Consider the following 57,671-nt stretch of genomic DNA (forward strand, 5'->3'; position numbering starts at 1 on the left):
GTGTGTCAAATGTTATTACTTACTGTTGTATATGATGATAAAAGAGAAGATTTAATATATGATATAGAAAATGTAGTAAGGTATTTTAAAGAAAAGAACTTTATCATGGGAATTTCAGAAAATATACAGTCTAATACTCACTTCGTGAAGGTATTTTGTGATGGAGAATTAAGTGAAAAGGTATATAATCTATTCAATATGAATGTTGCAGGAATTATTTATAATATTGTTATAAATGAATTTTGTGATAAACATTTATTTGAATTGTTATCTGATACCTATTTCTTCTTAGGATATGATGAAATAGATCAAATTATGAAAAATATTAAGAGTGTACTAAAAGGATATGGTTACAAATTTGATCAAAACTCTATATACTGTATGAATAAAAAAAATATGATATTAGATAAAATTGCTGACTGCATAAGGGAGAATAATGAGATAAATATAAATGGTTTTATAAGATTTAGAATGAATGACCTTCAAGATGATTTGGAAAGTATTGTTGATAAAATAGTAGAACAATATATGGTTGAGAAAGAATATAATGATTTTATAAAACTTTTAAAGTATTTTGTTGAGATTCAGGAAAGTAGAATTGATGAGATAGATATAGTAATAACAGAATATGGTAAATATTTATTAAGAGATGCCACTGGAAAAGATATTACTCGTGAATTACTCATGGATTTGGATGAAATTCAGTATAAACAAAATTCTAATGAAGAGGACGTAATTATAGGCATTTTAATAACAAATTGTCCTAAAAATATAGTTATTCATGGTATGGAAAATATACAAAATGAAGAGTTTATAGGTACTATAAAAAATATATTTAAAGATAGGGTAAAAATTTGTGAGGTATGTGATTCGTGTAGTGCGGTAGAGGACAAATGTGAAAGTTTGTTTAACAGTAAAATTAAAAATTAGTTTTTTAAAATTATCTATTGACAAATATAAATACACATAATATAATGATCACAATAAATGATTAAAACTTTGAAAAGGAAGAGTAGATAACAGGCTACTTTAAGAGAGAGGAATCCATTGGTTGAAAGATTTCTTAGGTAAGTGTTATTGAAAACCACCTTTGAGTTGAGTATTGAACTTAGTAGATATTTCCGTAAATCTGCGTTAAAGATTCTGAGATGATTATAGATTTTATTTATCTATTATCAAATTGGGTGGAACCACGATTAATACTCGTCCCATGTTTTTGGGATGAGTTTTTATATTTTTGAATAAAGACTTTGAAAAGGAAGAGTAAATAATAGACTGCTTTAAGAAAGAGGAATCCACTGGCTGGAAGATTTCTCAGGTAAGTGTTATTGAAAACCACCTTTGAGTTGGATATTGAATTTTAGTAGGTATTCCCGCGTATCTGCGTTAAAGATTTAAGGTAACAAACATTAGGTATCGTTTAGTATTATATTTAATTTGTTGAAGTTGGGTGGAACCGCGATCTACACTCGTCCCATATATTGGACGGGTGTTTTTTATATATAATTATTTAATTATAAATTTATAAATAGGAGGAAACAGTCATGATAAAGATTACTTTAAAGAATAACAGTATTATGGAGGTTGAGAATGGAACCAAAGTATCAGAAGTGGCTTCTAAATTGAGTTCATCTCTGGCAAAAAAAGCTGTTGGAGCGAAAATAGATGGCGAAAAGGCAGAGCTTATGAGTGAATTAAATAAAGATTGTAAGCTTGAAATATTGACATTTGAAGATGAGGATGGAAAATGGATATTAAGACATACTGCTTCACATATATTAGCGCAAGCAGTTAAAAGGTTGTATCCTGATGTAAAGTTGGCTATAGGACCAGCAATAGATAATGGATTCTATTACGATTTTGATGCAGAATTTTCATTTACACCAGAAATACTTGAAAAACTTGAAGTTGAAATGAATAAAATAGTAAAAGAGAATTTGGAACTTAAAAGGTTTGAATTGCCCAGGGAAGAAGCTATAAAGCTTATGAAAGAAAAGCAAGAACCTTATAAAGTTCAGTTGATAGAAGATTTACCAGAGGATGCGGTAATATCTTTTTATAAACAGGGAGATTTTGTGGATTTATGTGCAGGTCCTCATGTTGGATCAACTGGTAAGGTAAAGGTCATAAAACTTCTTTCAATAGCAGGTGCTTATTGGAGAGGTGACGAGAAAAATAAGATGCTTCAAAGAATATATGGAACTGCATTTGAGAAGAAGGCAGATCTTGAAGAATATTTAAGAATGATGGAAGAGGCTAAGAAAAGAGACCATAGAAAGATAGGTAAAGAACTTGATTTATTTAGTATTCATGAAGAAGGACCAGGATTCCCATTCTTCCATCCAAAGGGAATGATTATAAGAAATACCCTACAGAATTTTTGGAGAGAAATGCATGAAGCGGCTGGATATGATGAAATAATGACTCCAATAATATTAAATGAAAAACTTTGGAGACAGTCAGGACATTGGGATCATTATAAGGAGAATATGTATTTTACAAAGATAGATGATGAAGATTATGCTATAAAACCTATGAACTGTCCTGGAGCAATAATTGTATATAAGAGTCAAATACATTCATACAGAGAATTTCCAATAAGATATGCTGAAATGGGTATTGTTCACAGACATGAAAAATCAGGTGCACTTCATGGACTTATGAGAGTTAGGTGCTTTACTCAAGATGATGCACATATGTTCTTGACTAAAGACAATATAAGAGATGAAATATTGAATGTTATAAAACTTATAGACAGTTTTTATAAGGTATTTGGATTCGAATATTTTGTTGAATTATCAACAAGACCAGAAAATTCAATGGGAAGTGATGAAGACTGGGAAGCAGCAACTGATGGATTAAGAGATGCATTGAATGCAGCAGGTATGGAGTATAGGGTTAACGAAGGAGACGGAGCATTCTATGGACCAAAGATAGATTTCCATTTAAAGGATTGTATAGGCAGAACATGGCAGTGTGGAACAATTCAATTGGATTTTCAAATGCCAGAAAGATTTGATTTAACTTATATAGGTGCAGATGGAGAGAAACACAGACCAGTTATGGTTCATAGAGTTGTATTTGGATCAATAGAAAGGTTTATAGGAATACTGACAGAACATTATGCAGGAGCATTTCCAACTTGGCTTGCACCAGTACAGGTTAAAATTATGAATATAACTGATGACCAAATTGAGTATGCTAAGAAGATCGCATGTGAATTAAAGAAAAATAAAATTAGGGTTGAACTTGATTTGAGAAATGAGAAGATAGGATATAAGATTAGAGAAGCTCAGCTTCAAAAAATTCCTTATATGCTTGTATTAGGACAAAAAGAAATGGAAGCAGGTAATATCACTGTAAGAAGCAGAAAACAAGGAGATCTCGGATCAGTTAAATTAAATGATTTTATAAAGAAAGTTAGAAGTGAAATAGATAATAGAATTAGTGAAATAGATTAATAACCAAATATGATTTCTATAATTTTTATGAGCCAATTTAGTATAAAATAATATTGACTTATTAAAAAATTAGTTATATAATAGCATATGTTAAGAAGAAACAGCCGTTTCTCACCTTACAGCACGGCTAGTAAGGTTTATGGAATTTTTGATTTTGTTATTCTAAGGACGGCTTAAGCCGTCCTTTTTATTGTTAACTTATAAAGTTTTGTTAAAAACACCTAGGAGGTGAAAATTATTAATAAAGATTTTCTTAGTAATGAAAGCATAAGGGAAAAGCAAGTAAGAGTTATTGGAAATGATGGTTCACAAGTTGGGGTTATGTCATCCAGGGAAGCACTTAAGATTGCAGAAGAAAAAGAATTGGATTTAGTTTTAATATCACCGAATGCAAAACCACCAGTTTGTAAAATAATGGACTTAGGTAAATATGTTTATGAACAGACTAAAAAGGATAAAGAAGCTAAAAAGAAACAAAAGGTCATAAATATAAAAGAAGTTAGATTGAGTCCTACTATAGAGGAACATGATATATCCATTAAATCGAATAATGCAAGAAAATTTTTGATGGCAGGAGACAAGGTTAAAGTTACTGTTAGATTTAGAGGAAGAGAAGCTGACTATTCATTTATAGGCAAGAAAATATTAGATGAGTTTTACAGTAAGCTTGAAGATATCTGTGTTAAGGAGAAAGCTCCTAAATTAGAAGGAAGAAATATGATAATGGTTTTATCACATAAGAAAGCATAATTGAGAGGAGGAATTTATTATGCCAAAAATGAAAACAAAAAGAAGTGTAGCAAAGAGATTTAAGGTTACAGGAACAGGTAAATTAAAGAGATCAAAAGCTTTTAAAAGTCATATATTAACAAAAAAGAGTGCAAAGACTAAGAGAAATTTGAGAAAAGCAGGATATGTTTCATCAACTCAAGAAAAGACGATGAAAGAATTAATGCCTTACGTATAAAATCAATTGTAGAAGGAGGTTTTTAAAATGGCAAGAGTAAAAAGAGCGGTAAATGCACGTAAAAATCATAAAAAAGTTTTAAAACTTGCGAAAGGCTATTATGGAGCTAAAAGTAAGCTATTTAAAACTGCTAATGAAACAGTAATAAGAGCATTAAGAAATGCATATGTAGGAAGAAGATTAAAGAAAAGAGATTTCAGAAAGCTTTGGATAGCAAGAATAAATGCAGCAACTAGAATGAATGGTCTTTCATATTCAAAATTTATGAATGGAATAAAAACTGCAGGAATTGATATAAATAGAAAAATGCTTTCAGAAATAGCTATAAATGATCCAAAAGCTTTTACTAATTTGGTGGATATAGCAAAAAAGCAATTAAACGCATAGATTATACATAAAATACAGCAGAATGCTGTATTTTTTATTTTATAGGGTTTATAAATGAAAGCTTAAGTTATATGTAAGCTTGGAATTACAAACCCTATAGTAAAACATACTTACTCTTAAATAGGTGATTTGAATGGATAAAATTTATAGTAAAGATAATAGTATTATAAAACATACAAGGAAGTTGTCACAAAAAAAGTATAGAATTCAGAAGAATCAATTTCTTGTAGAGGGATTTAGATTTGTTAGTGAAGCATTAAAATCTGATTTTCAGGTTCCTGTAATTTTATTAAGTGAAAGAGTGCAGAATAAATGGCTGACTTTAGAATCCCGATACAATATTTGTGAAGATACTAAAATATGTTTACTTGAAGATAAATTATTTAATTATATAAGTAATACGGATAATCCACAGGGTATAGCAGCTGTAGTTAATAATAAAAAAATAAATGTAAAAAATGAAGATGGATTTTATATACTTGTAGATAAAGTTCAGGATCCGGGAAATATGGGTACTATTATAAGGACAGCCGATGCTGCTGGAGCACTTGGAATTTTACTTACAAAAGGTACAGTTGATGTATATAATGAAAAGACACTTAGATCAACTATGGGATCGATATTCCATATACCTGTTATACAGGATGATAGTTTGGAAAAGTTGAATTTACTAAAAAAGCATGGTTTTAAACTTATAGCAAGTTCTCTTGATACTGACAAAAATTTTTATGATTTAGATTTGAATAAAAAAGTTATAATAGCCCTGGGCAATGAGGGAAATGGAATCAGCAGCCAGATCTTGGATTTATCAGACATAAAAATTAAAATACCTATGCCGGGAAATGCGGAATCATTAAATGTATCTATAGCTGGAGCTGTTATAATGTTTGAAGTTGTAAGACAGATAAATACAGAAGTTTAGCAAATAAATAAATATGTGTTGACAATTTGTATGTATATATGTAAAATATAAAAATAATAAGTTATCATATTTTACTGTGATAGAGAGAGTAAATATATTATTTTTCTAAAGAGAGAAAAGGTTATTAGCTGTGAGCCTTTTGGAGATGTATATATTGAAGTTCACTCTTGAGTTCCAGTTGTGAAATAGATTAGCAGCTGGCGGTTAAAGCCGATATATTTTTAAAGTGAATATCATTTGCTGATATTAAACTGGGTGGTAACGCGGATATAAGTTCGTCCCTTATTTGGGATGGGCTTTTTTTATTTATAAAAACATAAGGAAGGAGAAATTAAAATGAAGCAAAAATTAGAAGATATAAAAAATAGTGCAATTGAATGCTTAAAAAATGTTAAAAACACTTCAGACATTGATAGTATTAGGATTAAATATTTAGGTAAAAAGGGTGAACTGACACAAATACTTAGAAGCATGAAAGAGTTATCTAAGGAGGAAAGACCTGTAGTTGGTAAAATGGCAAATGAGATAAGGACAGCGTTAGAAGGTGCTATAGAAAAAGCTTTAAAAAACATAAAAAATGGTGAGAAGGACACAAGATTAAAAAATGAAATTATTGATATTTCAATGCCTGGAATAAGACAAAACTTAGGGAAAAGACATCCTTTAGAGCAAACTTTGGATCAGATGAAAGAGATATTTGCAACTATGGGATTTACAATTGAAGAAGGACCCGAAGTTGAGCTTGACTATTATAATTTTGAAGCATTAAATATACCTAAGAATCATCCAGCAAGAGGTGAACAGGACACTTTTTACATAAATGATAATATAGTTTTAAGAACTCAAACCTCTCCAATACAGATAAGAACCATGGAGAAGCAAAGGCCGCCTATAAAGATGATATCTCCAGGAAAAGTATATCGCTCGGATTCAGTTGATGCAACACACTCACCTATTTTTTATCAAATGGAAGGACTTGTTGTTGATAAAGGGGTGACTTTTGCAGACTTAAAAGGAACACTAGAAGCATTTGCAAAGAAAATGTTAGGTGATAATATAAAAACTAAATTTAGGCCTCACCATTTTCCATTTACCGAACCCTCGGCTGAAATGGATGTTACATGTTTTGTATGTCATGGCGAAGGCTGCAGAGTTTGTAAAGGTGAAGGCTGGATAGAATTATTGGGATGTGGTATGGTGCATCCTCAGGTGCTCAGAAATTGTAATATAGATCCAGAGATATATAGTGGATTTGCTTTTGGACTTGGGGTTGATAGAATGGTTATGCTAAAATATGGACTTGATGATATAAGACAACTTTATGAAAGTGATATGAGATTTTTAAATCAGTTTTAGTTAGAATAATTAAATATGCAAAGCAGTGTGAAAAGGAGAGATGGTTAATGAAGGTTCCAGTTAAATGGTTAAGTGATTATGTTAATATAGAAATTTCACCTAAAGAACTTGGAGATAGGCTTACTTTAAGTGGATCAAAAGTTGAAAGTGTGGATATAACGGGAGATGAAATACAAAATGTAGTTACAGGTAAAATTGTTGAAATAAAAAAGCACCCTGATGCTGACAGACTTTCGATATGTCAGGTGGATATAAATAAAGATGAACTTTTGCAAATAGTTACAGCTGCAACAAATATGAAAGAACAAGATATAGTTCCAGTTGCACTCCATGGTTCAGTACTTCATGACGGTGTAAAGATAAAAAAGGGTAAATTAAGAGGGGTTATGTCAAATGGAATGTTCTGCTCTGAGCAAGAACTTGGTCTTGCTGGAGATAAGCCTGTATATGGACTTATGATACTTCCTCAGGATGTACCTATTGGAGAGGATATAAAAGATGTATTAAATATGACAAGTGCAGTAATTGATTTTGAGATAACATCAAATAGACCGGATTGCTTGAGTGTATTAGGAATAGCAAGGGAAACAGCAGCTACATTAAACTTAAAGTACAGAATGCCAAATACTAAATATACAGCAGGATGTAATGATGATGTTAATGATGAATTTAAAGTAAAAATAAATGATAGCCTTTGTAAAAGATATATGGCGAGAGAAATCAAAAATGTTAAGATAGAGCAGTCTCCAGGATGGATGCAGGATAGACTTTTAGAAGCAGGAGTAAGACCTATAAACAATATTGTAGATATAACTAATTTCGTAATGCTTGAGTTTGGAGAACCAATGCATGCATTTGATACAAGGCAAATATCTACTAACACAATTGTAGTTGACAGGGCATCGGAAGGTGAAAAATTTACAACATTAGATGGACAGGAAAGAATATTGAATTCTGATGTTTTGACCATAAAAGATGGAGAAAAAACTATAGGGCTTGCAGGAATAATGGGAGGACTTAATTCTGAGGTTAAAGATGACACAGCATCTATAATATTTGAATGTGCAAACTTTGATGGTACCAATATACGAGTATCTTCCCGGATGTTAGCTCTTAGAACAGAGGCTTCATCCAGATTTGAGAAAGATTTGGATCCTAATCTGGCAGAGATTGCATTAAATAGAGCATGTAATCTTGTTCAGGAATTAGGTGCTGGAGAAGTATGCAGAGGGACTATCGATATGTATCCAAATAAAGTTATTCCTCATGCAGTTGAAGTTGATTCAGTATGGATAAATAAATTTCTTGGAACTGATATAGATGTAGAAAGTATGAAAGAATATTTAGATAGATTAGAACTTGAAACTAAGATAGATGATAAAAAATTAATTATAGATGTTCCTACGTTTCGATCCGATATAAACATAAAAGAAGATGTTGCAGAAGAGATAGCAAGAATTTATGGATATAATAAAATACCTGATACAATGATAAGAAGTGTCAGTATGAAAAGTGGAAAAAATAGAAAGCAGCATCTTGATGATAAGGTTATAGAAACATTAATCGGATGTGGAATAAATCAATCCATAAGCTATTCCTTTATAAGTCCGAAGATATTTAACAAATTACTTCTTCCAGAAGACAGCAGTTTAAGAAGAGCTGTTAAAATAAAGAATCCACTCGGTGAGGACTTTAGTGTAATGAGAACTACTTCAATAGGTTCTATGATGGAAGCACTTAGCAGAAATTATTCAAGAAATAATGAGAGTGCACGATTATTTGAGGTCGGGAAAATTTATATACCTAATGAAGATCCAGATAAACTTCCAGAAGAAAAGAATATTGTAACTATAGGAATTTATGGTGGAGTGAATTATTTTAACTTAAAGGGTGTAATTGAGAATTTACTAGAAGCACTTAAAGTGGAAAAGTATTCATTAAAAAGGGAGACAGGAAATCCTACTTTTCATCCGGGGATAACTGCAAAGTTATATTTAAAAAAGGATTTTGTCGGCATCTTTGGAGAGGTGCATCCTGATGTACTTGATAATTACGGTATGGAAGAAAAATGTTATATTGCAGAATTGAATTTAGATGTATTTTATAATTATGCAAACTTAGATATTAAATATAAACCTCTTCCGAAATTCCCTGCTGCGACGAGAGATATTTCAATTATTATAGATAAGGATATACTTGTTCAAGATGTGGAAGATATAATGAGAAAACAGGGATCATCTATACTCGAAAGCGTAAAATTATTTGATGTTTATACTGGAAAGCAGATACCTGATGAAAAGAAGAGTTTAGCATTTTCTTTAACATATAGGAATGAAAATAGAACATTAAAAGATACTGAGGTAAACAAGTTGCATGATAAGATCATAAGAACTCTGGAAAATAAATTAGGTGCACAACTTAGATAGTTATAATAAAATTTGAGGGAATTTCATTTATTACAAATTGAAATTTCTTCAAATTTTATACAATAAATTTTGATATAAGTATTTATTTATGATATTATTATAATAATAGATTTATAATATACTATTTATCTAAGAGGTGTTCTTATGAACGTTGTAACAGTTAAAATTAATGGAGTAGAATATAACTTAAAAGGTAATGAACAAGAAGAATACCTACATAAAGTAGCAGTTTATGTAGATAAAAAGGTTAGGAGTATAACTGAAAATAATATTAAGTTAAGTACGGCATCGGCAGCAATTTTGTCGGCTTTAAATATAGTTGATGATATGTTTAAACAAAAGGATAAGTATGATCAGCTCAAGGCTAAGTTTGATGATATAGATAAAAAAAATAAGGATTACGAAGAGGATATTCAATCTTTTAAGAAACAGTTAAAACATTTGGAAGAATATAATGGAGAACTTCAGTCAAAGTTAAAGAACAATACTAATGCACAATATATTGAAGAGAAGGAAGAGTATATAAATAAAATAATGCAAGAAATGGAAGTACTTCAAGAGACAGCAAAGAGATACATGAAAGAGAATAAGGAAATAATAGCTCAGAATAAGCAGATTAAATTTGAACTTCAGTCTTCTAAATATAAGGTATTGGATCTTAATCATAAATTAATGGAAAATCAGATAGATTTGGCAAAAGAGAAAAAAAAAAATAATGTCTTACTAAGAGATAAATAAGCTAATGCATTTAAGGCAGTTGGCTTATTTTTTTGTTTTAAAATCTATATATGGTCATCAATTTTTGATATTTATCATATTATAATTGGGGAGGAGGATAAATATGTCAAGTCAAAAAATACAGTTCTCATGCAGCAGAAGTCTAATACTTACAAATTTACATCCTGATAGGAATTTTAAAAAAAGCATTTTGGATGTTGGATTTTATAATGGAGATTTATATCAAAGTTATTTGTATTTTAAATCTGATGATTCATATGAAAATTATATAATAATTTCTGCTATTTTGAGATTATATGTGAAGAAGCAAATTTCTAATGGTATGACTAATACTTTATATATTTATCCACTTGAACAGAAGTTCAATAGATTTACGACTTTTAATAATATGCCAGAAGTTAGTAATGAATTTATTGAATTCAATATACATGATTGTGATAAATGGCTGGATATAGATATAACGAGTCTGTTTGATAATAATGATAATATTTTAAAGAATGGTATGCTTTTAAAATCAAATGGAGATGCGGATTCACTTGTGCGTTTTTACTCCAATTTGGTTAGTAATTATAAAATTGTTCCAAAATTATTCTTAGAATATTATACAGAAAATAATTTTAACGATGGAAGATATGTGGAAGTAAGAAAAAGAGTTTTTATCTTAGATTTTGAAGGTGAGGAAGTTACTCAGCCTATAAATGTAGAAAGAATGATACAAGGAACATTTTTCATAAATAATTTAAGCACTAGTGATTTAAATGCAAAAATTGAGGTGAGTTTTGATTTAAGCACATGGGTTGGAGAACAGGAAGTTAATGTGAGTGCTAATAGTAATGACGTATTAGTTGCCCAGTATTATGGGAAATATTATAGAGTTGTTTTAAGTTCACCAGGTAATACTGCAAGTGTGGAAATAAAATTCATCTATCAGGTATATAAGTAAATTGCATATATTGCGTATTAAGCTTTGTTTTAACGACATAAGTAGAATTCTTACGTAGTGGAATACTGTAAGGCTTCTACACGTTAAAACTTTTTATAAATCTAAGACTTGTGCTGTTAAAAATCTAAAAAACCTGGGTAAACTCATACCTCAAACAGTATCCAGAACTTTAAGATTTTTAACATCACTTTGTCAAGATTTATAGAGAAAGTTTTAAATGTGTCTTCAGCCTCACAGTATTCCACTACGTAAGAATTCTACTTATATTTGCAGCAAATGCTTGATACGATATCCATCTCTGTTTAGATATATGTTATATATAAAATTCCCCTAAAATACTTTGCTAAGAACTGTAAAAAAACTTTTTAAATGTGCTTTCATTTCGTTTTTACACCCCTACGTATAAGCCCAGTTTGTCCTTATAAAACATACTTATCTAAAATAAAATGCTTAATAGTATATCAGTAATTGCATAACTTCATGTAAATTCGATAAGTACTTTGTGAATATGATTTCGCCTTTAAGGGTTTAGGGCGATTAGCTCTAGTGATTTATATTATAATTATAATTTTTAGCTATCTGATAAAGTAATTAAAAAAGTTTGGATAAGTTCTTACTTTAAACTTACAGGATCAGCAAATAATGTTGTCTTTTTTTATAATGATCTAACAAGTTCAGTTACCGTTATTTAATTAAAATCATTCCTTAATCTCGATAAATTATTTTTTATATGATTTTGAGACGATTAATCCTCAGCCCGTTAGGGCGTTCTGTTTTTCTTACGAAGTGTAGATTACATTCTGATTTTGAATATATTTAATACTTTATTGAGAAGAATTGCGTTACTTATTATAACTCGTATAATTTTGAAATATCCCTTTGGGATTACTGCTATATATAAAAGGACTATGTCTGTAAAACTTCTATAAGAAAAAAGTACAACGATGAAAATCATAATGTAATGTACACGAATACTATACGAGAAAATGAGTGAGATTATGTATGATTTAAGTCTAAATAGGGCAAAAGATTTTTAAGTTGATTTAATTATAGATAGGTTTAAGGTTCCAGATAAAAAACTAAAGTAATAAAATACTCCCTTTCGGGTTGCAAACGAAGTCTTAAAAAGATAAAACTATTAATTGAATTTATAATAGAAAAATCCAAAAAATAAATTTGCTTACTGAAAAATGATACAGATCTTATAATATAAATCAACAGGGCTAATCGCCCTAGACCCTTAAAAGTGAAATTATATTCAGAATATACTTATCAAGTTTACGTGTAATTACTTATATACTTTTATTAGTATGTTAAGCATTTGGTTTAAATATATAGTTTGTCCTTATATCTATATATCTAACAACAATGCTTGATATGCAATATACACATTTCATTAATTTGAGAAATGGGAGGTATTATGAAAAAAATAGTTTTTTTTGTTAAGAGCGGACTTGATACTTTTTTGAAAGATATAATTTTAGAATTGTCAAAGGTGTATACAGTTAAAAAGGTAATAGTTGGTTTTTATAATCAAATTGATAAAGAAATGAAAGAAGCAGATATATGTTGGTTTGAGTGGTGTGATGATCTTGTTGTTTATGGAAGTAAGTTAGATGTTGCAAAGGAAAAAATAATAGTATGCAGACTTCACAGTTATGAAGTTTTTACAAATTATATAAATTTAGTAAATTGGAGAAACATAGATAAACTTATATGTGTAGGTAAAAATATATGTGATATTTTAAAAAACAAGATTAGTGTAGAAGATAAAAAAGTTGAGGTTATACAAAACGGAATAAATATAAATAGTTATAACTATAAAGATAGATCTGATGGAATTAATATAGCATATGTAGGATACATTAATTTTAAAAAGGGACCTATGCTTCTCATTCATACTTTCAAAGCAATGTATGAAAAGAATAGAAATTATAAACTTTATATAGCAGGCGAATTTCAAGATGAAAGGTATGTACTTTATTTCTCTCATATGATAAAGAAAATGCATATGGAAAAAAATATAATTTATAATGGATGGCAGGATGATATAAACCAATGGCTTGAGGATAAAAACTATATATTATGTACAAGTGTACTTGAATCTCAAAATTTAAGTGTAATGCAGGCTATGAGTAAAGGAATAAAGCCTGTAATTCATAATTTTGTTGGTGCTGAAGACATATATCCGTATGAATATTTGTGGAATAGCATTGATGAAGCGGTAAATATGGTATGTAATCATAATTATAATTCGAAAGAATATAGAAATTTTATAGTTAATAATTATTCCTTAGATATACAAAAAAATAAAATATTAAAGTTAATAGATAGTTTAGAAAATAATTGACTATAGAGTATTCTTTTGACACATTTGTATTGAAGTTTCAATATTATAAATATTGAAGCACGCAAAATGTTTTTACCGTCATAAGAATAAGGAGTGAGAAACTTTGTCTAATAATATAGTATTTCAACATTCAGCAGGAGAACTAAAAAGTGCTGTATATGGTTATGATGGAAGCCAATATAGACCTATAAAAACAAATTCTAATGGAGATTTAAATGTAAGTATACAGGAAGTTGACTCGATTACAAGTGGGACAGTTCAAGTAAGCAAAGGTACACTTACAGCAGTAGAAGAGATAGATTCAATAACGAATGGTACAATTCATGTAAGTTCAGGAACTCTATCAGAAATAGAAGAAGTAGGTAGTGTAAGTTCGGTAACAGGGGGAACAGTTCAAGTAAGCAAAGGTACACTTACAGCAGTAGAAGAGATAGATTCAATAACGAATGGTACAATTCATGTAAGTTCAGGAACTCTATCAGAAATAGAAGAAGTAGGTAGTGTAAGTTCGATAACAGGGGGAACAGTTCAAGTAAGCAAAGGTACACTTACGACAATAGAAAAGATAGATTCAATAACAAATGGTACAGTTCATGTAAGTACAGGAACTGTTTTAACTCAAGGATTTGATGGAATAAGTAATCAGAGTATTAAGGTTGATACTAATGGTCAACTTATGGTTGGCCTTTATGATAGGGAATTTACAGAAATGTCGGAAACAATAGCTGATATATCTACAACAGGAACTTTTGGAACTGTTATTGATACTTCTAAGTATCAGGATTATTCTTGGTATATTAATAGGCTATCTTCATCTACAGGTGATACCATAAACGTGCAACTTGCAGTAGCACCAACTCCAACAGCAAATTATGCGTTAATAGGAGGAATGGGAACAGTAATTGGAGAAACAGCACAAGTTATTACTAATGAATATTATTTTCATTATACAAAACTCAAAGTTTGGACACCATCAAGAACAGCAACTGTTCAGGTGTGGTTTAATGGCAGATATTAAGAATCATCTTAACGAAGTACCTTGAGAAAGGTACTTCATTGATATTTGATTTTATTTTTAAAAAATAATGAGGTGATTTGTAAATGCCAAAAGAAATTAGTCTTTGTATGATAGTAAAAGATGAAGAAAGAGATATCAAAAGATGTTTGGAAAGTGTTAAGGATTTAGTTGATGAAATTATATTAGTAGATACAGGCTCAAAAGATAAAACAGTTGAAATAGCAAAAAGTTACAATGCAAAGATATATTATTTTAAATGGTGTGATGATTTTGCCATAGCCAGAAATGAATCCTTAAAGTATGCGACTAAGGATTGGATATTAATTATGGATGCGGACGATGAATTTTGCATGGATGATAGGATTAAATTCAAAGAGTTAAAATCAAATCTTGATAAAAAGTATATATATTATTTTGAAACTTTAAGTTATTTAGGATATGAAAAAGGCTTTGATATAAGTATTAATATGAATCCACGCCTTTTTAAAAATAGATATGGTTATTATTATAGGGGCGCAGTTCATAATCAGCTTCTAAATAGTAAAAATGAGGCTTTGTCAAAATTTGAATCGATAAGAATATATCATTATGGCTATATAAATAAAAAAATGATAGACAAAAATAAAAGAAATAGGAATATGACAATTTTAGAAAAGTTAATAAAGAAGAATCCAGAAAATAAGTTTAATTATTTTAATTTGGGTAATGAATACTGTTGCTTAAATAAAAAATGTGAAGCTTTAAGATGTTACTATAAATGTTATGAGGATTTTAAACCGTATTTGGGGTATTCTCCAAAACTTATAGAAAGAATAGTAGAAGTAAATTATGAGATGAGAAATTTTCATAAAGCGATTGAATTTATAAATGTAGGACTAAGTTATTATCCGGATTTTTCAGATTTATATTATTTAAAAGGGATAATATGTGACGAACTCGGTGAATATTTATCTGCAATAGAGTCGTTTAAGACTTGCATAAATATTGGTAGTCCACCTGGATTTTTAAAATCAATTTATGGTGTTGAAGATTTCAGATCATTTGATGAATTATCAAGAATATATATAAAATTAAAAGATTACGATAAGGCATATATGTATTCTATCGAATCACTTAAGGTAAAACCAGATTATTTAGGACCGCTTATTAATATTTTAAATATATTCAAGGAGAAAGGTTTATCTATAGATAGAATTAAATTGAATATAGAAAAATTTTTTTCTGATTTTCCACGAGAATATTATTTTATTGCAGATTTATTTTATAAAGAAGGGTACTATGATACAGCTTTAGAATATATACGAAAGTTAGATAACACTAAATTATACTATAAAGAAGTATGTGTTTTAAAGTCAAATATTTTTGCTAGAATTGGTGAGTTTGATGCTTGTGTAAGGCTTAATAGTATATATCAAGGAAAGTTAGTATATCTTAAGTTGTTTACTAATAATATAATAAGCTTGGTTATTATGAAGAAATACAAGACAGCTTTAGAAGAACTGAATAAATTTAATCATAAAGGTTTATCGGAATCGAAAAGTGTTAAAAAATGTTTTAGAGTGTACAAAGAGATGGTTAATATTTTTATGGACAAAGATGTAGAAGATTTGTCAAGTGATGAAAATGATAGACAGTATACTAAATTTATAATTGAGATAATTGAAATATTTATAATAAACAATAAGCTTCAAAAATCAGATAGAGTACTTAAGCTCATGGATTGTATAAAAGATAAATATAAATTTATTGAGATAGGAAAATTGTATTTTAAATATGGATATTTTGATAGAGCTAAGGATCAAATATTTAAATCTGTAAAGATGTATAACCTGATTGATAAAGAGAGTGTAGAAATTTTAAAGAAATGTATTTGCGCTAATAAATAAAAATTATAGGAGGAGAAAGAGATGAATGGCTGATCAAATTAGTTTATGTATGATTGTCAAAAATGAGGAGAAAGATCTTCCAAGGTGTCTTGAAAGTATTAAAAATTTGGTTGATGAAATTATAATAGTAGATACAGGATCAACTGACAGTACGATTGATATAGCAAAGAATTACGGTGCAAAAGTATATTATTTTAAATGGTGTGATGATTTTAGCAGAGCTAGAAATGAATCATTGAAATATGCAACTAAAGATTGGATACTAATTATGGATGCAGATGATGAATTTGCGCAAGATGATAAGCAAAAATTTAATGAGTTAAAGGATAAGCTTGATGTAAGCAAGACGTATTTTTTTGAAACAGTATGCTATTTCGGAATGGCTAAAGGGAATAATATAAGTATAAATTTAAATCCTAGATTATTTAAAAACAACTATGGATACAGTTATAAAGGTGTTATACACAATCAATTGATAAATTCTGATCATCCGATAAATGGTATATGTGAGTCTATAAGAATATATCATTATGGTTATTTAGACAATGAGATTTTAAATAAAAAGAAAAACGAGAGAAATATTAAAATTCTTAAAAAGGAAATAGAAAAAGATCCTCAAAATAAGTTTAATTATTTTAATATAGGAACAGAATATTCATCAATCAATGATGAGAAAAAAGCTTTAGAAAATTATTATAAGGCATATGATAAATTTAATCCATCAACTGGTTTTGCACCAAAACTTATAGAAAAAATAGTGATTTCGAATTACAATCTAAAACGTTTTGATACATCAATAGAATTTATTGAAACAGGAATAAAGTATTATCCTGAATTTACGGATTTATACTATTTAAAGGGATTAGTACTTGAAATGCAGCATAAACCAACTATGGCAATAGAAGTGTTTGAAAAATGCTTGAAATTGGGGGAAGCTCCATTTATGCTGAAATGTATGTATGGAACTGGAACTTTTAAAGCTTCGTATGAACTTTCCAAAATATATCTGTATTTAAAAGATTATGATATGGCATATAAATACTCTGTTGATACTTTAAGATTTAAATCCGATTATCTTGTACCATTATATAATATAACTCATATATTGAAGAAAAAAAATACACCCATAGATAAATTTAAGCAGATTATAGAAAATTTTTTTCATGATATCAAAAATCAATATCAGATTATTGCAGACTTATTTTATATGGAGGGATATTATGATATTGCACTAGAATATATAGACAGATATTCTAGTGAGAACACTCCCGAGGATTTGGCTTTTTTTAAGATTAAATGTTTAATAAGATCTAAAAAATTTGAGGAGTGTATTAAGTATACAGAAGGAGTATCAGAAGAAAATTTATATTACTTTCAAATTTCTATGTATAGAATTATATGTTTTTTAGTTTTGGGTAAATATGATTTTGCCCATGGAACGATAAGACAATTTTATCTTGAAAGAAATGATCATAACAAAAAAATTATTAATGTCTACAATGAATTGATAAGTATATTTGAAGGAAAGGAAACATCTATTTTGTCAGAGGATGAAAATGAAAAAGAATATACCTCAGCTATATTTGAAGTATTTGAAATACTTTTAGCTAACATGGAATTTGATAAATTTGAAAAGTCACTTGAGTTGTTGAACTTAATAAGTGATAAATCAGTGCTCCTTCAACTTGGCAAATTGTATTATAAATATGGCTATAGAGATATGGCAAAAAAAGAGATATTGAGATCCATAAAAATGTTTGACTTAATTGACAGTGAAAGTCTAGATATATTAAAATCATGTATTTAAATTAAAATGGGGTTTGTGGATGAAAGTTTAACTTATGCTCCGGCCGGGATTTCCAAAATACGTCACATAAAAAATTTCTAATAAGTGTAAGCTTGCAATTACAAACCCCATGAGCGTAAAGTTAAGCCAAAATTTAGCACCAGGTAATTAAATTTATAGTTATAAAATAAATAAAAAAGGTCACTCCTAAAAGTAATAAAAAAAAACAAGGAGTGATCTTTATGAAAAACAATATAGTAGGTAGTATGCACAAATTAGAAAAAATTATTAATGATATTTCAAAGAAAACTATAAATAAAATAGCAGTAGATACTAAATTCACTAAAAGGTTTAGTAAATTAGATGGATTCACATTTTTTAAGGCATTTACATTCGGGATATACAGCCTTCCGGCCCCATCATTAAGAACTATATCAGATTTTTGTGAGGACAAAACTTTTAACGCGAAGATTTATAATACTTTATAAATATGATCTTGTTATTGTATAATAAAATTTGAATGAATTTTTGTTTTAGGAGATGAACGGATGAAAAAAGTTGAGCTACTGGCACCTGCAGGAAGTTTGGAAAGTTTATATGCGGCAGTTCAGTCTGGAGCTAATGCTGTTTATATCGGCGGTGATAGATTTTCTGCAAGAGCTTATGCATCAAATTTTGATAATAATAGTATTAAAAAAGCAGTCAATTACTGTCATTTGTATGGTGTTAAAGTGTACGTGACAGTAAATATACTGCTAAAATATAATGAAATGAAAGAGGCATTAAAATATGCCGGATTTTTATACAACTCTGGTGTTGATGCTTTAATTGTTCAAGATATGGGGTTTGCAGCCTGTATAAAAGAGCTTATTCCAGGGTTCGAACTTCATGCATCAACTCAGATGACAGTTCATAATGCAGAAGGTGCAAGGTTTTTAAATTCTCTAGGGTTTAAAAGAATTGTACTTTCAAGGGAGCTTTCATTAAAAGAAATAAAATATATATCAAAAGATATGGGTATAGAAACGGAAATGTTTATACATGGAGCTCTTTGTATATGTTACTCAGGTCAGTGCCTTATGAGTAGTCTTATAGGTGGAAGAAGTGGCAATAGAGGCAGATGTGCCCAGCCATGTCGGCTTCCATATACAATAATAAATAAGGAAAATGAATCTAAATGTAAGGGATATTTATTAAGTCCTAAGGATATGTGTACTATTGAAAATATTAGAGATATTATAGAAAGCGGTACTAGATCCTTGAAAATAGAAGGAAGAATGAAGCGGCCGGAATATGTGGCAGGCGTTGTCTCAGCCTATAGGAAGGCAATAGATATTGCCATTGCTTCAAAGAAGTATGAGGATTTAAGCAATGAAAAAAAGCATTTACTTCAGTTATTTAATAGAGAAGGTTTTTCAAAGGCTTATTTATATGGAAATGTGGGAAAAGATATGATGGCATATTCATTCCCTAAAAATACTGGAGTTTTAATTGGGAAAGTGAATAAAGACTTGAGTGTAATACTTAAGGAAGATATATCTATAAAAGATGGAATTAGATATGGAAATTCTGGACTGACAGTTTCTAAGATAATTAAAAATAATGAAGAAGTTGAAAAAGCGAAGAAGGGTAATAAAGTTATTTTAAAACCATCTAATTTTAAAAGAGGTGACGATCTTTATAAAACTTCTGATTTTAACTTTCTTAAGGAGCTGCAGGGCAAATACAATAATAATTTTAATAGAAAAATAAACCTTGATGTAAAGGTGAATTTTAAATTGAATGAACCTATAAGGTTAAGTGCTTATTACAATAATGTAAACTACTCAATTGAAGGAGCAATAGTCGAAAAGGCAATAAAAAAACCTGTTATGAAGGAAGATATTATAATACATTTAAGTAAAAGTGGTGATACGCCATTTAAATTTTCAAATATAATATTTGAAGCCTATGAGAATGGATTTTTACCAATATCCAAGATAAATGAAGTCAGGAGAGAATTTATAGAGAAACTTGAAAATAAGTCTACAGAAGTTTTAGAAAAAGCAGACATAAATTTAAAGTATATGTCCAAAATTTTTAAAGATGAAAAAAAATCTCATCTATTACCTGAATATATGATATGCGTAAATACTGAGGAACAATTAAGAGCAGTTAAAGACAGTGGATTTAAAGATATAATAATTGATATGTTTTATAGGTCAAGTGATAATTTTGAGGATTTAATAGGCAAAAACAGTGATTTCAATCTTTGGATTAAGGTACCTAATATAGTAAGAAATGAATTTGACAGTGTATGTAAAAAAATAAATGAATTTTTGCCTTATATAAAAGGTATAGTTACGGCTAATCTAGGTATAATTAATGTATTTAAAGATAAAATACATATAGTTTCAGATTACAAACTAAATGTTTTTAATGAATTTTCCCTTAAGAAATATAATGAATTTATAGATTCGATCTGCTTAAGCGTAGAATTAAATAAAATTGAAATTGAGAGAACAATTAAAGGACTAAATAAAAATGTTCAAGTTCTTACTTATGGTAAAATAGAAAGTATGGTGTCGGAATATTGTCCTATAGGTAGTATTTTTGGTGGAAGGAATAGGAAAAGTGATTGCTCTTGTAAGTGTAATGAAGGAATTTTTTATCTAAAGGATAAAATTGGGGCAGAATTTTTGGTTAAAACTGATAAATACTGTAGAAGCCATATATTTAATAATGTTCCACTCAATATATTAGATAGAACTACGGAACTTAAAAGTATGGAAGTAAAAAGTTTTAGAATAGATTTTATAGATGAAAATTATGACGAAGCAGTTAAAGTTTTGGGTACTTTAAATAATGAAAAGAAAGAGTGTAATTTTGTAGAATTTACAAGAGGACATTATAAAAGAGGGGTTGAGTAGGTTATGAATGAAAAGGCCTTAAAAGTCTTAGAGTTTAATAAAATAAAAGAGATCTTAAAACGATATACAAACACTCAGGCAGCAAAAGATTTAATAGATGATTTAAAACCTTATGATAATAGTTATGAAGTAAAAGAACATATTGAGGAAACTTCAGAGGCCTTCAAATTGCTTGTTACAAAAGGAAGTGCACCTTTTGACGGTATATATGATATAAGAGACGGTATAAAAATGGCCGAGAAAGGATCTTCGCTCATTCCAATTCAGCTTTTGAGGATCGCTAATATGTTAAGGTGCGCAAGAAGGTTTAAGGAATATGTTAAGCACAAAGAAGGGGAAGAGTCATTTAGAGTGATAGAGGATATATGTGAGGGGATTGTTCCTCTTAAAAACATAGAGGATGAGATATTCAATGCTATAGAAAGTGAAGAGGAAATTTCAGATAGTGCAAGTCAGACTCTTTATTCTATAAGAAAATCACTAAAAGATAAAAACTCATCTGTAAGAGATAAGGTGAATTCACTTGTGAGGATGTATTCTGAGTATCTTCAAGATAATCTTTATACAATTAGAGGCGACAGATATGTACTTCCGGTAAAGTCTGAATATAAGAATATGGTGTCCGGACTTGTGCATGACCAGAGTTCAACCGGATCTACTCTTTATATAGAACCTATGAATTTAGTCAATTTAAATAATGAAATAAAGGAACTTATGTTAAAAGAAAAATCCGAGATTAATAGAATACTTGCAATGCTTTCGTCTCACATATATGACAATATAATTGCTGTACGGAATAATTCTAGAATTGTATGGGAACTTGATTTTATATTTGCTAAGGCCAAGTTTGCGAGTGAGTTTAATTGCACAGCACCTAATGTTAATGATGATGGATTTATAGATATAATACAGGCAAAGCATCCTCTGATAGATAGAAAAGTAATTGTTCCACTTGATATATGTGTTGGCAAAAATTTTACTTCACTAATAATAACAGGACCGAATACAGGAGGTAAAACTGTAACATTAAAGACAGTTGGGTTACTTCATATAATGGGATTAAGCGGACTTATGATACCAGCCAAAGAAAATTCAACCATAAGCTTTTTTAAGGAAGTTTTTGCTGATATTGGAGATGAACAGAGTATAGAACAAAACTTGTCTACTTTTTCATCCCATATGAAAAATATAGTAAATATAATTAATGAAGCGGATAAAAGTTCATTAGTATTATTTGATGAACTTGGTGCAGGTACAGATCCAACAGAAGGTGCGGCACTTGCTATATCAATTCTAGAAAATTTGAAGAATAGAAATTCAAAAATAATTGCAACTACCCATTACAGTGAATTAAAAGCATATGCATTAAGAACAGAGTCAGTTGAAAATGCATCAGTTGAATTTGATGTTGAGACTTTAAGACCAACATATAGGCTTTTGATTGGAATTCCTGGAAAATCCAATGCATTTGAAATATCTAAAAGACTTGGACTCCCAAATTATATAATAGATATGGCTAAAGAAACGATAACGAATGAAAGTCTTGAGTTTGAAGATTTGATACAAAATCTTCAAAACAAGAGTATAAAAGCCGAAAATGATGCTAGAGAATCTGAAATTTTAAAAATGGAAGCAGCTAAGATAAAGGATAAATATGAACAAAGGCTTACAGCATTTGACCACAGCAAAGAAAAGGCATTTATAGAAGCACAGAGAAAGGCTAAAAATATTGTGAGGGAAGCAAAAGAAGAGGCTGACAAAATTTTAAAGGATATGAGAGAGCTTGAAAGAATGGGATATACGTCTGATGCAAGACAAAAGCTTGAGGAAAATAGAAAGAAATTATCAAACAGACTTGACAGACTTGAAGAAAAAGCAAAAATAGTAAGAAAAGATGATGGTGAACGTTTAGAGGATGTACAAGAGGGTGATGAAGTATTTGCGGTGTCTTTAAATCAGAATGTAGTGGTACTTTCTAGGCCTGATCATAAAAAAATGGTTCAAGTTCAAGCAGGAATTATGAAAATAGACTTGAATTTAAATGACTTAAGGGTGGTTAAGTCAAAGAAAAACAGTGAAAATACACAAAAAAGGTCTCAAAAAAAGGTTAAACTTAATCTTAAGACAGTTGCTTCATCTATAGACTTAAGGGGAATGGATTCTATTGAGGCTACATATAATACTGATAAATATCTTGATGAAGCATATCTTGCAGGGTATGAAAAAGTTACTATAATTCATGGAAAAGGAACTGGGGTTTTAAGAAATGCAATAATGGAAATGTTAAAATCTCATTCACACGTTAAAAATTATAGATTAGGAGAGTATGGCGAAGGTGGAACAGGAGTAACTATTGTAGAACTTAAAAATCATTAGTATAGATGGGAGATGTTTTTTATGGTACTTGTAAGTGCATGTCTTTGTGGAATTAACTGTAAATATAATGGAAAAAATAATCTTGATACTGAAGTTATGAGGACTTTAGATAAAGAAAAGATAATCCCCATATGTCCGGAGCAGCTTGGTGGACTTACAACACCAAGACAACCTCACGAGATTAAGAATGGTACGGGAAAAGATGTTTTAAAGGGGATGGCTAGGTTAATTAGTATAAATGGAGATAATTCTACTGATAAATTTATAAGAGGTGCATTTGAAACCTATAACATATGTAAGAATTTTAATGTATCATTTGCTGTGCTTAAATCTAAAAGTCCTTCCTGTGGATGTGGAAAAATTTATGATGGAACATTTTCAAATACATTAATAGATGGAAATGGAGTGACAGCGCAGCTTTTAATCGATAATAATATAAAAATTATAAATGAATGTGATTATAGGTTGAGATTTAATACAGATAAACTATAATTAAATTATAGAACAAATTATTTAAACTAAAGTACTTTTGTGTATGTTTAGTTTGGGGAGGCTAAAAAATGGATTATAAAGAGGTTTTAAAGAATGCACGCGAAAATTTAAATGGAAGCTGCAGGGTGTGTCGTGTATGTGATGGAAAAGCATGTGCAGGAGAAGTGCCTGGAATGGGTGGAAAAGGAACAGGAGAAGCATTCTCAGAAAATGTTGAAGCTCTTGATTCCTATAAATTAAATATGAGAGTTATACATGATGCTAAAGATCCGGATACATCAGTAGAACTATTTGGAAGAAAAATGGATGTACCTGTATTTGCTGCTCCAGTATCAGGAACAACCTTAAATATGGGTGGAAAGTTCTCAGAAGAAGAGTACATATCATGGGTAATAGGTGGATGCCTTGATGCAGGAGTATATCCTATGGTTGGTGATACTGCCGTTGAATCTTTTCTTATTACTAACCTTGAACAACTTAAAAAATTTGGTGGAGATGGCATAGCTATTATAAAACCATGGGAAAATGAAAATGTAATAAAAAAGATAAAGCTTGCAGAAGAATCTGGTGCATATGCTGTTGGAATGGATATAGATGCATGCGGACTTATAACACTGTCACTTCATGGAAAATCTGTTATGCCTAAAACAGTAGATCAGATAAAAGAAATAGTAGAGAGTACAAAACTTCCATTTATATTAAAGGGCATAATGACTGCTGACGAAGCAGAACTTGCTGTAAAAGCAGGTGTAAGTGCTATAGTTGTTTCAAATCATGGAGGAAGAGTACTTGACCAAACTCCTGGCGTTGCCGATGTTTTACCTGAAATTGCGGAAACTGTAAAAGGTAAGGTTACAATACTTGCAGATGGAGGAATTAGAACAGGTGTTGATGTTCTCAAAATTATAGCATTGGGTGCTGATGGAGTATTAATAGGCAGACCTTTTGTAGCAGCATCTTTTGGAGGACAAAGGGAAGGTGTAAAAACTTATATAGATAATATAAAAAGCGATCTGAAATCTGCAATGGTTTTGACTGGATGTAAAAATATAAAAGAAATTACAGGAAGAGTCCTATATTAAATTAAAAAGTGTGGTAGAGATTGAAAAAAATAATCTTTACCACATCTTTTTTATTTTGTAACTTTAATATATTCTACATCTGGGTCTTCAGTACCCTGTACATATAATCCTGTTTCCTTGAGTATTTGAACATAGTCTACTATTTCCTGTGTTATTTTCTCACCAGGGCACAGTATAGGTATTCCAGGTGGATATGCCATAAGGAATTCACCACTTGTCATTCCAACACTATTTTTTAGAGATACAGAGATTTTTTCACTATTAAATGCTTCTCTAGGTATCATAATCTGAGGAGGAATGGATGGAATATCTATAAAATCAGATTTTTTGTTTCTGCTTCCATAATACTCTTTACTAATTTCCTTTAAAGCTGATAAAAGTGAATCTATGTTTTGTTTTGTATCACCGAATGATCCAACAGCGAGAACATTGTATAAATCAGAAAGTTCCATTTGAATGTGATATTTATTAGCTAGTATCATGTCTAGATCATATCCTGTTATGCCCAAATCTCTACAGCTTATTGTCATTTTTGTCGGATCAAGGGCATACACACCTTCATTATGTAATATTTCATTACCAAAACAATAAAATCCGGGAATGTTATTGATTTCGCGTCTTGCATAGTTCGCAAGGCTTATTGCCTTATTGAGTAATTCCTCTCCATGTAAAGCTATTTGCCTTCTAGCACAGTCTAAGGATGCCATTAAAATATAGGATGGTGATGTGGTTTGAAGCAAATTTAAAACCTGTTGAACTCTACCTGTATCTATATATTTTGAATTAACTTGAAGTAATGACGCTTGAGTTAAAGCACCTATTATTTTATGAGTACTTTGTGAGCAAATATCAGCTCCAGATTCCATAGCTGATATTGGTAATTTATCATTAAAACCAAGGTGTGGACCATGTGCTTCATCTACAATAAGAGGTATATTATAGCTGTGAGTTATTTGTGCAATATTTTTTATATCAGTAGCTACACCATAATATGTTGGATTTATAATCATAACTGCTTTTGCGTCAGGGTTTTGTTTAAGAGCTTTTTCTACAGTTTCGGGTGTCACTCCATGTGCTATGCCAACCCTTTTATCAAAAGCCGGCTGCATATATACCGGAATTGCACCACTTAGTATAATCCCAGCAGTTACTGATTTATGAATATTTCTTGGTACTAATATCTTTTCACCAGATTTAACTGTGGACATAATCATTGCTTGTATTGCACCAGATGTCCCATGTATTGAAAAAAATGCTGCACTTGAACCATATGCATCTGCAGCCAGTTCTTGAGCTTTTTTTATAGCGCCTGTAGGATGATGAAGACTATCTACTAATTTAAATACAGTAACATCTATTTTAAAGGCATTTTCACCAATAAAATTTTTAAATTGTTCATCTGCACCTACTCCTTTTTTATGTCCGGGAACATGAAAGGGAATTGTATCTCTATTAACATATTCCATAAGTGCATCGAATAAAGGAGTTTGATTTTGATCTAATTTATACACCTTGATAAAGCACCTTCCTTCATGAAAATATATCCTTTAGACTTTGAGCTTCAAGGGCTTGTCTAAGCTTTTATTTAAAAAACCATTATAATTATAAGTTAAATAATTTGTAATTGCAATAATGCATAAAAATTTTTGTTTCTAAAATTTAAACAAACAAATAACTTTTAGATAACTTATATGTAAAACCCTTACATATAGTGATATAATGGATTATACTTGAAATAAGTTTATTTTCATAAATTGGTTTTATTAAGCATAGATTTAACCAACTACAGTAAATAACAAAAATTTAATAATGCAGGAGGTAGAAAATGCTATACGAAGAAAAATATAATTTGTGGTTAAACTCACAATTTTTAGATGAGAATTCGAAGAAAGAACTCTCTGGTATAAAAGATGAGAAGGAAATAGAAGATAGATTTTATAAAGACCTTGAGTTTGGAACTGGTGGATTGAGAGGAATTATAGGTATTGGAACGAATAGAATGAATATTTACACTGTTGGAAAGGCAACTAAAGGTTTGGCAGACTACCTTTTAAATAAATATGAAAGTCAGGACATATCAGTAAGTATAGCTTATGACTCAAGGATAATGTCTAAAGAGTTTGCCGAAACAGCGTCATTGGTTTTATGCTTTAATGGGATCAAGGTTAATCTGTTTGAGAGTCTAAGACCAACACCAATGCTATCGTATACAGTAAGATATCTTAAAAGTAAGGCTGGTATAGTAATAACTGCTTCACATAATCCAAAAGAATATAATGGTTATAAAGTATATGGAGAAGATGGAGGCCAGATTACTGACAGGAGTGCAAAAGAAATTTTTTCATATATAGAAGCAATAAATGATTTAAGCATAGTCAAAAGAATGAAATTGGATGAAGCCTTAAGTAAAGGATTATTAAATATTATAGGAAAAGATGTTGATAGAAGTTATATAGAAAATGTAAAGAAATTGACAATAAGAAAACAACTTGTTAATAATCTTGCAAAAGATTTAAAAATAATATATACTCCGATCCATGGCGCGGGAAATATTCCTGTCAGAACAGTTCTTTCTGAACTTGGATATAAAAATTTGAATGTGGTAAAAGAACAGGAAATGCCAGATGGTACATTTCCTACAATAAAATATCCCAATCCAGAAGATCCAAAAGTATTTAATATAGCACTTAAAATGGCAGACAATATAAATCCTGATATAATTTTTGGAACAGATCCTGATTGTGATAGGGTAGGTGTAGTTGTAAAAGATGATAGTGGAAATTACAAAACACTTACTGGAAATCAAATGGGGATCTTATTAACACATTATATGTTGAGTTCACTTAAAGAACTTAATAAACTTCCCGGTAATTCAATTGTTGTAAAGACAATTGTTACAACCGAGATGGTTTCAGAGATAACAAAGGAATATGGTGTTGAACTTATAAATGTATTAACTGGATTTAAATATATAGGTGAAAAGATAAAAGAATTTGAAGAAAATAATGATAAAAAATTTGTATTTGGGTTTGAGGAGAGTTATGGATACCTTGCCGGTAATTTTGTCAGGGATAAGGATGCAGTAATAGCATGTATGCTTATTTGTGAAATGGCACTTTATTATAAAAATAAAGGAATGAATTTATATCATGCTTTGACAGAGCTATATAATAAGTATGGATTTTATAAAGAAAAGTTAGTATCAATAGAACTTAAAGGTAAGAAAGGACATGAAAAAATAGAAAGTGCTCTTGAATTTATGAGACACTCTATGAGTTACAATTTTGGAGGATCAAAGATAGTAAAGAAGATAGACTATAAGATTGGTATAGAAAAGGATATAGTAAATATTACAGAAAATAGAGTTAATTTACCAAAATCAAATGTACTTAAATTTGTACTTGAGGATAAATCATGGTTTGCAGTAAGACCCTCTGGGACTGAGCCTAAGATAAAGATATATATGTCTGTTGTTGGTGACAGCTACAAAAATTCTGAACTAAAAATGAGTAAGTTCGAGAATAAGGTTATGGGAATCATACACAAAGCATGTGATTAATTATATAATATGTGAAAATCTGATTAATAGAATATTTTAGGAGTGGGTGCTTGTAAATATGGCTTTTAATGCGAAATTTTCAGAAGAATTATCAAAGGTTTTGTTTTTAGAATTAAGCAAAGAAAATGTAAAAAAATTATTTAATATGGATATAGATAATAGTATATATGTTCCAGTTAGAACCTATAATATAATAGATAAAGTTAAATTTGGAGAAGATTTAGCAAAAATACCTATGAGTTTTTTTATAGAAGGTATGTATTATGTTTTGGGAGCAGATCCATCATTTAGGTTTTCGAATGAATATGTGAGAATATTATCTACAATAAATGATAGTGATATATTCATAAAAGGCAAAATAGGTGAATGTGTAAAAAGCAAAAAATATAATGATGCTTATATAATGCTCAAGGGTCTGGCTCAAATAGAGGAAACAAAAGATGTATATGATAAGATGATTGTTTTATTGGAAACATTAAGAGCACAATATAGTGAATATAAAAATGAAGAGTTGGAAATTATAGAAACGGCTGAAAAAAGATATAACGATTATGCACTTCCATATCTTTATGAATGTATAATAAGGAAAGAAGAAAATGATTATGATAAAGCTTTATTTTGTATAAATAATTATATAGCAAAAGGTGGAAAACAAACGCCTGAAGTAACTGAACTCAAAGATTCTTTAAAGCTTGTTTCTGATTATGAGAAAGGCAAGGAAATATTGAATGATGATCCAACAGAGGCATTGAAACTTTTGATACCTCTTACAAATGAGTTTGGTAATGATGCAACTTTGTATTATTATATTGCAGTTGCATATAGAATGTTGGAAAATTATGAAAAAGCAATATATTATTTAAATGAGTCTATGAATATAGATAGCAATATTGTAGAAGTTGTAAATGAGATGGGGATAAATTATGCATGTATAGGTGATTATGATACGGCAATTGTTTATCTTAGAAAGGCATTTGAAGTTACTAAATCAGTTGAAATATGTACTAATCTTATAATGTGTTATGTCAATAAAAATGATTTAAAAAATGCGAAAATCCATCTTGAGCTAGCGAAGAAATTAAATTCAGAGGATGAGGTTGTAAAAGAGATAGATCAGTATTTTTTAAAAAATAAAATTTAAGTATTACAACATATATATAGGGTTATAAATAAAAGCTTAACTTATGCTCCGGCCGGGATTTTCAAAATTCGTCACGTAAAAAATTTCTAGTAAGTCTAAGCTTGCGTTCATAAAAGTCTAAGCAGATTTTATAAACTCGCTTTGCTCAAACATATAAAATCTACTAAGACTTTTAAGAACGCCTCGCTAATACTTACTACAAAATTTTTTAATGTGCCTAAATTTTAGAAATCCCAGCCTATGCATAAGTTAAGCTTAGACTTGTAGACCCTATAGCAGATACAATAGAAAGGGGAAACATGCTTATGAAAGTAAAGAAAGCGATAATACCTGCGGCTGGACTTGGAACTAGATTTTTGCCTGCGACTAAAGCTCAACCGAAAGAAATGCTTCCTATAGTTGATAAACCAACTATTCAATATATTATAGAAGAGGCTGTAGCTTCAGGTATAGAGGAAATACTTATAATAACTGGAAGAAATAAGAGAGCTATAGAAGATCATTTTGATAAGTCTGTAGAACTTGAGAAAGAGCTTAATGAGCATGGAAAGGAAGAATTGCTTTCCATGGTAAAAGAAATATCTAATATGGTTGATATATATTATATAAGACAAAAGGAACCAAAGGGACTCGGACACGCTATAAATTGTGCGAGAACTTTTGTTGGAAATGAACCATTTGCAGTAATGCTTGGTGATGATGTTGTTGACAGTAAAATTCCATGTCTAAAACAACTTATAGATTGCTTTAATGAATACAGAACATCAATAATAGGAGTTCAAGAGGTTCCAAGAGAGGATGTATATAAATACGGTATCATAAAAGGAATGTACATAGAAGACAGAGTTTATAAAGTTAAGGATCTAATTGAAAAACCAAAAGTTAAAGAAGCACCCTCAAATATGGCAATACTAGGAAGATATATAATAACACCTACAATATTTGATATACTGAGTAATACCTCTCCAGGAAAAGGTGGAGAAATACAGCTTACAGACGCTCTTAAGACTTTAATTAAGTGTGAGGCTATGTATGCTTATAACTTTGAGGGCAGAAGATATGATGTTGGAGATAAACTTGGATTTTTGGAAGCCACAGTTGAATATGCACTTAAGAGGGATGAACTTAAGAAACCATTTATGGAATATTTATTAGATTTAAGTAATAAGGAACTATTTAAAACTCTCGAAAAGGAAATAATAACTAAAAAAAAGCAAGAATAAGGTGCGTATATTGCGTATCAAGCGTTGTTGTAAGCACCATAAGTAGAATTCTTACTTCCGTGAAATACTGTAAGGCTTTGACACGTTAAAACTTTTTATAAATCTAAGACGAAGTGCTGTGAAAAAGTTTTAAATGTGTCTTCGGCTCACAGTATTCCACTACGTAAGAAAATTCTACTTATGTTTGCAACTTTAAGGGGCTAGGGCGATTAGCCTTGTTGATTTATATTATAATCATAATTTTTGGGTATATGGTATAAGGCCTGTGTCATTTTTCAGTAAGCAGGCTTACAGTCCTTTTTTAGTGATATTGATATATAAATTTACTAATTTAGTTATTAGAACGTTAACTTCCCGGGTATATAGTAAAACTCACATTTAAATTTAAATAATTCAATAGGACTAATCGTCCTGGAATCATTTCATTTATCTAAAATTTAAGTTAAATATCTTTTATGCCCCAAAAGATCTTAAAGTTTTGAATATACTATCTGAATTACAGGTTATTCAGACTTTTTTAGTTATCTTAACAGATGTCTAAAACTGCAATTATAGTATAAATCAATATGGCTATCGCCATAAACCCTTAAAGGAGAAATCATATTTATCAAGTTTACATAAGTTATATAATTATTTATATACTTTTATTAGTATATAAAGCATTTATTGATTTAAGTATATAACTTATAAGGACAAACTGGACTTATAGCCCCATATATCTATGAACAATGCTTAATACGGCAATATATGCAATTTATAAGTCAGCTGTGGAAAAATATATTGAATAATTTTTTTAATGATGTAAAATAGAGAAGAGAGTTTTTATCACATATTCATAATGACTAGTTTAAGGAAGTGTTAAGATGCAGAAAGATAAAAAGCTTATTATATATGATATAGTTTTTCTGTTAGTTACGTTGTATTTTGCCTTTTCGTTAAGATTTGATTTTAATATACCGCAGGAGTATATGGTTTTTTTAAAATTATCAATATTTCCTGTTGTAGTTATAGGATTAATATTCAATAACTTTTTTAAATTATATAATAGTATATGGAAATATGCTTCAATTGAGGAATTGATGTCGATAATATATTCAGTTACATTATCTAATATTGTTTTTATAGTATACAGTTATTTTGTAAACTACAAATTTCTTGAAAACAGGTATTATAGATTTCCATTTACTGTCCATATAATATTTTGGATTTTATCAGTATTAGCATTAGGAGGAATAAGATTTACATATAGAATACTTGAGGATAGTAAAAATGAAAAATCAGTAGAAACGGAAGATAAGAAAGTACTTATAATAGGTGCTGGTGATGCCTCTGCGCTTATAATAAAAGAGATAAAGAGACACAGTAATTTGAAATACAACATAGTTGGAATGATTGATGATGACCCCTTGAAAAAGGGTAAGTTAATAAATGGTATAGAGGTATTGGGTGGAAGAGAGTGCATAAGAAAAATTTGCGAGGAAAAAAAAGTTGAGGAAATAATATTGTCTATTCCTTCAGCAGATCTTCAGGCTAAGCGCGAAATAATAAATATTTGTAAGAGTACAAATTGTAAAGTAAAGACACTTCCAGGTTTATATCAGATTATAGGTGGTAAAGTAAACATAAGTAATCTTAGAGAAGTAAATATAGATGATTTACTTGGAAGAGATGAGGTTAGTCTAAACGATGAAAATATAAATAAATACATAAAGGATAAAGTTATACTTGTAACCGGAGGAGGAGGATCTATAGGATCTGAATTATGCAGGCAGATAGCTAGATTTAATCCTAGTAAACTTTTAATATTGGATATATATGAGAATAATGTATATGATGTTCAAATGGAACTTAATTATAATTACCCGGAGTTATATAAAGAAATAATTATAGCTTCAATAAGAGATGAAAGAAGAATTTCAGATATATTTGAACTTTATAAACCGGATGTTGTCTTTCATGCAGCAGCACATAAACATGTGCCTCTTATGGAGGAAAATCCAGCGGAAGCTATTAAGAATAATATAATAGGAACCTATAATGTTTTAAAATGTTGTGATAAATTTAATGTTAAAAAGTTTGTACAGATAAGTACAGATAAAGCTGTTAATCCAACTAATATAATGGGTGCTACAAAAAGATTTTGTGAAATAATGGTTCAGGCGTTTGATAGAGTAAGCAAAACGGAGTATGTAGCTGTTAGATTTGGAAATGTTTTGGGGAGTAATGGTTCTGTTATACCTCTTTTTAAAAAACAGATAGCTCACGGTGGACCTGTTACAGTGACACATCCGGAGATAAATAGATTTTTTATGACAATACCAGAAGCGGCGCAACTAGTTATACAAGCAGGTGCTATAGCTAAAGGCGGAGAAATATTTGTATTGGATATGGGTAAACCTGTTAAAATAGTTGATTTGGCAAGAGATTTAATCACACTTTCCGGTTATAAGCCAGAGGTTGATATAAAGATAAAATATACAGGACTTAGACCTGGAGAAAAATTATATGAAGAACTGTTAATGAACGAAGTTGCACTTACATCCACAGAACATGATAAGATATTTGTAGAAAAACCTAATTATGTCGATATAAATTTTGTGGAAAAATCTATAGAACAATTTAGAAATGTAGTACACATGAATAAAGAAGATATTTTTAAACTTGTAGCAGAAAAAGTTCCAACCTATAAGAGAAAGAAAAATGATTAATTTAACTGCTTTTAGAAGTGACAGGGATTTTAATTCCTGTCACTTAAAAGTATGTATAAAATATAAATTAATATATTATTAGATGACAAAAAAATCAAGTTATATTATAATGAAAAACGTAAACGTGCTAAAACTAGGAGGTAAAAGTATGTCACAGTTGAAAGATGATTTAATACTAAAATTGAAGAATAAAACAGCTAAATTAGGAGTAGTTGGATTAGGATATGTAGGACTTCCTCTTGCTGTAGAAAAAGCCAAAGCTGGATACGAAGTAATTGGCTTTGATATTCAAGATAAAAAAGTTTCAATGGTGAATAATGGTAAAAATTATATAGGTGATGTAGTAGATTCAGATCTTACTGGACTTATAAAAAATAAAAAACTGACTGCTACTACAGATTTTAGTTTTGTAAAAGATGTAGATACAGTTTGTATATGTGTACCTACACCGCTTGATAAATATAAACAACCAGATATATCATATGTCGTAAATTCTACTGAAAATGTAGCAAAATATTTGCATAGAGGAATGCTTGTAGTTCTTGAGAGCACAACATATCCTGGAACTACGGAAGAGGTTTTAAAACCAATTCTTGAAAGAAATGGTTTAAAATGTGGAGAAGATTTCTTTTTAGCATTCTCACCAGAAAGAGTTGATCCGGGCAATAAAGAATTTAAAACAAAGAATACGCCTAAAGTAGTTGGAGGATGTACTGAAGAATGTACAGAAGTTGCCGCAACTCTTTATAGAAGTGTTTTAAAAAGTGAAATATATACGGTATCATCACCAGCTATTGCGGAAATGGAAAAAATACTTGAAAATACTTTTAGAAATATAAATATAGCTTTGGTAAATGAAATGGCCCTGTTGTGCAATAAGATGGGAATAGATGTATGGGAAGTTATAAATGCAGCAAAAACAAAACCTTATGGATATATGGCTTTTTATCCAGGCCCAGGACTTGGAGGACATTGTATACCACTTGATCCATTTTATTTGGAATGGAAAGCTAAGGAATATGATTTTCACACAAAACTAATAGAATCATCTGGAATAATAAATGATTCTATGCCTGAATTTGTAGTTGATAACGCTATGAAATTATTAAATGGACATAAAAAGGCAATGAATGGAGCAAAGGTTCTTTTACTTGGGGTAGCGTATAAAAAAGATATAGATGATATGAGAGAGTCGCCTGCCTTAAAGGTAATAGAAAACTTAGAAAAAAATGGCGCAAATGTAATCATAAATGACCCGTATATACCTGAATTTAAGCATAATGGAAAGACTTATAATTCTGTGGATTGGAAAAAGGAAATAGATAATGCGGATATAGTAATTATAACTACTGATCATAGTGATTATGATTATGAGGAAGTTGTATCTAGAGCTAAACTACTATATGATACGAGAAATGCAACTAAAGATGTTAAAAATAATAGAGAGAAGATTCATAAGTTATAATAAATTAGTGACAAATTATAAGTTACGAGATTAGAGTAGTAAGTAGTAAGTAGTAAATTGTAAGCTATCTATCTGCAGTGTGGCGAATAATCATATTGTGGATGGTTAGCATGCGTGTAACTTTTGATTTGTCATTAAAAGGTTATATAGGTATTGGTATTTATTTATAATATAATTTTAGAAATCGAGGAGTGTTTTTTATGAAGAAATTGAAATTTGCTATTATTGGTTGCGGCAGAATTTCATATAAGCATATTGAGGCATTAGCTTCCAATAAGGAAGAAGCACAACTAGCAGCTGTTTGTGATATTAATCTGGATAAGGCAGAAGCAAAGAAACAGGAATACATAGATAAGATGGGCAAAGCTTGTGATGTGAATGTATATAAGGATTATAAGGAAATGCTTGAAAAAGAGAATGTAGATGTAGTAACTGTTGCAACAGAGAGTGGATATCATCCAGAAATTGCAGTATATTGTATGAATCAAAGAAAACATGTTATATGTGAAAAACCTATGGCATTATCAATTGAGGATGCAGATAATATGATAGAGACGGCAGAGAAGAATAATGTTAAACTTTGTGTAAGTCATCAAAATAGATTTAATAAACCTATTCAGAAATTGAGAAAAGCTATTGAACAGAATAGATTTGGAAGGCTTATAAATGGAACAGCCAGAATACTTTGGAATAGAAATATGGGTTATTATACTCAGGCTCCATGGAGAGGAACTTGGGAGTTAGATGGCGGTACACTTATGAATCAATGTATACATGATATAGATCTCCTTCAATGGATGATGGGTGGAGAGATAGATTCAGTTTATTCTGAGTGTGATACATTTCTAAGAGATATTGAAGCAGAGGATTTTGGAGCTGTAATTATAAGATTTAAGAATGGTTCAATAGGAATTATTGAAGGGAGTGCATGTGTGTATCCTAAGAATTTAGAAGAAACTTTAAGTATCTTTGGTGAAAATGGCGCTGTTTGTATAGGTGGATTAGCAGTAAATAAAATAGAAACCTGGAGATTTGCTGATGCAAAAGAGGATGAGGAAGAAAGAATTTTAAGTGAGCAGGAAGGTGATCCTGATACAGTATATGGATTTGGACATATTCCACTGTTTAAGGATATGATAGATGCAATAAATTATGACAGACAGCCTTTAGTAAGTGGAAAAGAAGGGAAAAAGGGAATGTCAATAATTCTTGCAGCATACAAGTCGAGACTCACTGGTATGCCAGTTAAATTTCCTCTTGAAAAGTTCTCAACTATGGAGATGAAGGGAATTAAAAAAATTCATGAATAATGGTGTTACCCTAAATTAAAGTATTGGCTAATATTAATAAGCAAGCGGCCGTACATATTACAATTGTTAATGAGGTGTTTATTTTGAGTGAAAATTTCAAAGTTATATCAAATAATGCGTGCATAGGAAATAATGTTAGTATAGGTGAATTTGTTGTTGTAGAAGATGGGGTAAGGATCGGAGATAACTGTATTATAGGCCATAATGTTACTATTCATAAAGGGAGTAACATAGGTGATAATGTAAGAATAGATGATAATACTGTAATAGGAAAAGAACCTATGAGGTCTGTGAATAGTATATTCAAGGATGATAAAAAACTTGATCCAGCATTTATACAAGAAGGATGTTTAATAGGTGCAGGAGTTATAGTGTATTGTGGATGTACTATTGGTGAAAAAACTTTAATTGCAGATCTTGCTACAGTTAGAGAAAATGTTACCGTTGGTTCAAAAACTATTATAGGAAGAGGAGCCGCTATTGAAAACTTCTGTAAGGTTGGGTCAAATTGTAAAATAGAGACAAATGTTTACTTGACTGCTTATTCAGAAGTTGAGGATAATGTGTTTATAGCACCTGGAGTTGTAACTTCAAATGATAATTATGCAGCACGTTCAAAGGAAAGATATAAACATTTTAAAGGAGTTACAATAAAAAAAGGTGGAAGAATTGGAGCACAAGCAACAATATTGCCTGGTAAAGTGATAAGTGAAGATGGATTTGCTGCAGCAGGAAGTGTTGTAACTAAAGATGTTGAAAATGCTAAGATTGTTGCAGGAAATCCTGCTAGGTATTTAAGAGATGTTGCAGAAGATCAGCTATTAAAGAATCAATAGGAAATATTTAATTAAGATAATTTATATATTTGAGGTGTTTTTATGGCTAAAATTTGCTTTTTAGCAGATGCAGATAGTATACACACACGGAAATGGGTAGATCATTTTTCAAAATCAGATAATGAGATATATCTAATCTCTATGAGAGATACAGATTATGTATATAAGGAAAATGTAAAAGTTATTGTTGTGAAACCACCATTTAAAAATAAACTGGCCTATTTTATGCTGCTTTTCAAAATTAGAAAAATAGTAAAATACATAAAACCTGATATACTGCACAGTCACTATGCCACAAGTTATGGATTGTATGGACGTATAAGTTCATATCATCCATTTATAATTTCTGTTTGGGGTAGTGATGTATATGAATTTCCTAAATCAAGTTCTGTAAATGCAAAGTTACTTAGATTTATTTTAAAAGGAACAGACGCAGTATGTTCTACCAGCTGTGATATGGCTAATGAAACTAGAAAATATTACAATAAAGATAATATAACAATAACTCCATTTGGCGTTGATATAGATAGATTTAGTGCTAAAGTACCAGTACTTAGTAATGAATATATCACAATTGGAGTTGTTAAAAATTTGCACAAGATATATGGAATAAAATATCTTATACAGGCATTTAATGATCTTTTGAAGGATACACGAAAAAAGCTAAGACTAATGATAGTCGGAGATGGTCCTGAAAAAGCAAGTCTTGAAAAATTATGTGAGGAGTTAAGTATAAGCAGGTATGTTGAATTTGTAGGAAGTATAGACAATACTAATGTACCTGATTATATAAACAAGATGGATATAGTATGTATACCGTCTTTAAGTGAGAGTTTTGGTGTGTCAGCAGTAGAAGCTTGTGCTTGTGGAAGACCAGTAGTTTGTACAAATGTTGGAGGATTAAAGGAAATAGTATTTGATGATTATAATGGATATATGGTAAATCCTGAAGATAGTTATGCTTTAAAGGATAAGCTAAAATTGTTGATTGAGGATGAGAAAAAACTTAGAAAGTTTTCCAGTAATGCGGTTAAAATAGCAAATCAGAAATATGATTGGAAAAAAAATGCCGTTATAATGGATAAACTTTATGAAAAAATTCTAAATAGGGGGAAAAATTAATGTATGGACTAAATAAAAGGAGCGGCATATATATTGCTATAGTTTTCGTTGTACTTTTAGGATCCTCTATTATAAATGGAAATTATATAATAAGTGCGTTATTTTTTATAAGTGTAGTTGCTGCAGCTTTTTTGACAGGTGCAGAGGACTTCTACGATAATATATATTATACATTACTGGTCGCGAGTATATTTGAATATACTTTATATTTTCCTAGTCATGAAAAGCTGTACTTTTTTCATATATTGCTTGTTATATGTGCTATTTTAACAGCATTGAAATTAATAAAAAATAGATATATATTAAAAAAACTAAATAAAAAGTTATTGGGATTTTATTTATTGTGGTTTGTATACATATGTTTAAGTTTTGTATGGGCGGAAAGTAAAAGCCTTAATATAAAGTATATAATAATATATGCTATGATGATTTTATTCGTATTTATAGTAGCTGCATTTAATACTTCAAGAGAAAATTTTTACAACTCACTCAAAGTAGTTGGATTTGTATTATTGCTTACTATAATAATAGGCATTATAGAAGCAATAACTGGGACTCAACTTCCAGTAAAGCATTATTATGATAGTATTTTATACAAACTTACGACAAAAGAACTTTTGGTTTTAAGAAGCAGACCGGTTGTATTTTTCTTTAATGCAAATGACTATGCTACATTTCTTAGTATGGGAATTCCATTTTTATTATTTTTGCTTTATTTTTCGAAATCTATTAAAGGTAAAGTATTTTACGGTACTTTCACATTACTAGGATTTACAGCATTAGTTCTTACAAATTCAAGAGCATGTATGTTGTCTATAGCACTTACTATGATAGCTTTTACAGTAATACTATTCAAAGAAGGAAAAATAAAAGCTCTTATATATCCTTTGATAATAGTAGTTGCTTTTGCAGGGGTATATAGATATAGTTATTTGTTAGTTAGCCACAGCAGTGATTATGAACAAAAGATGATTGAAAAAATGGGGAAAATAGGCGATATAGCAAAGATGAATAAATCAGATATTGGAGAAGAAGGATCAGAAAATGTAAGAGCAACTATAATATATGATATTGTGACTGGTATTGTAAAAGAAAGAAAGGTATTGGGATTCGGAGCTGGAAATTCAATTCAGCATTTGATGGATGTAAAAAATACTCACGGTATATATAGTGTTCATGGACTGGCAACAGAAATATTTGGTGACTTCGGTATATTTGTTATATTGTATGGCTTATTTTATTTATATATTTTATATAACTTATTTAAAATAGGAAATAAGAATACAAATAATATGGATAAATGTATAGCATATGCTTTATTAAGTTCTTTAATAGGATTTATGATAGGAAGCTTTTCACCAAGCTCGGTTACGTATTTTTTACCTAATTGGTTATTATTTGCATTAAGTGTTTCGTTTATACAAACAAATAATTTAAAGGATAAGATGAGGTATGAGTATTGATTCTAAAAAATTAGCAACGACGGCTGGTATAATAGTGATTTGCACATTTGTAAGTAAATTTCTTGGACTTATAAGGGACAGCGTTACTGCAGCTAGTTTTAAAGCAGGAGATTTGGATGCCTATTTTCAGGCATCCAATGTTCCCATGGTACTGTTTATAATGATAGGAGCAGCTATAACAACAACTCTTATTCCTCTGTATAATGATAAAAAATTGAAAGAGGGAAAATTAGAAGCTGCTAAATTTATAAATAATACTTTAAATGTTTTTATAATTGTTACATTTGCAATTTCAATAGTATGTATAATATTAAGTAAACCTATAGTAATGGTGCTCAACCCGGGTTTTACTGGTGAAAAGCTTATTTTCACACAAAAACTTACTAATATACTTATTCCAACACTTATATTTAATGCTGTTATGTATATATTTAATGCTGTTCTTCAATCTGAGGGGAATTTTACAGTACCTGCACTTGTGGCTCTTCCCTTGAATATTATAACAATAGGGTATTTACTTATAGCTAAAGATAAATATGGAGTGATAGGTTTTACAATAGCAACCTTTATAGCAACATTTGCCCAGATAATTCCACAACTTTTGGCAATGAAGAAGGTTGGATTTAAGTATAGTTTTAAGGTGAATTTTAAAGATCCTATGCTTATAAAAATGTGCGTAATGCTTTTACCAGTAATACTGGGGACGGGAGTTCAACAAATAAATACATTTATAGAAAGAGCACAGGCTACCAATTATAGTGCGGGAAGTGTTACATTTTTAAATTATGCATACAGGGTATTTGCATTGTTTGTAGATATATTTGTAATGACAATTGCCACTATAATATATCCTAAAATGTCTAAGCAGATGGCTGGAAATAAAGTATTAGAAATGAAGAAAACTTTAAGTGAGTCTCTTGGTATGCTTATACTTATGATACTTCCAATATCCTTTATAGTTATGGTACAAAGCAGATCAATAATATATATACTATTTCAAAGAGGAGCCTTTACAGAAAATGATACTATACAGACTTCTGTACTTTTAATATTTTATTCAATAGGACTTTTAGGGTTTGGTATGAGAGATTTTGTCTGCAAGGCCTATTATACTTTGAAGGATACTAAAACACCAATGATAAATAGCGCTATAGCTATGGTAATAAATATATGTCTTATATTCTTGTTTAAAAGTATTATGGGGCTTAAAGGATTGGCACTTGCCGATGCTGTTTCAATGTATATAGCTTGTATATTATTGATTTATACACTCAGAAAGAAGATAGGAAGTATAAATGGAAAATATATAATTCAAACGATTATAAAAACAATCATAGCATCGATACCAATGGTTATTGTTATAAAAATTTTAAATAATATAATGCATCTTAGCTACACTTCCACAATAAATGTTTTTATAAAGATTGTGGTATCATCTTTAATCGGAATAATTGTATTTGTAATAGCAGCATTTATTGTAAATATAAAAGAATTAAATAGTTTAAGGATGGTTATAATGGATAAGATAGCAAAGAGGTAGGTGAATAGTAATAGTATGGATACAGTTTCTATAATTATTCCATGTAGAAATGAGGAAAAGTATATATCGGAATGTTTGGATTCATTTATGAAACAAACTTATCCAAAAGAATATTTTGAAGTATTTGTGTGTGATGGTATGTCAGATGACAGTACAAGAGATATAGTAAAGAAATATGAAGAGAAATATGGAAATGTAAAGCTTATTGATAATAATGGATATACAGCACCAAAAGGCATGAATGAAGGAATAAGAAAGAGCAATGCAGATATAGTTATAATATTTGGGGCACATGCTTTTGCTGATAAAGACTTTATAAAATATAATGTTGAGGCATTAAAGAATAAAGAAATAGGATGTGCAGGTGGCCCTATAAAGACTATAAGCGAAGATGATAAGGGTACAGCTGTAGCTATTGCAATGAGCTCACCATTTGGAGTTGGAAATGCATTATTTAGGTATGCTCATGAAGAAACATTTGTTGATACAGTTGCTTTTGGGGCATATAGAAAAGAAGTTCTTGATAAAATAGGATATTTTGATGATGAATTAGTTAGAAATCAGGATGATGAATTAAACTACAGGGTAGTTAAAAATGGATATAAAGTTCTTTTAACACCTAAAGTTAAATCATCATATTATAGCAGGTCATCTTTAAGAAAACTTTGGAAACAATACTATCAGTATGGTTTTTGGAAGGTAAGAGTAATGCAGAAACATGGTAAACCTGCATCTGTAAGACATTTGGTACCATTATTATTTGTTGTAACTAATATTTTGGGAATACTACTTGGAGCATTTATAAAACCAGTATTTTATCTCTGGATTTTGGAGGTTTGTATATATTTAATTGGAGATCTAATTGCTTCATTAAAAGCCTTTAAGGGCAATTTTAAGTTACTTAAATATATTCCTTTAATATTCCCAATATTGCACGTAAGTTATGGGTTTGGTTTTTTACGAGGTTTATTCAGTTTCTATGTGTTTAAATCCAATAAGATTATTGAAAAGAATACAAAAATGTCAAGATAATCTTATAAATTATGTTAAGTTCAACTAAAAGTGGGTGAATGTATTGAGTATAATTTTATATGTAGTTACATGTATGTATATTATAGTTAATCCTCTAATATCAAATGAGATCAAATTCAAACACGTAAGTTTTGGTGATTACATATTATTTTTGATATTTGTGATTTATTTCTTGAATGTTATATTGAATAAGGATTCTAGAAACAGATTTATAAATGGTATAAGAGATTTTTTTACAGATTATCTTACATTGTCTATATCAGGGCTTTTTTTAATTATGTTAATTTCAGTTACTTATGCGGCTGAAAAAGGAATGGCACTTCAAGAAACATTTAGATTTTTTACTTATGCAGCATTGTTTTTTATAATAAAGTACGAGTTTGCTGAAACTAAACTTATAAAGGGATTTTTAGGATCATATATAGTATGTACGATTATAATGAGTGTATTCGGAATTGTTCAGTATTTTACTAAATTTGAACTTAACAAGAATTTTGTAAAGACCGACGGATTTTTAGGACGACCTAAAGTTACCGTTTCTTTAGATAATGCAAATAATTTTGGTGCATTTCTAGTACTTGCAATATTTCCTATAATTATGCTTATGATATATGTAAAAGGTATTAAGAAAAAAGCATTTTATTTATTGCTTTCGTTAGCTTTGGCAATGAATATAGTATTTTGTTATTCACGTAATGCAATGCTTGGATTTGTTATTGGACTTGTAGTTCTGGCAATAATTTACAGCTTGAAGCTTATAGTCCCAATTGGTGGTTTGGGAATTTTAATGTTCTTGATACCGCAAATTGGTTCTAGAATTATGGATATAGGAAATAGTTCTGAGAATTTCACGAGACTTAAATTGTGGAAAACAGCTTGGTATATGATAAAAGATCATCCAATAAGAGGAGTTGGAAATGGAAACTTTGTAAGTTTATATGATAGCTATGTTGCAAAGTACCATGAATTATATATATATTATGACTATAAAAGATTTCCGTGTCATAATTCATACTTAAAAATACAAAGTGAGCTTGGAATTTTTGGCACAATCTTCTTTATATCAATTTTAATAAATGCATTGATTAGAATTAAAAAGTTAACTGATTCACTTGAAGATAAATTTTTAAAGTACTTTTACACAGGTTTTTTTGCTTCGGTTATAGCATTTCTGGTCATGAATTTATCTGACAACTTGTTTTTTGTTCCTAAGACTACATCCTTTTTCTGGATGCTGCTTGCTATGGGTGAAGCCCTAAGGAGGTGTCAGAAATCAGAGTTCTACAGATAATATCTGGAAATGATATAGGTGGAGGAGCTAATCATGTATTAAATTTGATTAATTACTCATTGCCTAGATTCATTTGTATTTTAGGAGTAATTGGAGATGGACCGCTTTATGATAAAGCGAAAGACATGCACATTGATGTGGTAAAATTTCCTAAGGGACTATTAAAATGTAAAAATCAAATATTAGAATATGTATTGGAAAATAATATAGACTTAATAGATTTTCACGGAGCAAAAGCTTTTTTGCTTCACTATTTTTTAAAAAAATACTTAAACGTAGTATCTGTGGCTACAATACACAGCAATTATAAGCAGGATTTCTTAAATAGTAAATTTAAGTTTATATTTTTTACCTATCTTAGTATTATAGGGCTTAAGAGTTTTGACTATTATGTATGTGTTTCAAAATATATCAAAGATTTAATGACTAAAGATGGATTTAAAGGACAAAAATTTATAGTTTCCAATGGAATAAATTTTAATTCTGTAAAAGTTAATGAGAATAATAGTAAAATTAGAAAGAAACTTAATATAGGTGAGGATGATTTTGTTTTTGCGAATGTTGCTAGAATGCATCCAGTCAAGAATCAATTAAATTTAATTAAAGCATTTTCTGAGCTTGAGAAAGAGGTAAAAAATATAAGACTTATTATAGTTGGTGATGGACCTTTAGAACAGGAATTAAAGAGTAAGGTAAGTGAACTTGATTTAGAAGATAAGATTATATTTACCGGGTTTAAGGAAAATGCTGCAGACTATGTTAATGCATCAAATGTGAGTATTTTAAACTCTTTGAGTGAAGGCGGTTTACCTCCTTTAGTTATACTAGAGAGTGCAGCGGTTAAAGTACCGGTTATAGTGTCTAAAGTTGGTGATCTGGATCATGTCGTAAATGAAAAAACTGGATTTGTTATAGAAAATAATGATATTTATGGAACTTATAAGAGTATGAAAGATGCTTTCATAAGTAGAGATAAATTGGTAGGTATGGGAAACAGTTTTTATGATTTTTGCATGAGCAACTATTCTACGGATAAGTTTTGCAGTGATTATTATAATGTGTATAAAAAGATACTTACATATAATCGGAGTGTAAATTATGACAAATAAAAAATTTTTAAAGAGTTCACTTGTAGTTATGATATTTATAATTTTTGGAAAATTATTTGCACTTGTGAGAGATTCCCTAATAGCTGCTAAATTCGGAGCGACGTATATTACAGATGTATATAATTTTGGGCTTGGCATCGTGTATTTACTTACTACGATAAGTTATGGACTAACAACAACTTTTATACCAATACATACTGATCATATGCAAACACTAAACAAAAAAAAATCAAATAGTTTTGTAAATAATGTTATAAATTTATCCTCTATTTATACAATATTGATAACAGTGGTATTAATAATTTTTGCTAAGGATATAATATACTTATTTGGGCATGGATTTGAGAAGGATCCCAAAGTTTTTGAAGTAGCATTAAGGGTAACTAGAATAATGCTTATATCACTTATATTTGTAAGTTTACAAAGTGTTATAACTGGTGTACTTCAATGTCATAAGGAATTCTATGAACCGGCTGCAATGTCGGCAGTTTCTAATGTAGTATATATAATATACCTTGTATTTATGGCCTCAAAATTTGGAATTATTGGTTTTGCAGTTGCGACCGTTATAGGTTTCTTTATGCAATTTTTAATAAACGTGCCTAAATATAGGAAACTTGGATACAGATATAAACCTACCATAGATTTTAAAGATAAAGAAATAGATAAAATGTTTAAACTAATGATTCCTGTTATAATAAGTACTTCGGTAATACAGCTTAATTTATTTGTAAACAGGTCATTTGCAACAAATATATTTTTCGGCGCAGTAACTGTACTAGACTGTTCTAATAAAATAAATACACTTGCATATGAAGTATTTGCAATAGGAATATCAATGATAGTATATCCATCATTATCTGAAATGGCGGTTAAAAATGACAGTATTGGATATAGAAAAGAACTTGAGAAATCTTTAATTGCTATAATGCTTATAATGATACCTGCTTCTTTTGCAATAGTATTTTTAAGGGATCAATTTATAACAATTATATTTAAAAGGGGGGCTTTTACGAATGAAGCGGCTAAACTTACATCGAGTGCTCTTTTATTCTATGCACCATCTATGGTCGCATATGGATTAAGAGATATTTTAAATAAGGCATTTTATTCGATAAAAGATACGAAAACTCCTATGGTAAATAGTTTTGTTGGTATAGGAATAAATGTTATCATAAATATATTTATCGTAAAGTATATGAAAGTATCAGGACTTGCTTTAGCTACAAGTATTTCAGTAATAGTAACAACTATATTAATGCTTGTGGATCTAAATAGAAAGCTAAATGGTATTAATTTAAAAAAAGTGTGTATTGATTTTTTGAAAATATTAATTGCATCTATTATAATGGGATTGGTGATACTTACTATAAACAAGTTAGTTTTAAGTTTCTTAAGTATGGGAGTTAAATCTAGCGTAGTTTGTGTATTAATATCGTTTGTTTTTGGAAGCTTAATATACGCTGTATGTATTTATATATTTAAAGTAGATGAATTCTTTGAATTAATTGATAATTTTAAACATAGATCAGCAAATTAAATATTAACTTAGATCAAATATTGCCATAATAATTTTATCTGCTAATGAAAAATGGCATAGTGTTATTAATAGAATTTGTTTTGTAGGACAACAATCGGCAAACTTCAAGGGGGAGGAGTCTGAGTTTTATTATGAATGTAAAAATAGAAAGTGTTATGCAAATTAAACTGGTTTTCATAATAGTTATAGTTACTATGATTTTTGGGATTAATATGGTATTAGTAAATAATAGAGTATATGCTGATTCGCCGAAAACTTTATATGTTTCTCCATCAGGAAATGATAAAAATAATGGAAGTAAAAATAGTCCGTTTAAAACAATTCAAGCTGGATTAGATGCATTAAATCCAGGAGATACTCTTCTAATAAGAGGAGGAGTGTACAAAGAGACTACAGATATATTTAATAGACAGGGATCACAAGACGCATGGTTTACTGTGGAAAACTATCCAGGGGAATCTGTAACTATGGAGGGTGATTACAGATTAAACTGGGGAGGGAAAATAGCACCAGATGCCATTACTTTTAGGAATAGTTCATATTGGAAAGTACAAGGAATAAAAATGGCTGAATATACAGGTGCTGGAATCTATTTGACTGATAAATCTAATCATGTGGAGATGAGTAATTTAACGATATGCGATTTAGATTATCCAGTTTATAGACCTTATGGTACATCAGGTATAGATGGTGAAAATTCTAATGATTGTACGGTTAAAAATTGCAGTATATACAGTATAGGATTAAAAGTAAATAAACCAAAGGATCATGGCATATACATTGGGTATCAAGCTAATAATTGGATATTTGATGGTAATGATATTCATGATAATGCTGGAGCAGCTATTCAATTATATGGAGCTCCTAATGGAGGCAGCAATTGCAAAATAACTAATAATCGCCTTTATGATAATCATGCTTATGGGCTTGCAATAGGCTCTAATGCACAAAATAATTATATATACAATAATGTATTTTATGGAAATAATTGGTGTGATGTATTTATGTTAGAGTCATCTACAAAAAATTATTTTAAAGGTAATTTATTTTTAACCGGTTACAGTAATTACAATGTTCAGCTAACTGATGAAGGGTCAGTAGATAATTCTTTTGATTATAATACATATTATAAAATCAATGGTGTTGTGGTTAATAGATATGATCAGATGTTGAATTTTAATCAGTGGAGATCATATGGAGAAGAAGATTCGGGAGAATTATTACAAAATTATGATGAAGCTCAAGAGAAAATTGCCAGTTGGAAACCTGCAGAAGTTAAGAATTATACTAGTAGGAGACTTAGTGGAATAGATAGATTTCAAACTGCGGAAGCTATTGCAGAAGAGTTTAACAGCTCCAAGATTGATAGTGTGGTTATAACTTCCGGGTACAGTTTTAATAATGCATTAAGTGGAAGTGTTCTTGCAAAAAAATTAGATGCACCTATACTTCTTTCTGGAAAAACTTATACTGAAAATCAGTCGGCAGTGCAATATATAAATAGACATATGAATACCAGTGGAAAAATATATATACTTGGGGATGAAGGAAATATAAATGAGAATATAATTACTGGTTTGAAAAATTTGGGATATAATAATATAGAGATACTGCAGGATGGTGAAAAGTATGGAGCAGTTAAATCTATAAATGATAAAATTAATGCTTCTAAGGGAACACCAATTGTCGTACTTTCAGGAAATGATTTTCCTGACGGACTTAGTATTTCAGCTGTAGCCGCAGCAAAAGGATATCCTGTAATATATTCTGATTTATATGATATACCAAGTGAATCTAAAGAAACTATAAAAAAGATTAATCCATCTCAAATTTATATAATAGGTGGAAATGGGGTTGTTTCTGATTATGCTAAGGATAATATAAAAATTTTGACTGGATTATCTGATGATAAAATTGTGAGAATAGGCGGGAGCGATAGATATGAGACCTCCATTAATGTTGCAAAATATTTTAAAATGGATGGTGATATTATTACTCTAGCATCAGGTAAAGATTTTCCAGATGCTCTTGCGGGAAGTGTATTATCTGCAAAACTAAATGCACCTTTAATACTTTTAGGAGATAATAATAAGATTCAAAAGGATTTTGTCGATACAGGAAAATTTACTACACAGATAATATATGGAGGAACTGCATCCATAAGTGAGTATATTGCCGGGAGCATGGCTAAATAATAGGATGATTTTAAAGATTGTGTTTAATAATTGAAAAATTTTCATCAATCTTGTAAGATTTATGTATGTTCAATATTTGTTTGTAAGAATACTTTGGGAGGATGTAAATGAAGGCTGAAGATATAAAAATAAATATTGCGGATGATATAGAGAGTAAAAAGTTTCAGTTTGCAATTAAAAGATGTATGGATTTTATTTTGTCTTTGATAGGAATTGTAATACTATCACCACTATTATTGATTTTGTCGATATGGATTAAATTAGATTCAAAAGGTCCTATTATATTTAAACAGATTAGAGTTGGCAAAAATGAAAAAGAGTTTACAATATACAAATTTAGAACTATGATTGTGGATGCCGAGAAAAAGAGAGAACTTGATATTAAACCAGGTGATCTGAGTAATTTTGTATTTCAGAGTAAAAGTGATAATAGAGTGACTAAAGCTGGCGCTTTTTTGAGGAAAACAAGTTTAGATGAAATACCTCAATTATTTAATGTATTATTTGGTACTATGAGTCTTGTTGGGCCAAGGCCTGAGATTCCAGAGGTTGTTAAGTATTATCCTGAAGCTTATAGACAGAGGTTACTTGTTACTCAGGGTATAACTGGATTAGCTCAAGTAAGTGGAAGAGGAGAGATAGAACTTGGAAAGACGGTTTATTATGATCTCTCTTATATAAAGAAGTTTTCGATATTAATGGATATAAAAATATTATTTCGAACGGTATTTTCAGTTGCTAAAAAAGAAGGAGCTTTTTGATATGTTTAGCAAAATATTAAAATTTGAAGTGTTTAATGGAACTAAGTATCAATTGCTCAATTATATAAAAGGATTTGAAAAAGTAAATATAGTATCCGGAAATCCAGAAGTATTATACAATGGATTAAAAGATAAAGATATGTTCCAAAGTTTTACATCTAAAAATTCAGTAATTATACCAGATGGTGTTGGAACTTTGATTGCTTCAAGAATAGTTAAAAATCCTGTAAATGAGAAAATAGCTGGAATAGATGTTATGGAGGAAATAATAAATATATGTAAAAACAATAATTATGGTATATATTTAATTGGAGCTAAAGAAGATGTATTAAGAAGTTGTATATATAATCTTAAGCTTAAATACCCAGGTATAAATATATCTGGAAGCCATAATGGATATTTTGACTTAAATAATTGTGAGAAAATTTTAGAAGATATAAAAAAAGTAAAACCATACGCACTATTTATTGCGATGGGTTCACCAAGGCAGGACAGATTTATAATTAAAAATATGGAAGAACTTCCTTGTAAGGTGTTTATGGGTGTAGGAGGAAGCTTTGATGTTTTTTCTGGAAAATTAAAAAGAGCTCCAAAGTGGATGATAAATTTTGGCCTTGAATGGCTTTATAGAGTTATAAAAGAACCTTGGCGTATAAAGAGACTTATAGTAATACCAAGATTTCTAATTAAAGTTGCAGTGGATTACAAAAGCAGGATATCTAGTTTTTAACTACTTATCCTGCTTTATAGCAATTTGAATTGATATTTATTATTTCAGAGTATATTGTTTAGGAGAGTTAAATATGATTGAAAAATTTGAGGATAGTGTACTTAAGTTATATAATATAATTTTACAGCCATTAGATATTATATATAAAAAAATAGCAATTCAAAATTGTAGAAAAATCTTTGGGATGTCTGAGAATGAAAGTTTCGGACAAGAATATTATAAAGTGAAACATTATACCAGGGCGACAGGAGCTATATATACTCCTCCTAAGCTTGCTGAGTATATTGTAAATAATACTATAAATGAAGAGGATGTAGTGAAAAATCCTTATTTAAAAATTTTAGATCCTGCATGTGGAACCGGGAATATAATTATTCCAGGTATAAAACGCTTAAAGTCTATTTTTGAAAAAAATTTAGACCTTATAAATTCTAATAATAATTTGGATATAGACTTTAATTTAGTAGTAAAACACATCTTAGATAATAATATATATGGTTTCGATATAGACAAAATTGCATTAAAGATTTTACAAATAGATATATTCGAAATGTATGGATATGTGAATTTTAATAAATTTATCACGACTGATTTTTTACTAACAAAACTAAATTGTAAATATGATATCATAGTAGGAAATCCACCATATATAGGTCACAAGTCTATAGATAAAGCATATGCACGTATTTTAAAGAATATTTATAGTAATGTATACAGTGATAAGGGAGACATATCATATTGCTTTTTTTCTAAATCAATTGATAATTTAAAATTTGATGGAAAATTGACGTTTATCACATTAAGATATTTTATGGAATCTCAAAGCGGTGAAAATCTTCGTGGTTTGATTGGAAATTATACATATATTTATAAAATAGTAGATTTTTACGGTATACGTCCATTTAAGGGAATAGGAATAGATCCAGTAATAATATTTCTTAGAAATAGAAAGCTTGAAAATTATAATGCAGAAGTTATTAGGCCAATCGAAACGAAGTATAAAGGAACAAAATTATTTCTTGATAGTCTTTTTTTAAATAAACTTAATAAAGTCAGGAAATTTTATGTTGGAAACTTGTATATAAAAAACAATAAATGGAATTTAGTAGATGAAAATGAGAGGAAGATTTTAGATAAAATATTTGAAAAGACACATTATACTTTAGATGATATATGCACAAGTTATCAAGGAATAATCACAGGATGTGACAGAGCTTTTGTTGTGGATAAAGATACTGTACTTAACGAAAGTTTGGAAACAAATATAATAAAACCCTGGATAAAGAGTAGTTTTATAAAAAAGAATGAAATTATTAAAGAAGACAAGTTTTTAATATATTCAGATCTTATAGATGATGAGAAAAGGTATCCAAATATAATTAATCATATTTATAAATATAAATGTAAGCTTTTAGATAGAAGAGAATGTAAAAATGGAATAAGAAAATGGTTTGAACTTCAATGGGGAAGAAGTCCGGATCTCTTTGAAGGTAAGAAAATAATATTTCCGTATAAGAGCAGTAATAACAGGTTTTCAATAGATATCGGAAGCTATTTTAGTGCTGATGTATATGCGCTTTGTATAAAAGAAGAATTTAAAATTAGTTACGAGTATATTTCAGAGCTACTCAACAGCAGGATATATGAGTTTTATTTTAAAACCATTGCTAAAAAACTTGGAGAAGATTTATTTGAATATTATCCCAATAAATTAATGAAATTAAAAATACCTCTAATAGGTGATTGTAAAAGAATTGATGATGATATTTTAGATAAGTATTTTAACATTACAGCATCAGAAAAACAGATTATAGATATGAAAAATATATAGGGTTTGTAACTGAAAGCTTAACTTATGCTCCGGCCGGGATTTCTAAAATTTTTTACGTGGCGTACTTTGAAAATCCCGGCCGGAGCATAAGTTAAGCTTAGAATTACAAACCCTATAGTTTTTATGCTTATTCTAATATATCCTCTATAAATTTAGGGAGTACAAAACAAGCCTTATGAAGTTGTTTTGTATAGTATTTTGTGTCAATATCAATTGTATTTGATAAGTCAGCTGTTTCCGGATTATATTTTTTTGAGCCAATTGTGAAACTCCAGAACCCGCTTGGATATGTAGGAATTCCAGCCATAAATAATTTAGTTATAGGAAATACAGCCTTTGCGTCATCATACACACGTTTTACTGTATCTGGTAAATAAAAAGGTGTTTCAGTTTGAGCTATAAATATGCCGTCTTGTGTTAGACATTCAGATATTTCCTTATAAAAACTTCCACCAAACAATCCTTCAGCTGCACCGAATGGATCTGTAGAATCAACTATTATAACATCAAATTCATTTTTATGTTCATGTACATATTTTATACCGTCACCAATGAAAATTTCACATTTTGGATCACTTAATCCACAGCTTATTTCTGGTAAAAACTTTTTACATTCCTTAATAACATCTTCATCAATTTCACATAATACAACTTTTTCAACGGAAGGATGTTTAAGAATTTCTCTTACTGTACCACCATCTCCACCACCAACTACAAGAACTTTCTTAGGATTTTTATGTGTAAAAAGGGGAATGTGAGTTATCATTTCGTGATATACATACTCATCTTTAATTGTAGTTTGAACGATTCCGTCTAATGTAAGCATTCTACCTAATGCATATGTATCAACGATACATAAATCTTGATATTTAGTTTTTTTCCTTACCAGAGTTTCTTTCACTTTATAGGTCATAACAGCATCTTCTATTTGACCTTCTCTAAGCCACATATCCATAATAATATACCTCCAAACCTAATGTTTATTTATGCATGCAAATAATATTATAACAATGTTTTAAATAAATTTCTATAGGCTTTATGGATGAAATCTTGGCTTAGGTTCCTCATCATAAAAACTTTTAATAAATTTAAATTCTATATTTTTAAACATAAAATTATAAATTATGTGAATTATGAATAATATGTATATAAATATTATAAATGGCAAAAATAAATTATAGAATTGTTTTAAAGAAAAAAGAGGAAAAATATTACAGATATAGAATATAATCATTAGGATATTTTAATTACAATTTTGAAGGGGGGTTAAAGTGTCTGACTCGGACTATGCAGTTTTATGCATATGCTGTAAATGATATTTAAATTATTTACAGTCATATTATATGAAAGCTATAATATGGTAAATTAAAGTTAAAGAAGAGAAACTTTAACGCTAGAATTTTATGATTTTAGTAGAGTTTAGATAAAATGTATTTAAAATTTGAAGAATCAAATGATAAGCTTATTGTACATATGATTGGGGAACTTGATCATCATAGTGCTGAGGAAGTAAGAAATAAAATAGATGACAAGTTAAATCAAGACAAAATTATTAAGTTAATATTGGATTTTAAAAATGTAAGTTTTATGGATAGTTCGGGTATAGGAGTTGTAATAGGCAGATATAAAAAGCTTAAGATGAAGAGGGGAAACATATGCATAAGCAGAGCAACTGATTCGATAAAGAGGGTATTTGAGTTATCTGGTATGTTTAAGATAATTAGCCTTTATGACACTATAGAAGAAGCGGTTCAGAGTATTTAATTCGGGGGGAGTTATAAATGTACAATAATATGATGAAAATAGAGTTTCTAAGTAAATCAGAAAATGAAAGTTTTGCTAGAGTTGCGGTGGCAGCTTTTGTATCTCAACTCGATCCTACTATAGAAGAGCTTACAGATGTAAAAACTGCTGTATCGGAAGCAGTGACAAATTCTATAATACATGGATATCAAAACAGGGAGGAAATAATAAAAATAGAGGCTGTAATAGAAGAAAAAGAACTTATTATTACAATTTGTGATGACGGTATAGGAATAGAAAATATAGAACTTGCAAGACAGCCTTTATATACATCAAGACCTGATTTAGAAAGATCAGGAATGGGTTTTACAGTAATGGAAACATTTATGGATAAATTAGAAGTTTATTCTGAAAAAAATAAAGGGACAAGAATTGTGATGAAGAAAAAATTTAAATCGTTAAGTTAGGTGAATTGATATGGGTGAGGAAGCAGTTAAAAAAATAGATTATAACTATGAGAATAATGTTCGGCTTATAAGAAGTGCCCAAAACGGAGACAAAGATGATCTAAATAGATTAGTCAAATTAAACTTGCCTCTTGTATCAGCTATCAGTAAAAAATTTTTAAATAGAGGATATGAATATGAGGATATATTTCAAATTGGATGCATTGGACTTGTAAAAGCAATAAATAATTTTGATGAGAAGTACAATGTAAAGTTTTCTACTTATGCAGTACCTATGATACTTGGGGAGATAAGGAGATTTTTAAGGGATGACGGAATAATAAAGGTTAGCAGAAGTGTGAAAAATACTGCTAAAAAGTTGCATTATGATAAAGAGAGTCTAACAAAGGAATTGAATAGAGAACCAACGATTGATGAATTAGCTAAGTATTCTGGTGTTAACAGAGAAGAAATAGTTTTTGCTATGGAATCCGCGAACAGTTTGCAGTATTTGTATGATACTATACATCAAGATGATGGATCACCAGTATTACTTATTGATAAATTAAGTCAGAATCATGAAGAAGATACAAAAATGGTAGATAGGATAGCATTGAAAGAGGCATTGAAGAGTTTAGATGTAAAATCAAGGCAGATTATAATGCTAAGATATTTTAAAGATAAGACTCAGGTTCAGGTAGCAAAAATGCTTGGAATAAGTCAAGTACAAGTGTCTAGAATTGAAAAAAGAGTTTTGAAAGTAATGAAAAAAAGTTTGACTGGATAAAAATATCTCAAAATAGAATTAATTCTATTTTGAGATATTTTTTTTATGTTCTTATTTTTGTTTAAAATTTCTTATATAACATAAAATAAGATATAAAATCTATGAAAGAGGGGATTATACATGAATGTGAATGAACAGGATATTAGAAATGAATTTCAAAGTTTATATTCAAAAACGCAGCCAAAGCCGAATTTATTAAAAAACTGTATTTATGCATTTGTTATAGGTGGACTGATATGTGATATTGGACAATTTTTTAGCAACTGGTTTTTGAGTATGGGATTGTCAAATGAAGATTCAGGAACATATGTGTGTATAGTTATGATATTTCTAGCTGCTTTTTTAACTGGAATAGGTGTGTATGATAAAATAGCTAATTATGCTGGTGCCGGAACAGTTGTACCTATAACAGGATTTGCAAATTCAATAGTTTCTCCGGCGATGGAGTTTAAAAAAGAAGGCTATGTGTTTGGTGTAGCAGCTAAGATGTTTACTATAGCAGGACCAGTACTTGTGTATGGTATAGGTTCATCAGTGCTGGTTGGCATCATTTACTTTATAATAAATAGTTTTTTTTAAAGGAGGTTTAATTTTGAATAAAAGACTTGGAGATCAAACTGTGAGAATTGAAAGTAAACCTAGAATTATATCTACGGCAAGCGTTGTTGGACCTAAGGAGGGTAAAGGAAATTTTAAGGACTATTTTGATGTCATTTTAAAAAATGATCATAAGGAAAATGAAAGTTTTGAAAAAGCTGAAACAAATATACTGTCAACAGCTATATCTGAGAGTATAAAAAGGGCAAATTTAACTGAAGAAAAAATTGGATACATATTTGCAGGAGATCTTTTGAATCAACTGTCAGCATCCAGTTTCGCAGTTAGAGGAATGAATGTTCCCTTTATAGGATTATACGGTGCATGCTCAACAATGACTGAATCATTAAGCATAGCATCAATGATAATGGATGGAGAATTTGCAAATTATGTTATAGCCGCAACCTCATCACATTTTGCTGCTTCTGAAAGACAATTTAGATTTCCATTAGAATTTGGAACGCAGAGAGCTCTTACATCCCAATGGACAGTAACTGGTGCAGGAGCAATGGTTCTTGGAAAAACTGGGAATTTTCCATATGTAACGTATGTCACTACTGGAAAGATAAAGGATTATGGAGTTACAGATTCTAATGATATGGGATCTGCTATGGCACCAGCTGCTGCGGCAACTATTTATCAGCATTTTAAAGATACAGGACGCAGCCCGAGTTATTATGATTTAATAGCTACAGGTGATCTTGGAAAATATGGTAAGGAAATAACTGAAAAACTAGTAAAGAAATATGGATATGATATATCTTCCAATTATATGGATTGTGGTCAGGAAATATTTGATAAAAGTCAGGATGATACAAATGCTGGTGGAAGTGGATGTGGATGTTCTGCTGTAGTTTATTGTGGATATATATATAAAAATATGATGAACAAGAAGTTTAAGAAAGTATTGCTCATTTCAACAGGTGCTCTTTTAAGTACTACATCCTCACTTCAAGGAGAAAGTATTCCTGGTATAGCTCATGCTGTGTCAATTGAATATGGAGATTAGGAGGTATAATTCATATGAAAAGTTATTTAATGGCATTTATAGTTGGAGGAATTATATGTGTAATCGGTCAAATTCTTATGGATAAGACAAAATTAACACCCGCAAGAATACTTGTTGCATTTGTTACAGCAGGAGTATTTTTAGGGGCGTTAAATATATACGATTTTGTGATAAAATATGGTAGAGCAGGAGCTACTGTGCCTTTACCTGGTTTTGGAAATATCCTTGCAAAGGCTGCCATAAAAGAGGTAGATGCTAAAGGATTAATAGGTGCTTTTACTGGTGGAATAAAAGGCACAGCCGGTGGTGTAAGTGCTGCAATAATATTTGGATATATAACAGCATTGATATTTAATCCAAAGACAAAAGATTAATATCAAAATAATTGGGATTATCACGTTTAAATAAATGTGATAATCCCAATTATTTAGTTGCTATCTGAATTTACTTTTTGATTGTCTGTGTTGTTATCGTCCAAATTGATATCAGTATTATTACTATTTTTTTGTGTTTTATCATCAGGAATATTATTATTATTGTTATTATTATTATTGTTATTATTATTCCTACCATTAGAAGCATTATTGTTATTATTCCGATTAGATTTCTTTAATCCAGAGTTATTAAAAAATGAGTTTATTTTATTTGATAGATGGGCGTTATTACAATAAGTAGTGGGTTGAGTTCCATCTATAAATAGTTCGTTATAAACAGTGCTTTTATCTGGATCACTATAGCATATTGAAGTTGCAAGTTTACCGGAAAGCTGACATATTGGTTCTGTTACGATGCTGTCTGGTATATCAATATCCTTGTTTGGTAAATTTTGATGTATAGGTTTCATTATAGCTGCCCATAAAGAGGCTGATGAATTACTGTTAAGTCCTGTGATTATGGAATTATCATCATTACCTATCCACACAGCGGCAGAATAATAAGGGGTAAGTCCACAAAACCATAAGTCTTTTGAATCAGTAGAAGTACCAGTTTTACCTCTAATCGGCATATCTCCAAAATTGGCATTGGGTCCTGTACCTTGATCACTTACTGGACCTTTTAATAAATCATACATTATGTATGCACTTTGTGCTGACATAATTTTTTTTGTAGTAGTGTTATTTTGCAAAATTACCT

The 57,671-nt window shown here is 29.7% G+C and carries 45 protein-coding genes, 1 pseudogene and 4 other annotated features (1 of these 50 only partly in view); of the genes and pseudogenes, 43 read left to right on the forward strand and 3 right to left on the reverse strand.

The window, feature by feature from the left end; all coding sequences use genetic code 11:
* The first annotated feature begins 9 nt into the window (after nt 1-9).
* The 19 genes and pseudogenes from ytxC to D4Z93_RS04370 all read left to right on the forward strand — a co-directional run bounded on the left by ytxC (nt 10) and on the right by D4Z93_RS04370 (nt 25,099).
* Complete coding sequence (gene ytxC, locus D4Z93_RS04280) at nt 10-930, forward strand: putative sporulation protein YtxC (RefSeq protein WP_119970681.1); 921 nt, start codon at nt 10-12, stop codon at nt 928-930.
* Nucleotides 931-990: 60 nt separating this feature from the next.
* Nucleotides 991-1,214, forward strand: a binding site (T-box leader).
* Nucleotides 1,215-1,241: 27 nt separating this feature from the next.
* Nucleotides 1,242-1,480, forward strand: a binding site (T-box leader).
* Between the two features lie 64 nt (nt 1,481-1,544).
* Nucleotides 1,545-3,461, forward strand: a complete 1,917-nt coding sequence (gene thrS, locus D4Z93_RS04285) for a threonine--tRNA ligase (protein ID WP_119970682.1) — start codon at nt 1,545-1,547, stop codon at nt 3,459-3,461.
* A gap of 86 nt (nt 3,462-3,547) precedes the next feature.
* Nucleotides 3,548-3,657 (forward strand) — a sequence feature (ribosomal protein L20 leader region).
* A gap of 32 nt (nt 3,658-3,689) precedes the next feature.
* A complete protein-coding gene (gene infC / locus D4Z93_RS04290; RefSeq protein WP_119970684.1) occupies nt 3,690-4,211 on the forward strand; it encodes a translation initiation factor IF-3 in 522 nt (173 codons plus the stop codon).
* 19 nt (nt 4,212-4,230) lie between these two features.
* Nucleotides 4,231-4,428 (forward strand): 50S ribosomal protein L35, encoded by a 198-nt coding sequence (gene rpmI / locus D4Z93_RS04295; RefSeq protein WP_119970686.1) that lies wholly within the window; start codon nt 4,231-4,233, stop codon nt 4,426-4,428.
* A gap of 27 nt (nt 4,429-4,455) precedes the next feature.
* Complete coding sequence (gene rplT / locus D4Z93_RS04300) at nt 4,456-4,815, forward strand: 50S ribosomal protein L20 (RefSeq protein ID WP_119970687.1); 360 nt, start codon at nt 4,456-4,458, stop codon at nt 4,813-4,815.
* A gap of 133 nt (nt 4,816-4,948) precedes the next feature.
* Nucleotides 4,949-5,737 (forward strand): TrmH family RNA methyltransferase, encoded by a 789-nt coding sequence (locus D4Z93_RS04305; RefSeq protein WP_119970689.1) that lies wholly within the window; start codon nt 4,949-4,951, stop codon nt 5,735-5,737.
* 67 nt (nt 5,738-5,804) lie between these two features.
* Nucleotides 5,805-6,023, forward strand: a binding site (T-box leader).
* Nucleotides 6,024-6,073: 50 nt separating this feature from the next.
* A complete protein-coding gene (pheS, locus tag D4Z93_RS04310; RefSeq protein WP_119970690.1) occupies nt 6,074-7,093 on the forward strand; it encodes a phenylalanine--tRNA ligase subunit alpha in 1,020 nt (339 codons plus the stop codon).
* Nucleotides 7,094-7,140: 47 nt separating this feature from the next.
* Nucleotides 7,141-9,519 (forward strand): phenylalanine--tRNA ligase subunit beta, encoded by a 2,379-nt coding sequence (gene pheT / locus D4Z93_RS04315; RefSeq protein WP_119970693.1) that lies wholly within the window; start codon nt 7,141-7,143, stop codon nt 9,517-9,519.
* A 144-nt stretch (nt 9,520-9,663) separates the two neighbouring features.
* Nucleotides 9,664-10,257 (forward strand): cell division protein ZapA, encoded by a 594-nt coding sequence (locus D4Z93_RS04320; RefSeq protein ID WP_119970695.1) that lies wholly within the window; start codon nt 9,664-9,666, stop codon nt 10,255-10,257.
* Nucleotides 10,258-10,360: 103 nt separating this feature from the next.
* Nucleotides 10,361-11,200 (forward strand): DNRLRE domain-containing protein, encoded by an 840-nt coding sequence (locus D4Z93_RS04325; protein WP_119970697.1) that lies wholly within the window; start codon nt 10,361-10,363, stop codon nt 11,198-11,200.
* Nucleotides 11,201-12,620: 1,420 nt separating this feature from the next.
* On the forward strand, nt 12,621-13,550 hold the full coding sequence (locus D4Z93_RS04330; protein ID WP_119970699.1) for a glycosyltransferase: 930 nt from the start codon (nt 12,621-12,623) through the stop codon (nt 13,548-13,550).
* A gap of 103 nt (nt 13,551-13,653) precedes the next feature.
* The gene (locus tag D4Z93_RS04335; protein ID WP_119970701.1) at nt 13,654-14,568 is read left to right on the forward strand and encodes a DUF6385 domain-containing protein; all 915 of its coding nucleotides are present in this window, start codon (nt 13,654-13,656) and stop codon (nt 14,566-14,568) included.
* A gap of 83 nt (nt 14,569-14,651) precedes the next feature.
* On the forward strand, nt 14,652-16,454 hold the full coding sequence (locus tag D4Z93_RS04340) for a tetratricopeptide repeat-containing glycosyltransferase family 2 protein (RefSeq protein WP_119970703.1): 1,803 nt from the start codon (nt 14,652-14,654) through the stop codon (nt 16,452-16,454).
* A 25-nt stretch (nt 16,455-16,479) separates the two neighbouring features.
* Entirely contained in the window at nt 16,480-18,261 is a 1,782-nt protein-coding gene (locus D4Z93_RS04345; protein ID WP_119970704.1) for a tetratricopeptide repeat-containing glycosyltransferase family 2 protein, read from the forward strand.
* 221 nt (nt 18,262-18,482) lie between these two features.
* A pseudogene (locus tag D4Z93_RS04350) lies at nt 18,483-18,713 on the forward strand (IS4 family transposase); the annotation flags it as partial.
* 75 nt (nt 18,714-18,788) lie between these two features.
* Nucleotides 18,789-21,149, forward strand: coding sequence for a U32 family peptidase (locus D4Z93_RS04355; protein ID WP_119970708.1), 2,361 nt, complete (start codon nt 18,789-18,791; stop codon nt 21,147-21,149).
* A gap of 3 nt (nt 21,150-21,152) precedes the next feature.
* Nucleotides 21,153-23,525: an endonuclease MutS2 gene (locus D4Z93_RS04360; RefSeq protein ID WP_119970710.1), complete on the forward strand. Its 2,373-nt coding sequence runs from the start codon at nt 21,153-21,155 to the stop codon at nt 23,523-23,525.
* A 21-nt stretch (nt 23,526-23,546) separates the two neighbouring features.
* The gene (locus tag D4Z93_RS04365; protein WP_119970712.1) at nt 23,547-24,017 is read left to right on the forward strand and encodes a 2-thiouracil desulfurase family protein; all 471 of its coding nucleotides are present in this window, start codon (nt 23,547-23,549) and stop codon (nt 24,015-24,017) included.
* A gap of 68 nt (nt 24,018-24,085) precedes the next feature.
* The gene (locus D4Z93_RS04370; protein WP_119970714.1) at nt 24,086-25,099 is read left to right on the forward strand and encodes an alpha-hydroxy-acid oxidizing protein; all 1,014 of its coding nucleotides are present in this window, start codon (nt 24,086-24,088) and stop codon (nt 25,097-25,099) included.
* Nucleotides 25,100-25,149: 50 nt separating this feature from the next.
* Here D4Z93_RS04370 and D4Z93_RS04375 read toward each other — a convergent pair whose 3' ends face one another.
* A complete protein-coding gene (locus D4Z93_RS04375; RefSeq protein WP_119970715.1) occupies nt 25,150-26,610 on the reverse strand; it encodes an aminotransferase class I/II-fold pyridoxal phosphate-dependent enzyme in 1,461 nt (486 codons plus the stop codon).
* 314 nt (nt 26,611-26,924) lie between these two features.
* Between D4Z93_RS04375 and D4Z93_RS04380 the strand changes: the two genes are divergently transcribed.
* From D4Z93_RS04380 to D4Z93_RS04465, 18 genes are all read left to right on the forward strand, one after another.
* Nucleotides 26,925-28,658, forward strand: a complete 1,734-nt coding sequence (locus tag D4Z93_RS04380; protein WP_119970717.1) for a phospho-sugar mutase — start codon at nt 26,925-26,927, stop codon at nt 28,656-28,658.
* Nucleotides 28,659-28,716: 58 nt separating this feature from the next.
* Nucleotides 28,717-29,799 carry a tetratricopeptide repeat protein gene (locus D4Z93_RS04385; RefSeq protein WP_119970719.1) on the forward strand — a complete coding sequence of 361 codons (1,083 nt, stop codon included), beginning with the start codon at nt 28,717-28,719 and terminating at the stop codon, nt 29,797-29,799.
* 305 nt (nt 29,800-30,104) lie between these two features.
* Entirely contained in the window at nt 30,105-31,022 is a 918-nt protein-coding gene (gene galU / locus D4Z93_RS04390; RefSeq protein ID WP_119970721.1) for a UTP--glucose-1-phosphate uridylyltransferase GalU, read from the forward strand.
* A gap of 863 nt (nt 31,023-31,885) precedes the next feature.
* Nucleotides 31,886-33,730 (forward strand): polysaccharide biosynthesis protein, encoded by a 1,845-nt coding sequence (locus D4Z93_RS04395; RefSeq protein WP_119970723.1) that lies wholly within the window; start codon nt 31,886-31,888, stop codon nt 33,728-33,730.
* Nucleotides 33,731-33,878: 148 nt separating this feature from the next.
* Nucleotides 33,879-35,195, forward strand: a complete 1,317-nt coding sequence (locus D4Z93_RS04400) for a nucleotide sugar dehydrogenase (protein WP_119970725.1) — start codon at nt 33,879-33,881, stop codon at nt 35,193-35,195.
* 200 nt (nt 35,196-35,395) lie between these two features.
* Entirely contained in the window at nt 35,396-36,505 is a 1,110-nt protein-coding gene (locus D4Z93_RS04405; RefSeq protein ID WP_119970727.1) for a Gfo/Idh/MocA family protein, read from the forward strand.
* A gap of 83 nt (nt 36,506-36,588) precedes the next feature.
* Nucleotides 36,589-37,341: an acyltransferase gene (locus D4Z93_RS04410; protein ID WP_119970729.1), complete on the forward strand. Its 753-nt coding sequence runs from the start codon at nt 36,589-36,591 to the stop codon at nt 37,339-37,341.
* A 42-nt stretch (nt 37,342-37,383) separates the two neighbouring features.
* A complete protein-coding gene (locus tag D4Z93_RS04415; RefSeq protein WP_119970731.1) occupies nt 37,384-38,463 on the forward strand; it encodes a glycosyltransferase in 1,080 nt (359 codons plus the stop codon).
* Entirely contained in the window at nt 38,463-39,926 is a 1,464-nt protein-coding gene (locus D4Z93_RS04420; protein WP_119970733.1) for an O-antigen ligase family protein, read from the forward strand. The genes D4Z93_RS04415 and D4Z93_RS04420 overlap by 1 nt, the downstream gene beginning before the upstream one ends.
* Nucleotides 39,916-41,466 (forward strand): murein biosynthesis integral membrane protein MurJ, encoded by a 1,551-nt coding sequence (gene murJ / locus D4Z93_RS04425; RefSeq protein WP_119970735.1) that lies wholly within the window; start codon nt 39,916-39,918, stop codon nt 41,464-41,466. Before D4Z93_RS04420 ends, murJ (D4Z93_RS04425) begins: the two co-directional genes overlap by 11 nt.
* A 15-nt stretch (nt 41,467-41,481) precedes the next feature.
* On the forward strand, nt 41,482-42,498 hold the full coding sequence (locus D4Z93_RS04430; RefSeq protein ID WP_119974226.1) for a glycosyltransferase family 2 protein: 1,017 nt from the start codon (nt 41,482-41,484) through the stop codon (nt 42,496-42,498).
* A gap of 34 nt (nt 42,499-42,532) precedes the next feature.
* Complete coding sequence (locus D4Z93_RS04435; protein ID WP_119970737.1) at nt 42,533-43,789, forward strand: O-antigen ligase family protein; 1,257 nt, start codon at nt 42,533-42,535, stop codon at nt 43,787-43,789.
* Nucleotides 43,762-44,898, forward strand: coding sequence for a glycosyltransferase (locus tag D4Z93_RS04440; RefSeq protein WP_119970739.1), 1,137 nt, complete (start codon nt 43,762-43,764; stop codon nt 44,896-44,898). The genes D4Z93_RS04435 and D4Z93_RS04440 overlap by 28 nt, the downstream gene beginning before the upstream one ends.
* Nucleotides 44,888-46,438: a murein biosynthesis integral membrane protein MurJ gene (gene murJ / locus D4Z93_RS04445; protein WP_119970741.1), complete on the forward strand. Its 1,551-nt coding sequence runs from the start codon at nt 44,888-44,890 to the stop codon at nt 46,436-46,438. The genes D4Z93_RS04440 and murJ (D4Z93_RS04445) overlap by 11 nt, the downstream gene beginning before the upstream one ends.
* Before the next feature lie 131 nt (nt 46,439-46,569).
* Nucleotides 46,570-48,633: a cell wall-binding repeat-containing protein gene (locus D4Z93_RS04450; RefSeq protein ID WP_119970743.1), complete on the forward strand. Its 2,064-nt coding sequence runs from the start codon at nt 46,570-46,572 to the stop codon at nt 48,631-48,633.
* 107 nt (nt 48,634-48,740) lie between these two features.
* A complete protein-coding gene (locus D4Z93_RS04455; RefSeq protein ID WP_119970744.1) occupies nt 48,741-49,394 on the forward strand; it encodes a sugar transferase in 654 nt (217 codons plus the stop codon).
* A 1-nt stretch (nt 49,395) separates the two neighbouring features.
* On the forward strand, nt 49,396-50,124 hold the full coding sequence (locus tag D4Z93_RS04460; RefSeq protein WP_119970746.1) for a WecB/TagA/CpsF family glycosyltransferase: 729 nt from the start codon (nt 49,396-49,398) through the stop codon (nt 50,122-50,124).
* A 73-nt stretch (nt 50,125-50,197) separates the two neighbouring features.
* Nucleotides 50,198-51,955 (forward strand): Eco57I restriction-modification methylase domain-containing protein, encoded by a 1,758-nt coding sequence (locus tag D4Z93_RS04465; RefSeq protein ID WP_243105979.1) that lies wholly within the window; start codon nt 50,198-50,200, stop codon nt 51,953-51,955.
* Between the two features lie 127 nt (nt 51,956-52,082).
* Here the strand turns inward: D4Z93_RS04465 and speE are convergent, their stop codons facing one another.
* Nucleotides 52,083-52,910, reverse strand: a complete 828-nt coding sequence (speE, locus tag D4Z93_RS04470) for a polyamine aminopropyltransferase (protein ID WP_119970748.1) — start codon at nt 52,908-52,910, stop codon at nt 52,083-52,085.
* 473 nt (nt 52,911-53,383) lie between these two features.
* Here speE and spoIIAA point away from each other — a divergent pair, with 473 nt between their 5' ends.
* The 6 genes from spoIIAA (at nt 53,384) to spoVAE (ending at nt 56,911) form a co-directional block, all read left to right on the forward strand.
* Nucleotides 53,384-53,719, forward strand: a complete 336-nt coding sequence (gene spoIIAA, locus D4Z93_RS04475) for an anti-sigma F factor antagonist (protein ID WP_119970750.1) — start codon at nt 53,384-53,386, stop codon at nt 53,717-53,719.
* A gap of 17 nt (nt 53,720-53,736) precedes the next feature.
* Nucleotides 53,737-54,165, forward strand: a complete 429-nt coding sequence (gene spoIIAB / locus D4Z93_RS04480; RefSeq protein ID WP_119970752.1) for an anti-sigma F factor — start codon at nt 53,737-53,739, stop codon at nt 54,163-54,165.
* A 10-nt stretch (nt 54,166-54,175) separates the two neighbouring features.
* Complete coding sequence (gene sigF / locus D4Z93_RS04485; protein WP_119970754.1) at nt 54,176-54,931, forward strand: RNA polymerase sporulation sigma factor SigF; 756 nt, start codon at nt 54,176-54,178, stop codon at nt 54,929-54,931.
* Nucleotides 54,932-55,051: 120 nt separating this feature from the next.
* On the forward strand, nt 55,052-55,510 hold the full coding sequence (gene spoVAC, locus D4Z93_RS04490; protein WP_119970756.1) for a stage V sporulation protein AC: 459 nt from the start codon (nt 55,052-55,054) through the stop codon (nt 55,508-55,510).
* A gap of 13 nt (nt 55,511-55,523) precedes the next feature.
* On the forward strand, nt 55,524-56,537 hold the full coding sequence (spoVAD, locus tag D4Z93_RS04495) for a stage V sporulation protein AD (RefSeq protein WP_119970758.1): 1,014 nt from the start codon (nt 55,524-55,526) through the stop codon (nt 56,535-56,537).
* A 14-nt stretch (nt 56,538-56,551) separates the two neighbouring features.
* The gene (gene spoVAE, locus D4Z93_RS04500) at nt 56,552-56,911 is read left to right on the forward strand and encodes a stage V sporulation protein AE (protein ID WP_119970760.1); all 360 of its coding nucleotides are present in this window, start codon (nt 56,552-56,554) and stop codon (nt 56,909-56,911) included.
* A gap of 53 nt (nt 56,912-56,964) precedes the next feature.
* Here the strand turns inward: spoVAE and D4Z93_RS04505 are convergent, their stop codons facing one another.
* Nucleotides 56,965-57,671, reverse strand: the end of a protein-coding gene (locus D4Z93_RS04505) for a transglycosylase domain-containing protein (RefSeq protein ID WP_119970762.1). It continues 1,642 nt past the right edge of the window; only the last 707 of its 2,349 coding nucleotides appear in the window; its start codon lies off the right edge, out of view — the gene reads right to left on this strand; the stop codon is at nt 56,965-56,967.

Source organism: Clostridium fermenticellae (assembly GCF_003600355.1).
Taxonomy (GTDB): Bacteria; Bacillota; Clostridia; order Clostridiales; family Clostridiaceae; genus Clostridium_AV; species Clostridium_AV fermenticellae.

Excerpts from the sequence above, each read along its gene's own strand:
- D4Z93_RS04400 (WP_119970725.1), top strand. The coding sequence starts at position 33,879 with ATGTCACAGTTGAAAGATGATTTAATACTAAAATTGAAGAATAAAACA.
- D4Z93_RS04415 (WP_119970731.1), top strand. The coding sequence starts at position 37,384 with ATGGCTAAAATTTGCTTTTTAGCAGATGCAGATAGTATACACACACGG.
- D4Z93_RS04370 (WP_119970714.1), top strand. The coding sequence starts at position 24,086 with ATGGATTATAAAGAGGTTTTAAAGAATGCACGCGAAAATTTAAATGGA.
- D4Z93_RS04330 (WP_119970699.1), top strand. The coding sequence starts at position 12,621 with ATGAAAAAAATAGTTTTTTTTGTTAAGAGCGGACTTGATACTTTTTTG.
- D4Z93_RS04365 (WP_119970712.1), top strand. The coding sequence starts at position 23,547 with ATGGTACTTGTAAGTGCATGTCTTTGTGGAATTAACTGTAAATATAAT.
- ytxC (WP_119970681.1), top strand. The coding sequence starts at position 10 with ATGTTATTACTTACTGTTGTATATGATGATAAAAGAGAAGATTTAATA.
- murJ (WP_119970735.1), top strand. The coding sequence starts at position 39,916 with ATGAGTATTGATTCTAAAAAATTAGCAACGACGGCTGGTATAATAGTG.
- D4Z93_RS04305 (WP_119970689.1), top strand. The coding sequence starts at position 4,949 with ATGGATAAAATTTATAGTAAAGATAATAGTATTATAAAACATACAAGG.
- spoIIAA (WP_119970750.1), top strand. The coding sequence starts at position 53,384 with ATGTATTTAAAATTTGAAGAATCAAATGATAAGCTTATTGTACATATG.
- pheS (WP_119970690.1), top strand. The coding sequence starts at position 6,074 with ATGAAGCAAAAATTAGAAGATATAAAAAATAGTGCAATTGAATGCTTA.
- D4Z93_RS04455 (WP_119970744.1), top strand. The coding sequence starts at position 48,741 with ATGAAGGCTGAAGATATAAAAATAAATATTGCGGATGATATAGAGAGT.
- D4Z93_RS04340 (WP_119970703.1), top strand. The coding sequence starts at position 14,652 with ATGCCAAAAGAAATTAGTCTTTGTATGATAGTAAAAGATGAAGAAAGA.
- D4Z93_RS04360 (WP_119970710.1), top strand. The coding sequence starts at position 21,153 with ATGAATGAAAAGGCCTTAAAAGTCTTAGAGTTTAATAAAATAAAAGAG.
- D4Z93_RS04355 (WP_119970708.1), top strand. The coding sequence starts at position 18,789 with ATGAAAAAAGTTGAGCTACTGGCACCTGCAGGAAGTTTGGAAAGTTTA.
- speE (WP_119970748.1), bottom strand. The coding sequence starts at position 52,910 with ATGGATATGTGGCTTAGAGAAGGTCAAATAGAAGATGCTGTTATGACC.
- D4Z93_RS04345 (WP_119970704.1), top strand. The coding sequence starts at position 16,480 with ATGGCTGATCAAATTAGTTTATGTATGATTGTCAAAAATGAGGAGAAA.
- D4Z93_RS04420 (WP_119970733.1), top strand. The coding sequence starts at position 38,463 with ATGTATGGACTAAATAAAAGGAGCGGCATATATATTGCTATAGTTTTC.
- spoIIAB (WP_119970752.1), top strand. The coding sequence starts at position 53,737 with ATGTACAATAATATGATGAAAATAGAGTTTCTAAGTAAATCAGAAAAT.
- D4Z93_RS04325 (WP_119970697.1), top strand. The coding sequence starts at position 10,361 with ATGTCAAGTCAAAAAATACAGTTCTCATGCAGCAGAAGTCTAATACTT.
- D4Z93_RS04380 (WP_119970717.1), top strand. The coding sequence starts at position 26,925 with ATGCTATACGAAGAAAAATATAATTTGTGGTTAAACTCACAATTTTTA.
- thrS (WP_119970682.1), top strand. The coding sequence starts at position 1,545 with ATGATAAAGATTACTTTAAAGAATAACAGTATTATGGAGGTTGAGAAT.
- spoVAE (WP_119970760.1), top strand. The coding sequence starts at position 56,552 with ATGAAAAGTTATTTAATGGCATTTATAGTTGGAGGAATTATATGTGTA.
- galU (WP_119970721.1), top strand. The coding sequence starts at position 30,105 with ATGAAAGTAAAGAAAGCGATAATACCTGCGGCTGGACTTGGAACTAGA.
- D4Z93_RS04395 (WP_119970723.1), top strand. The coding sequence starts at position 31,886 with ATGCAGAAAGATAAAAAGCTTATTATATATGATATAGTTTTTCTGTTA.
- sigF (WP_119970754.1), top strand. The coding sequence starts at position 54,176 with ATGGGTGAGGAAGCAGTTAAAAAAATAGATTATAACTATGAGAATAAT.
- D4Z93_RS04450 (WP_119970743.1), top strand. The coding sequence starts at position 46,570 with ATGAATGTAAAAATAGAAAGTGTTATGCAAATTAAACTGGTTTTCATA.
- pheT (WP_119970693.1), top strand. The coding sequence starts at position 7,141 with ATGAAGGTTCCAGTTAAATGGTTAAGTGATTATGTTAATATAGAAATT.
- D4Z93_RS04460 (WP_119970746.1), top strand. The coding sequence starts at position 49,396 with ATGTTTAGCAAAATATTAAAATTTGAAGTGTTTAATGGAACTAAGTAT.
- spoVAC (WP_119970756.1), top strand. The coding sequence starts at position 55,052 with ATGAATGTGAATGAACAGGATATTAGAAATGAATTTCAAAGTTTATAT.
- D4Z93_RS04405 (WP_119970727.1), top strand. The coding sequence starts at position 35,396 with ATGAAGAAATTGAAATTTGCTATTATTGGTTGCGGCAGAATTTCATAT.
- D4Z93_RS04385 (WP_119970719.1), top strand. The coding sequence starts at position 28,717 with ATGGCTTTTAATGCGAAATTTTCAGAAGAATTATCAAAGGTTTTGTTT.
- D4Z93_RS04430 (WP_119974226.1), top strand. The coding sequence starts at position 41,482 with ATGGATACAGTTTCTATAATTATTCCATGTAGAAATGAGGAAAAGTAT.
- rpmI (WP_119970686.1), top strand. The coding sequence starts at position 4,231 with ATGCCAAAAATGAAAACAAAAAGAAGTGTAGCAAAGAGATTTAAGGTT.
- D4Z93_RS04320 (WP_119970695.1), top strand. The coding sequence starts at position 9,664 with ATGAACGTTGTAACAGTTAAAATTAATGGAGTAGAATATAACTTAAAA.
- murJ (WP_119970741.1), top strand. The coding sequence starts at position 44,888 with ATGACAAATAAAAAATTTTTAAAGAGTTCACTTGTAGTTATGATATTT.
- D4Z93_RS04465 (WP_243105979.1), top strand. The coding sequence starts at position 50,198 with ATGATTGAAAAATTTGAGGATAGTGTACTTAAGTTATATAATATAATT.
- rplT (WP_119970687.1), top strand. The coding sequence starts at position 4,456 with ATGGCAAGAGTAAAAAGAGCGGTAAATGCACGTAAAAATCATAAAAAA.